General features: G+C 40.4%; 47 protein-coding genes and 1 other RNA gene. 28 read left to right on the plus strand and 20 right to left on the minus strand.

The window, feature by feature from the left end; all coding sequences use genetic code 11:
- Positions 1-168 precede the first annotated feature (168 nt).
- Positions 169-1,302: an anhydro-N-acetylmuramic acid kinase gene (locus SGI74_14070; GenBank protein ID MDZ4678620.1), complete on the plus strand. Its 1,134-nt coding sequence runs from the start codon at positions 169-171 to the stop codon at positions 1,300-1,302.
- Between the two features lie 8 nt (positions 1,303-1,310).
- Here SGI74_14070 and SGI74_14075 read toward each other — a convergent pair whose 3' ends face one another.
- The 8 genes from SGI74_14075 to SGI74_14110 form a co-directional block, all read right to left on the minus strand.
- Complete coding sequence (locus SGI74_14075) at positions 1,311-2,324, minus strand: NDP-sugar synthase (protein ID MDZ4678621.1); 1,014 nt, start codon at positions 2,322-2,324, stop codon at positions 1,311-1,313.
- Entirely contained in the window at positions 2,321-3,352 is a 1,032-nt protein-coding gene (locus SGI74_14080) for a phosphotransferase (protein MDZ4678622.1), read from the minus strand. Before SGI74_14080 ends, SGI74_14075 begins: the two co-directional genes overlap by 4 nt.
- 5 nt (positions 3,353-3,357) lie before the next feature.
- Complete coding sequence (locus SGI74_14085; GenBank protein MDZ4678623.1) at positions 3,358-4,200, minus strand: M48 family metallopeptidase; 843 nt, start codon at positions 4,198-4,200, stop codon at positions 3,358-3,360.
- 61 nt (positions 4,201-4,261) lie between these two features.
- Positions 4,262-4,945: a thiamine diphosphokinase gene (locus tag SGI74_14090; protein MDZ4678624.1), complete on the minus strand. Its 684-nt coding sequence runs from the start codon at positions 4,943-4,945 to the stop codon at positions 4,262-4,264.
- Positions 4,899-5,330, minus strand: coding sequence for a hypothetical protein (locus SGI74_14095; protein MDZ4678625.1), 432 nt, complete (start codon positions 5,328-5,330; stop codon positions 4,899-4,901). Before SGI74_14095 ends, SGI74_14090 begins: the two co-directional genes overlap by 47 nt.
- A 241-nt stretch (positions 5,331-5,571) precedes the next feature.
- A complete protein-coding gene (locus SGI74_14100; protein MDZ4678626.1) occupies positions 5,572-7,128 on the minus strand; it encodes a sigma 54-interacting transcriptional regulator in 1,557 nt (518 codons plus the stop codon).
- Positions 7,129-7,760: 632 nt separating this feature from the next.
- Positions 7,761-10,556: an excinuclease ABC subunit UvrA gene (uvrA, locus tag SGI74_14105; GenBank protein ID MDZ4678627.1), complete on the minus strand. Its 2,796-nt coding sequence runs from the start codon at positions 10,554-10,556 to the stop codon at positions 7,761-7,763.
- Positions 10,553-13,204 (minus strand): PBP1A family penicillin-binding protein, encoded by a 2,652-nt coding sequence (locus SGI74_14110; GenBank protein ID MDZ4678628.1) that lies wholly within the window; start codon positions 13,202-13,204, stop codon positions 10,553-10,555. Before SGI74_14110 ends, uvrA begins: the two co-directional genes overlap by 4 nt.
- Positions 13,205-13,251: 47 nt before the next feature.
- Here SGI74_14110 and mnmH point away from each other — a divergent pair, with 47 nt between their 5' ends.
- Positions 13,252-14,412 (plus strand): tRNA 2-selenouridine(34) synthase MnmH, encoded by a 1,161-nt coding sequence (gene mnmH / locus SGI74_14115; GenBank protein ID MDZ4678629.1) that lies wholly within the window; start codon positions 13,252-13,254, stop codon positions 14,410-14,412.
- A gap of 2 nt (positions 14,413-14,414) precedes the next feature.
- On the opposite strand, the gene SGI74_14120 is transcribed toward mnmH, so the two are convergent.
- Positions 14,415-15,914 (minus strand): hypothetical protein, encoded by a 1,500-nt coding sequence (locus SGI74_14120; protein MDZ4678630.1) that lies wholly within the window; start codon positions 15,912-15,914, stop codon positions 14,415-14,417.
- 453 nt (positions 15,915-16,367) lie between these two features.
- On the opposite strand from SGI74_14120, the gene SGI74_14125 reads away from it, so the two are divergent.
- On the plus strand, positions 16,368-16,832 hold the full coding sequence (locus SGI74_14125) for a hypothetical protein (GenBank protein MDZ4678631.1): 465 nt from the start codon (positions 16,368-16,370) through the stop codon (positions 16,830-16,832).
- Positions 16,833-16,993: 161 nt separating this feature from the next.
- On the opposite strand, the gene SGI74_14130 is transcribed toward SGI74_14125, so the two are convergent.
- From SGI74_14130 to SGI74_14140, 3 genes are all read right to left on the minus strand, one after another.
- Complete coding sequence (locus SGI74_14130; GenBank protein MDZ4678632.1) at positions 16,994-17,227, minus strand: ribbon-helix-helix protein, CopG family; 234 nt, start codon at positions 17,225-17,227, stop codon at positions 16,994-16,996.
- A gap of 123 nt (positions 17,228-17,350) precedes the next feature.
- Positions 17,351-18,244, minus strand: a complete 894-nt coding sequence (locus tag SGI74_14135; protein ID MDZ4678633.1) for an HNH endonuclease signature motif containing protein — start codon at positions 18,242-18,244, stop codon at positions 17,351-17,353.
- A gap of 474 nt (positions 18,245-18,718) precedes the next feature.
- Entirely contained in the window at positions 18,719-18,907 is a 189-nt protein-coding gene (locus SGI74_14140; GenBank protein MDZ4678634.1) for a hypothetical protein, read from the minus strand.
- Between the two features lie 175 nt (positions 18,908-19,082).
- On the opposite strand from SGI74_14140, the gene SGI74_14145 reads away from it, so the two are divergent.
- From SGI74_14145 to SGI74_14155, 3 genes are all read left to right on the plus strand, one after another.
- The gene (locus tag SGI74_14145) at positions 19,083-19,277 is read left to right on the plus strand and encodes a hypothetical protein (GenBank protein MDZ4678635.1); all 195 of its coding nucleotides are present in this window, start codon (positions 19,083-19,085) and stop codon (positions 19,275-19,277) included.
- Between the two features lie 112 nt (positions 19,278-19,389).
- Positions 19,390-19,578, plus strand: coding sequence for a hypothetical protein (locus SGI74_14150; protein MDZ4678636.1), 189 nt, complete (start codon positions 19,390-19,392; stop codon positions 19,576-19,578).
- Positions 19,529-20,008 (plus strand): nucleotidyltransferase, encoded by a 480-nt coding sequence (locus SGI74_14155; protein MDZ4678637.1) that lies wholly within the window; start codon positions 19,529-19,531, stop codon positions 20,006-20,008. Before SGI74_14150 ends, SGI74_14155 begins: the two co-directional genes overlap by 50 nt.
- 274 nt (positions 20,009-20,282) lie before the next feature.
- Here SGI74_14155 and ssrS read toward each other — a convergent pair.
- A non-coding RNA gene (ssrS, locus tag SGI74_14160) (6S RNA) lies at positions 20,283-20,466 on the minus strand.
- A 63-nt stretch (positions 20,467-20,529) separates the two neighbouring features.
- Here ssrS and SGI74_14165 point away from each other — a divergent pair.
- From SGI74_14165 to SGI74_14205, 9 genes are all read left to right on the plus strand, one after another.
- Complete coding sequence (locus SGI74_14165; protein MDZ4678638.1) at positions 20,530-22,311, plus strand: ABC transporter substrate-binding protein; 1,782 nt, start codon at positions 20,530-20,532, stop codon at positions 22,309-22,311.
- 67 nt (positions 22,312-22,378) lie between these two features.
- The gene (locus tag SGI74_14170) at positions 22,379-22,594 is read left to right on the plus strand and encodes a hypothetical protein (protein MDZ4678639.1); all 216 of its coding nucleotides are present in this window, start codon (positions 22,379-22,381) and stop codon (positions 22,592-22,594) included.
- Positions 22,595-22,664: 70 nt separating this feature from the next.
- On the plus strand, positions 22,665-24,218 hold the full coding sequence (gene xseA, locus SGI74_14175) for an exodeoxyribonuclease VII large subunit (protein ID MDZ4678640.1): 1,554 nt from the start codon (positions 22,665-22,667) through the stop codon (positions 24,216-24,218).
- A gap of 80 nt (positions 24,219-24,298) precedes the next feature.
- Positions 24,299-24,523 (plus strand): exodeoxyribonuclease VII small subunit, encoded by a 225-nt coding sequence (xseB, locus tag SGI74_14180; protein MDZ4678641.1) that lies wholly within the window; start codon positions 24,299-24,301, stop codon positions 24,521-24,523.
- On the plus strand, positions 24,516-25,373 hold the full coding sequence (locus SGI74_14185) for a polyprenyl synthetase family protein (protein ID MDZ4678642.1): 858 nt from the start codon (positions 24,516-24,518) through the stop codon (positions 25,371-25,373). Before xseB ends, SGI74_14185 begins: the two co-directional genes overlap by 8 nt.
- Entirely contained in the window at positions 25,370-27,376 is a 2,007-nt protein-coding gene (gene dxs / locus SGI74_14190; protein MDZ4678643.1) for a 1-deoxy-D-xylulose-5-phosphate synthase, read from the plus strand. Before SGI74_14185 ends, dxs begins: the two co-directional genes overlap by 4 nt.
- Before the next feature lie 5 nt (positions 27,377-27,381).
- Positions 27,382-28,146, plus strand: a complete 765-nt coding sequence (locus SGI74_14195) for a TlyA family RNA methyltransferase (GenBank protein ID MDZ4678644.1) — start codon at positions 27,382-27,384, stop codon at positions 28,144-28,146.
- Entirely contained in the window at positions 28,106-29,023 is a 918-nt protein-coding gene (locus tag SGI74_14200; protein MDZ4678645.1) for a hypothetical protein, read from the plus strand. Before SGI74_14195 ends, SGI74_14200 begins: the two co-directional genes overlap by 41 nt.
- A gap of 43 nt (positions 29,024-29,066) precedes the next feature.
- A complete protein-coding gene (locus SGI74_14205; protein ID MDZ4678646.1) occupies positions 29,067-30,392 on the plus strand; it encodes an aminopeptidase P N-terminal domain-containing protein in 1,326 nt (441 codons plus the stop codon).
- Here the strand turns inward: SGI74_14205 and SGI74_14210 are convergent.
- Positions 30,389-31,144: an HAD family hydrolase gene (locus tag SGI74_14210; protein ID MDZ4678647.1), complete on the minus strand. Its 756-nt coding sequence runs from the start codon at positions 31,142-31,144 to the stop codon at positions 30,389-30,391. The genes SGI74_14205 and SGI74_14210 overlap by 4 nt on opposite strands.
- Before the next feature lie 98 nt (positions 31,145-31,242).
- Here SGI74_14210 and SGI74_14215 point away from each other — a divergent pair, with 98 nt between their 5' ends.
- Together SGI74_14215 and SGI74_14220 are read left to right on the plus strand one after the other, a co-directional pair.
- Complete coding sequence (locus SGI74_14215) at positions 31,243-32,349, plus strand: hypothetical protein (GenBank protein MDZ4678648.1); 1,107 nt, start codon at positions 31,243-31,245, stop codon at positions 32,347-32,349.
- 4 nt (positions 32,350-32,353) lie between these two features.
- Positions 32,354-34,000, plus strand: coding sequence for a glycerol-3-phosphate dehydrogenase/oxidase (locus tag SGI74_14220; protein MDZ4678649.1), 1,647 nt, complete (start codon positions 32,354-32,356; stop codon positions 33,998-34,000).
- 17 nt (positions 34,001-34,017) lie between these two features.
- Here the strand turns inward: SGI74_14220 and SGI74_14225 are convergent, their stop codons facing one another.
- Positions 34,018-34,470 (minus strand): hypothetical protein, encoded by a 453-nt coding sequence (locus tag SGI74_14225; protein MDZ4678650.1) that lies wholly within the window; start codon positions 34,468-34,470, stop codon positions 34,018-34,020.
- Between the two features lie 44 nt (positions 34,471-34,514).
- Between SGI74_14225 and SGI74_14230 the strand changes: the two genes are divergently transcribed.
- From SGI74_14230 to SGI74_14260, 7 genes are all read left to right on the plus strand, one after another.
- On the plus strand, positions 34,515-35,339 hold the full coding sequence (locus SGI74_14230; GenBank protein ID MDZ4678651.1) for an AMP nucleosidase: 825 nt from the start codon (positions 34,515-34,517) through the stop codon (positions 35,337-35,339).
- Positions 35,340-35,404: 65 nt separating this feature from the next.
- Positions 35,405-36,448 (plus strand): rod shape-determining protein, encoded by a 1,044-nt coding sequence (locus SGI74_14235; GenBank protein MDZ4678652.1) that lies wholly within the window; start codon positions 35,405-35,407, stop codon positions 36,446-36,448.
- A 68-nt stretch (positions 36,449-36,516) separates the two neighbouring features.
- Positions 36,517-36,906, plus strand: a complete 390-nt coding sequence (locus SGI74_14240) for a hypothetical protein (protein MDZ4678653.1) — start codon at positions 36,517-36,519, stop codon at positions 36,904-36,906.
- Positions 36,903-37,853 carry a zf-HC2 domain-containing protein gene (locus tag SGI74_14245; GenBank protein MDZ4678654.1) on the plus strand — a complete coding sequence of 317 codons (951 nt, stop codon included), beginning with the start codon at positions 36,903-36,905 and terminating at the stop codon, positions 37,851-37,853. Before SGI74_14240 ends, SGI74_14245 begins: the two co-directional genes overlap by 4 nt.
- The gene (locus SGI74_14250) at positions 37,850-39,781 is read left to right on the plus strand and encodes an ATP-binding protein (GenBank protein MDZ4678655.1); all 1,932 of its coding nucleotides are present in this window, start codon (positions 37,850-37,852) and stop codon (positions 39,779-39,781) included. Before SGI74_14245 ends, SGI74_14250 begins: the two co-directional genes overlap by 4 nt.
- A gap of 48 nt (positions 39,782-39,829) precedes the next feature.
- Positions 39,830-40,234, plus strand: coding sequence for a JAB domain-containing protein (locus SGI74_14255; protein MDZ4678656.1), 405 nt, complete (start codon positions 39,830-39,832; stop codon positions 40,232-40,234).
- Between the two features lie 45 nt (positions 40,235-40,279).
- Complete coding sequence (locus tag SGI74_14260) at positions 40,280-40,951, plus strand: tRNA-uridine aminocarboxypropyltransferase (protein ID MDZ4678657.1); 672 nt, start codon at positions 40,280-40,282, stop codon at positions 40,949-40,951.
- A 10-nt stretch (positions 40,952-40,961) separates the two neighbouring features.
- Here SGI74_14260 and SGI74_14265 read toward each other — a convergent pair whose 3' ends face one another.
- The gene (locus tag SGI74_14265; protein MDZ4678658.1) at positions 40,962-41,441 is read right to left on the minus strand and encodes a hypothetical protein; all 480 of its coding nucleotides are present in this window, start codon (positions 41,439-41,441) and stop codon (positions 40,962-40,964) included.
- 144 nt (positions 41,442-41,585) lie between these two features.
- Here SGI74_14265 and lpoB point away from each other — a divergent pair, with 144 nt between their 5' ends.
- The 3 genes from lpoB to SGI74_14280 all read left to right on the plus strand — a co-directional run bounded on the left by lpoB (position 41,586) and on the right by SGI74_14280 (position 44,020).
- Entirely contained in the window at positions 41,586-42,176 is a 591-nt protein-coding gene (lpoB, locus tag SGI74_14270) for a penicillin-binding protein activator LpoB (GenBank protein MDZ4678659.1), read from the plus strand.
- A gap of 8 nt (positions 42,177-42,184) precedes the next feature.
- The gene (locus SGI74_14275) at positions 42,185-43,435 is read left to right on the plus strand and encodes a hypothetical protein (GenBank protein ID MDZ4678660.1); all 1,251 of its coding nucleotides are present in this window, start codon (positions 42,185-42,187) and stop codon (positions 43,433-43,435) included.
- Between the two features lie 72 nt (positions 43,436-43,507).
- Positions 43,508-44,020, plus strand: a complete 513-nt coding sequence (locus SGI74_14280; GenBank protein ID MDZ4678661.1) for a YchJ family protein — start codon at positions 43,508-43,510, stop codon at positions 44,018-44,020.
- A gap of 3 nt (positions 44,021-44,023) precedes the next feature.
- Here the strand turns inward: SGI74_14280 and SGI74_14285 are convergent, their stop codons facing one another.
- The gene (locus SGI74_14285) at positions 44,024-44,632 is read right to left on the minus strand and encodes an outer membrane beta-barrel protein (protein MDZ4678662.1); all 609 of its coding nucleotides are present in this window, start codon (positions 44,630-44,632) and stop codon (positions 44,024-44,026) included.
- Between the two features lie 64 nt (positions 44,633-44,696).
- Entirely contained in the window at positions 44,697-45,245 is a 549-nt protein-coding gene (locus SGI74_14290; GenBank protein MDZ4678663.1) for a polyhydroxyalkanoate synthesis regulator DNA-binding domain-containing protein, read from the minus strand.
- A gap of 301 nt (positions 45,246-45,546) precedes the next feature.
- Here SGI74_14290 and SGI74_14295 point away from each other — a divergent pair, with 301 nt between their 5' ends.
- Positions 45,547-45,984 (plus strand): hypothetical protein, encoded by a 438-nt coding sequence (locus SGI74_14295; GenBank protein ID MDZ4678664.1) that lies wholly within the window; start codon positions 45,547-45,549, stop codon positions 45,982-45,984.
- A 56-nt stretch (positions 45,985-46,040) separates the two neighbouring features.
- On the opposite strand, the gene SGI74_14300 is transcribed toward SGI74_14295, so the two are convergent.
- Positions 46,041-46,259, minus strand: coding sequence for a hypothetical protein (locus tag SGI74_14300; GenBank protein MDZ4678665.1), 219 nt, complete (start codon positions 46,257-46,259; stop codon positions 46,041-46,043).
- Between the two features lie 256 nt (positions 46,260-46,515).
- Positions 46,516-47,571 (minus strand): HNH endonuclease signature motif containing protein, encoded by a 1,056-nt coding sequence (locus SGI74_14305; protein MDZ4678666.1) that lies wholly within the window; start codon positions 47,569-47,571, stop codon positions 46,516-46,518.
- Between the last annotated feature and the right edge of the window lie 111 nt (positions 47,572-47,682).

The following is a 47,682-nucleotide window of genomic DNA, read 5'->3' on the forward strand; positions in this document are numbered from 1 at the left end:
AAGCAGAGAAGCGCGAAGTCGCATCACTTGATGGAATGCAAAAAATTGTTGGCGATAGTGCCATTGGTGTAGCGGGTGATAATATTTTTGAAATGGTGAAGCGTCGCTATCAAAAGAAAATCGAAAAAAGCACTTTCCTTCCAAAAAAGTAAGGCGTACCTTTTATTAATGAGTATGCATCGTGTTTTGGGAATTATGTCTGGTACAAGTCTTGATGGCGTTGATTATGCGCTTTGCGAGATTTCAAAAGCATCTGTTAAATTAAAACAAATTTGGTCTTTTGAATATCCAGCAAAACTTAAAAGCCGATTGATGGCTGCGGCTAGTAATAATCTTTCAAGCTATGATTTTTCACAATTGCATCACGATCTTGGTCGTTTTTATGCTCTTAAAGCTCCAAAAGTAAAATTTGATTACATTGGTCTGCATGGGCAAACCATTTTTCATAATCCCGTAAAAAATGAAGGGGCCACTTTTCAAATGGGTGAGCCTGCTTATTTAGCAGCGCGTTTTAATGTACCGGTTGTGAATCAATTTCGCACCATGGATCTCGCCCTTGGCGGTCAAGGCGCTCCACTTGCAACTCTGTTTCATAAAGAAGTTTTCTCGCGTAAAAATTTAAACGTCGCTGTGAATAATTTAGGTGGAATCAGTAACGTCACCTACTTACCAAAATCGGGTAAAATTTTATCTTTTGACACGGGTCCTGCGAATATTTTAATCGACGGGGCTATAAGTCATTTCACGCGCGCAAAATTAACGTTTGATAAAAATGGTGAATATGCAAGGCGTGGAATTTCTCATGGCGGTCTAATTGATAGATGGCTTAAGCATCCGTTTTTTGCAAAAAAACCACCCAAGAGCACGGGCCGTGAAGAGTTTAGTTTCTTATTTCTTAAAAAAGTATTGGCTGAATGTTCAAAACTCAAACTTGATTCATATTCAACTGTTGCGACACTCACAGGTTTCACGGCAGCAAGTCTTGCGCTTAATTATGAAAAGCATTTGCCTCAATGGCCAGACGTAGTTGTTTTATGTGGCGGCGGTTCTCAAAATTCGACATTAGTAAAAGCAATCAGATCTGCCTTGCGTGAACGTCAATGGCTCAATGTTGGCTCAAAGCTTGTAAAACCACTTGATGTCGTTACATCAGCAGAGTGGGGGTGGCCCACACAAAGTATCGAAGCTGCAGCGTTTGCACTACTTGCCTATCGCACCGTAAATCACTTATCAGGAAACATACCGCAAACCACCGGCGCACGAAAAGCAGCCGTCTTAGGCCAAATCACTCCAGCGCCATAACGAGAATGCTACAAAACTAAGGTGTTTGTGTGTACTGCGTCGGCGGGGACATTTACGCCAGCGGCTATTATTGAATTTTCGATTACTGCGTTTTTATCGACGGTGCAGCCGTCACCAAAAACTGCAAAGCCTGATACCTTAACACTTGAGTGAATAAGGCATTGTCTGCCTAAAAGTATTTTATTTTGATTTCCTAAAGGCAAAAGATGTTCGCAGCCCTGGCCCTCCCAAATATTTGGCCTTCGATCATACCCAGGCCAAAAGCGGCGAAACAGACTTAAAAAATAAGGTTGGTGTTGAAGTTTGGGTAACATCTTAAGAAGTGATTCTGTGGCCTCTAAATAATCTTGCAACGTGCCCGCATCAAACCATAAACCAGATTTTTCATAAGCCATTACGACTTCATCTTTTGCAATAGCTTTAAGATAGACGTCATAGTTGATGTCGCATGCACCAGCGGGTATGTATTTAAAAATACTTTCTTCTAAAAGATGCACACCCACAAAATGAAAGGGCTTACATTCTTTTGCGGGCTTTTCTTTTCCGATATGTACAACTTGATTTTTATCGTCAACCCAAACAGCGCCGTATTTTTTTCCGGCTTCAGGATGTTCCATCACGATAAGTGTGGCGAGTGCGTGACTTTGATGATGCACCTCTAAAGCATCTGTGATTGAAAAACCATTCACCACATCGGCATTAGCCACAACGAAGGTTCCGCGGCTAGATAGTGTTTGTCGTGCTTTTTTAATCGCCCCACCTGTGCCAAGAATTTTATTTTTTTCATCACTAAAATGCAGAGGTACGTTAATGGCATCACTATATTTATGAAACGTTTCTTTTATTTTATCAGGAAGATGATGTGTGTTGATGGTTAGATTGTCTAAACCTAATTGCTGCATCAAATGAAGGTTGTAAAAAGCAATTGGTATATTCAAAAGTGGAATCACAGGTTTTGGAATTTTTTCTGTGAACGGTTGAAACCGAGTGCCTAAGCCTGCTGCTAAAAGTAGACCGTTCATGATGGGGTAATATCTTTTTCAAATAATCCTTGATCGGTAAGTAAATCAAGAAGCTCACGATGTTCTGGAAATTTAAGCAGGGCTCGACGCACACGTTGAAGAGTACTGCGAATATATTTTAAATACCGTGTATCATTTCGGGTGTTAAAAAAACTAGCAAAAGACCCGCAGGCCTTAAGACATCGTTGAATGCTTTGAAGGTCATAAATTTTATCAAAGTGTTCGCGATCAACGGGCTTTGGAATAAACTCCCGTCTTTTTTCTAAGTAATAATTTAACAACCCTTCGGCAACTTCTTCATTGAGATCAACATATGAATCACGAAGTAAACTCACAAGATCATATTGAACAGCACCCAATCTTGCGTCTTGAAAGTCGATGACACGCATTTTACCGGTTTTAATCATAAGATTGCGTGAGTGATAATCACGGTGTGCAATGAACTTTGGTTCTTGATGAATTTTTTCACAAATTGCATGAAAGTGTTTATCTAAAACAGCGTTTTGTTTGTCGTCAAATTTTAAATGCAAAAATTTTTCTAATAAATGCTCTCGTGCGTAATTTATCTCCCACAAAAGTCGTTCAGTATTAAACTCAATTTTAAATGCAGAATACTCAGGCTTACGATCGGCGGTACATGGATAATGAATTTTTATGATTTCATCAATTGAACGTTGATAAAATTCAAGCGCATGAATTGGATTTTGGCTTTCCCAGAATTTTCTCTCTAGGGTTAAATCACCTAGATCTTCTAATAAAACAAAACCTTCTTCTTTAGAAACATTAATTACTTTAGGAACATGTACGTCATGTTTTGCGAAATGTTCTAGTACATTTAAAAATGGATAATTTTTTACGTCAGTGAAAGGTTCCCAACTCATAAGCACATAAGAGTCTTCGTTTAGCATTGCGCGGTAGTAGCGTCTTGCAGAGGCATCACCGGCTAATGATTGAACAACTACATCTTTACTTTTAAGTGAAGTGCTTAAAAATCTATAATACGAATCAGACTCAAGAATTTTTGCCACTCCGCTTAGCCTGTTTTTTTCTTTGGTGGTGCTGGTGGAGTTGGAGTCATCGGTGCAACATAAGCTTTCATCGCTTCAAATTCAGGTGTGCTGACGATTGATTTTTTTTGCGGTGGAAGTTTTGCGATATAGGCTTGCGCTTCTTTTATGCGATCTGCAGACGGTGGATGTGTGCGAAGAAGGTCTGAGAGACCACCTCTTTTTGCACCATGTGCTTCTTCAAGTTTTTGTAATTTTTTAAAAAAACTTGCGAGTCCATTTACGTCGTAGCCTGAGCGATAAAGAATATCTACGCCAGTGTGATCTGATTCTAGTTCGGCTTGACGTCCATAATGAAGAAGTCCACCTTGGCCTAAAAGCATAACTCCCATGCCATAATACTGACCGCCTTTTTCATTACCAACTGCGATTGCGGTACCGGCTGCGGCAATTTGAACAAGCATTGCATCGGTCATACGTTTTGTTCCATGACGATGAACGACGTGTCCAATTTCATGGCCAAGAACACCAACAAGTTCGGCTTCATTTTCTGCTTGTTTTAAAAGCGCAAGATTTACGTACATGTGACCACCGGGAATCGCAAACGCATTTACTTCTGATGAATCAATGACGGCAAATGTATATTCAAACATCGGGTTTTCAACTTGAGCAACCATCTTGCGGCCAAGATTATTAATATAGCTTTGTAAAACCGGGTCTTTCATCACCTTATATTCTTTTTCAACTTGTGCCGCGTACTGTGCACCTTGCGACGCTTCTTGTTGCGGGCTAATGAGATTAAGCCCCGTACCTGAAGTGCGACATCCAGAAAGTGCGACTGTAAAAATCAAAATCAATAGAGTTTTCATAGAGAAAAAGCGTAGCGCTTTTGTGTACCTACGTCAACATTGGGTGTGACGGGTGAGGGTCTCATTTGATTTGGATTGCTGATTTAAATAAAGATGCTTTAACAAAAATTAACGCTGAGCAATGTGCTCTGATTTTGACCCATTTTTTCTTTGTCATGTTGCTAAGCCCCATTGAGGGTGAGGCAAAAACTTTATTCTTGAGATCATAATGTGACCCTTGAATTGAAACAGCGCGCTTTTTAAAATCTAAAATACTAAATACACTTCCCGTGGGAACAGAAAACGCGAAGGTTTTTTTATCAACCAGAGAAGTTATCCACATATCCTCATCAGCAAAAAAAATCTGGGGATACTTTTGCGCTAAGGTTAAATTCACAAGTGCATGATCTGGTCGACCTTCGTGATCACGGTGCGCACCAATTACAAGTTTGAGTGAATTTTTCGGAAGCTCTTGAAGTGTGTATTCTAAATCACTGACTGATTTTTTTTGCGGCAGTGTTATGCGAGCTTTTGGACTGATTTTTTTAATTATCGTTTCTTTAGTTGAGTCGTTATCGCCAATATGAAGTGTTGGACTGATTTTTAAACCTTGAAGTGCTTCAATGCCGCGATCAACAGTAATCAGGTTTTGTGCATATGGAAGAATTTTTCGGATATAAGATTTTGGAGGACATAGCCCTCCAGCAATCACAAGATAATCAAACACCAGATGCTTTGCGGTCGCGTATCGTTTTGCGATCGCCAAAACCGATGACGTTACTGAGACTTTCAGTAATGGCAATGTGTCCAAGAGTTTGTTCGGTCATATCGAGTTTGTATTGTGCGCTAAGTGCTGAACCCAAAATAAGATCGATTGTTTCACGTACCTGAGAAAGTTCGTGGGGTTTAAGTGTGTTAATTTTATTTACTTTTGTGGCACCAACCAAGGTACCTTCTACACGAATAGGCACGATGAGTTGATTGTGCGCTACTATCATCGGTGCGCCAGCATTACGTTTTACGGTTTCTAATGTTATAAAGTTTTCATCAGCTTGATCTGTAACTGAAATGTATTGGACAGCAACACCGAATCTATTAATCATCATTGAATTTAATTTGGAAATAATTCGATCCATATCAAAAGCTCTCATTATAAAATCCTCATCTTCTCACGTTCACCATCAGCAACGTGTATGCCATCGAGGACACCCCTCGTAGCAATAAGACCTTTGTCAAATCAAGATTGGTTAAAGATGTGAGAGATAAATTTCTTTCATAATAATTTGGAGGGGTTAGCTTAATGCGTATTTTTTGAAGTTGAATTTGGCATAGAAAATAAGAAAGCCCAGAGCCAGTTTGTATATGGCCCTGGGCTTGTCGATCGTGAAATTCTTACTTTAAAAGTTTTCTTTTATCTAAACCGTACTTCTCAACCTTCATGATCAATCCGGCTCGTGAAATGCCCAGTTCTTTAGCCAATTTTGACTTATTCCAACCGGTTCTACGTAGACCTTCTTTGATCATCTCGCGCTCGAGTTCTTCGAGAGCATCTTTGAGTTTTCCGTGTACGCGTGCACCCTGTATTTTGTTCTTTTCGCCAAAATCTAAAATACGTGGAGAAAGCATATCGGCTGTAAGCTTTTGCTCTTCGCCAGCGAGAACAACAAGGCGTTCGATCTCGTTTTGTAGCTCTCTGATATTACCGGGCCATGGAAAATCATAAATTTTCTCTAAAGCGCGTTTGGTCATGATTTTCTTTTTCTGATTCTTCTCTTGTCCAGCAGCTTCTAAGAAGTGCTCCACTAAAAGTGGGATATCTTCTTTTCTATCGCGAAGAGGAGGAACTCGAATATTAATAACGTTGATACGGTAATATAAGTCTTCTCTGAACGTTCCTTTTTCAACCATATCTTTTAGATCACGGTTTGTAGCGGCGAGAATTCTTACATCAACTTTGCGAGTTTCTGTTGCTCCAACTGGCAAGAACGTACCTTCTTGAATTACGCGTAATAGTTTTACTTGCATTGAAGGTGAAGTGTCACCGATCTCGTCAAGAAAGAATGTCCCTTTGTCTGCGATTTCAAATAGACCTTTTTTATCTTTAATGGCGCCCGTGAATGAACCCTTCACGTGACCAAATAATTCTGAGTCCAAAAGATTTTCGTTAAAAGCAGAGCAGTTCTGACTTACAAAGGCGCGATCTTTTCTAGGTGAGTTGTAATGTATCGCTTTGGCGATCAACTCTTTACCTGTACCGTTGTCACCCTGAATAAGAACAGTGCTTTCTGAGTTTTTAATTTTGTCTAACAGTGTATAGACATCTTGCATGGGTTTACTTTTACCAATCATGCTGTCGTATTTATAACGGATGCCTAATTCTTTATTGAGTTCACTGATGCGTGTCTCGCGGCTTGTGATTTCTGTGTGAAGAGTGACAACCTCTTGACCTACGAGATCAACAAGTTCGGTAAAGAAATTGCGCTCATCTTCTTTGAGTGAACGAATATTTGTAGAGGCTTGTTCTAACTCTGAAGCATTTGCTCCAAATGCAGATAAGCAACTTTTAAGTTCTGCTGTGCGTTCCGGAGTTACACCGTCTTTAAAAAATCCAAGTGCAACAACAGAACCCATAAACTCACCATCAAGAATGATGGGAAACACGGCGGCATCAAAACCAGCGGCATCCCATTTTTTAACGACGTGTTTGTTATCCACGCGTCGAAGTTCTTCAATTGTGGTTTTCACAAACTCAGCTAAACTCTCCACACCTTTATCACGTGTGAGAATTGGGCGAACAGCAGTGTTATTGAAAACATGCTTTTCACGTTTAAAGCCTCGTAAGTTTCCCTGTTCATCGGTGAACACAGTTTCGATGTCCCACCACTGACTAATGATTGATTTGAGTTTTTGGATGACGTGAATATGTTCAAACTCGTCCCAATTAATCATGTGCAAGCGCTCCTTGGTTATAGAATTTAAAACAGCATGAGCCGTTCCAACATAAGACTTATCGTCAAAACTTCAGACAAGTTGAGGTCCAGTTGTCATTTATTTGGTCATATTGCGACGCATCAAGTGTTTAAATTTACTGTGATCATCGTGCCAACTGGGGCTAGTGAAAAATAATTCGTCACATAAGTCAGCTGTTAAGGAGTTCTACAGCAAGTAGGCCTTAAATTGATTTGTGGGGGGTTTTTATTAGTAGAAATGGTGCCGGGTTACTTTGATCCTCGTCCTTGAACGCCAAATGACGCTGCCACAGTTACCCGCTTAAGCCCTAGGAATCAGAACAAGATTTTCAACACTAAGTAAACTAAATGCAGAAACCTGGGGATCAGGTTGGGGTTTCTCTTTAGTTTCCTAATGATCTTCCGAAATGAAGAAAGACCGGTGTAAACAGTCTTTTTTGTATAAAACTTCATACGATCTCCTTTCGCAGAGGAGATAATCCCTTATCTTAGGGAATCAAAGGCCCAGCGAGCAGTCATACTGCAAGCTGGGTTTTGTCTTTAAAGCGAATAAAACTAAATTGCAGATGGCCGTGATCGAAAAGTCGGATGCTGCTCGGATATTTAATCTTGTTAGTTGGAGTTAAGAATTTCTTTTAAAAACAATCCTGTGTGACTGTTCTTCACCTTGGCAATTTCGTGAGGAGTGCCTTGGGCTACGATTTGACCACCACCAGCGCCACCCTCTGGACCAAGATCAATAATAAAATCACTATTTCTAATAACTTCTAAATTATGTTCGATGACGATGACACTTCCACCGCTATCAATCAGACGATTAATGACATTCAAAAGCATATCTACTTCTCTAAAGTGCAGACCCGTTGTTGGTTCATCAAGAATATAAAGTGTCGCTCGTTGTTGTGAGCTTTGAAATTCTTTGGCAATTTTGAGACGCTGACTTTCGCCGCCACTCAAAGTCGGCGCTGGCTGACCTAGAGTGATATATTCTAAACCGACTTCGCGAAGTACACTTAAGGGGCGTCTGATATTAGGATAATTTACGAAAAAATCCATGGCCTCTGTGACAGTCATACGCAAGATATTGTCAATGTTTTTACCATTGTAGCGTACTTCTAAAATTTCTTTTTTAAATCGCCGGCCATCACAAGCATCGCATTTCAAGGCCACTTCTTCCATAAAAACCATATCGATGATTTCAACACCTTCGCCGCGACAAACGGGGCATCTTCCGCCATCAACGTTAAAACTAAAAAACCCTGGGGTGTAGCCCCGTTGTTTTGAATCACTCGTTGAAGCCATGATGGCTCTGATGTCATCGTAAACTTTAAGATATGTAACGGGGTTACTGCGACTGCTTTTGCCAATTGGCTTTTGATCAATGAGCATAATGTTTTTTACAAATTCAGCGCCGGTAAGTTTTTTAAATGGTGCGGACACATCAAATTCTTTTTGTAGTGAACGAGCAAGTGCTGGATACAAAGTATCTGTGACAAGGGTTGATTTGCCGCTACCACTAACACCTGTGACACATACAAGTCGATTGAGTGGGAATGTCACATCGATATTTTTAAGATTGTTGCCCGAGCAACCTTTGAGTTCAATTTTGTATTTAAAATTTTCTAACACCATTGGGCGCCGAGAGGCGTCGGTTACTGATTTTTTAGTGGGGCGCAAATAACTGGCGGTGAGTGATTTTGGATTTTTTAAAAACATTTCTGTGGTGTCTGAGTTTAAAACCTCACCACCTAAATGCCCTGAGCCCGGACCCATTTCAATAACATGACTACTATGTTGAATGACGTCACGGTCATGTTCAACAATTACGAGAGTGTTACCAAGTCTACGTAATTTTTTTAAAATATTAATAAGTCGTAAATTATCTCTTGGATGCAAACCTACTGTGGGTTCATCTAAAACATAAAGTGTTTGTGATAAACCCATGCCCAGTTGATTTGCTAAATGAATGCGTTGATATTCACCCCCTGAGAGTGAGCGAGTAAGACGATCAAGAGTTAAATAATCAACACCCACTTCAATGAGAAACGAAAGTCTTGATTGTACTTGTTTAAAAACTTCAAGTGCGATGGCCGCTTCTTGTGGCGCAAGTTTAAGGCCTGTGAAAAAATCATGAAGTTCTTGAAGTGTTAGTAGTGAAAGTGCAGAAATTGGTTTTCCATTAAGTAAAACCATATTGGCTTCGGGTCTGAGGCGTGTCCCGTGACAGGCTTCACAGAGAAATGGGCTTTTAAAGCGCGATAAAAACACGCGCACGTGCATTTTATATCTTTTCTCCTCGAGATATTCAAAAAACCCCATAACGCCGTAAAAACCTTTTCCGCCTTCCCAAATGAGTTTTTTCTCATCTTCGGGAAGTTCTACCCAGGGCGTTTCAAGATTAATTTTATTTTTACGTGCAAAGTCGATGAGTTTTCTTTGCGCACCTTTACTCGAGGGCATGGCAAGTGGTTCGATGCACTGTTGCGCAATGCTTGCTTGCGGATTAGGGATAACTTTAAGTTCATCGACTGTGAGGATGTTTCCGAATCCATTACAAGTCGTGCACGCCCCGTAAGGGCTGCTGAAGCTAAAAAGCCTTGAATTAATGGGCGGCAAAGTGAAACTGCAAATCGAGCAACTGATCTCTTCACTTAATGGAATCTCTTGGCCCTCAACCGTGCGTACGCGTGCATATCCTCCACCTAAACCATGGTTGAATTTTAAACTCATGGCATAGGCTTGGGATAACGAATCTACTAGGCGACCTCGCGATTGTTCATTCACAACCAAACGATCGATAACAACGAAAAAATCAGTTGCTGGAAGTTTTGATTTTGCATCAAGATCAATAATTTCTTGAGATTTTGGTTTGGTGATTCGTAGATAACCTTCACTGATAATAAGTGCTAAAAGTTTTTTACCCTCAACGACTCGCATTTTTTCGGTCACAGGAAATAAAATAAAAGCCCGTGCATCGGGCATTTCATTTAACAAACGTGTGGCGCCATCGCTGACTGAATCTTTTTTGATCGGACCATGGCCGTTCGGGCACATGGGTGTTCCGATTTTTTCATAAAGCAGGCGTAGATAATCTAAAATTTCAGTGGTGGTTCCCACGGTGGATCTAGAATTTTTCACATGATTTTTTTGTTCAATAGCAATTGCGGGTGGAATATTTTGAACAAATTCAACATCTGGTTTTGGTGCTTTGTTTAAAAATTGCCGTGCGTAAGTCGAAAGACTTTCGATATAACGACGTTGCCCTTCGGCATAAAGCGTTTCAAAAGCTAAGGATGATTTGCCTGAGCCTGAAGGACCACAAATAACTGTAAACGAACCAAGGGGAATTCTGACGCTAATGTTTTTGAGATTATTCTGTTTCGCCCCTTGAAGGACGATTTCTTTCACTCCGATAAATCCTCTTTAAAGAAATTCTTCTCTTCTGCCTGCGGTAATTCTTCACCAGAAGCAGAGGGCTCCGTACCCTCGCGAAATGCTTCTCGCACTGCGCGCTTAGATTTTGCTGAGGCCAATTTGCCCGTCTCAGCATCGATATTTGCAAACACAATGCCTGAAGGAACAGCAAAATCTGAAGCGGGAGTATCTTCTACTGCAACGTTCATATAATCAACCCAAATGGGAAGTGCAGATGCGTTACCAGTTTCAAATCTTCCTAAAGGTTTTTCATCATCAAAGCCAACCCATACACCTGTTGAAACATGAGCTGTGTACCCGACATACCATGCGTCGTAATATCCGTTTGTTGTGCCCGTTTTTCCCGCTGAGGGTCTTCCTAATGCCTTGGCGCGCCAGCCTGTTCCCTCTTGAACAACACCTTTTAAGAGGTTGGTGATTAAATATGCTGTTTGCGCTGAGATCGCTTGATCTGGATTGTCGAATTTAAAAGTTTCTTCAGTAACAGCCGGGGCGGCACCAGTAGTTTCAGCTGCAACGGGTGTGGCGATCGGTGTTGCCGAAGCCAAAGCATCTATTTCTTTTTTAAATTTCTCATCAAGTAAAACATTTTCAATTAAAATTTCTTTACCTGCTGAATCTGTAACTTTTTTAATGAGAATCGGTTTTGTGATTTTTCCACCTTTTGCAAAAACAGAAAACGCTTTTGTCATTTCAAAAAGTGTAACACCGCTTGAACCCAGTGCCATGGTGAAGTCTAAATTGAGCGGGCTAAATATTCCTAAACGTCTAGAATATTTTGCAACCCAATCAAGACCAATTGTTTCAAGAATTTTTACTGTTGGAATATTTAATGATTTAATAATTGCGTTTCGAAATAAAACATCGCCAGAAAATTTGTTTTCAAAATTCCCAGGTTTCCATTTTTTTGTTTCTTGACCTTCGCCCTCTTCATACACAACCGGTGCATCTACAATTGTCGAAGCAGAAGTAAAACCCTTATCTAATGCGGCGGCATAAATGATGGCCTTATAAGTAGAACCCGTTTGCCTAGCAGCCTGAAGAGCTCGATTGTATTCAGATTTTGCAAAGTTTGACCCGCCGACCATAGCTAATACGTCGCCCGTATCGAGATCAAAACTTAAAAGAGCTGCTTGCGCAATGGGTTCTTGTTCTAGAGTCAGGCCAACATATTCTGCAAATGGCGGAAGATCAGCGGGCGGTGGTGGTGGTTTTTTTCCTTTAACGACTTTTACTTTTTTAAGCTGCTCATCAATTCTTTTTGATGTGAATTTATCTGATTTAATTCTGACATCAACGACATCCCCGATTTTTAATGCTTTAGACGGATCTTTAATCGTGTCTTCGGTGTGATGTTTTGTAACGTCGGGTTTACGTGCCCAATTCATATCATCGATATCAATAAGACCTTGAGACTCTGTAAAACGAACGGTGACCAAGCTCCATTTGGTATCAATTTTTGTAACAACACCTTTCACGATTTGATTAACAGTCACGTAGGTTGGAATATTAGGTGTTCCGTCTTTATGTTTGAGATCAAGTGGCGGCTTAGGTGGTTCTTTTCCATCAGGTGTGACGATTCTGTAAGGCTGATTTTTTTGCATTAAGCTATCGCGTTCTTTGACTAAGAGTTGTGCGATCTCTTCTGCTGTTTTGAGGTTTTTCTCAGCCCCTCTGTAGCCTTGTCGTTTATCAAGATCACGCAGATTTTTTTCAACCGAGGCTTGTGCGGCTAATTGTTTTTTAGAATCCATTGCTGTGTAGATTTTAATTCCTTCATCAAGAACTTTTTCTTCGCCCAGTGAAGCATTGAGAAATTGTCGGACAGTCTCTTTGTAAAATGGTGCAAGATCTTGAAACTCTTCACGGTAATAAACTTTTACAGGCTCTGAGATCGCCTTTTTTGCTTCATCTTTGGTGATGTAACCATCATCAGCCATGCGCCCTATAACATAAACTTGGCGCTCTTTGGCTCGCAGCGGGTTTAATACGGGTGAATATTTGCCTGGAGCTTGGGGAAGACCTGCGAGCATTGCTGTTTCTGCTAATGTGAGTTCACTTACATCTTTACGATAATAGTTTTGCGCCGCCGCTTGAACACCATAGGCACCGTGGCCTAGATAAATTTGATTTAAATAGAGATACAAGATGTCTTCTTTGGTGAGATTTTTTTCCATGCGATAGGCCAAAATGGCTTCTTTAATTTTTCGCGAAAGTTTTTTCTCAGGTGTAAGCATCAATGATTTTGCGACCTGTTGTGTGATCGTGCTTCCGCCTTGTACTGTATGACCGGCTTTGAGATTGGCAATACTCGCGCGTAAAATAGCGGTTAAATTTATTCCACCATGTTTAAAAAATGTTGAGTCTTCGGCTGCGATAAACGCGCGATAGACTTGTTCGGGGATTTGTTTGTATGGAATGATTATTCGCTTTTCGCGAAAAAATTCGCCCACCTTTTTACCATCGCGCGAATAAATCTCACTCACCACAAGAGGCTTGTAATCTTCAAGTGTGATAAGTTTTGGGAGACTCGCTGCTGCGATGAAAAAGGAGATGGTGATTCCGATAACCCCTAAAAATCCGACAATAATTACGACTGCTATAATGTTTTTAAGTTTCACGATTTTCCGTCCTGTACGATTAACAAGAATAGTTGTATGAGATTAGCATGTTGAAAGCCATTCCTGTCGAAGAAATATTAAGCGCGCAAGGCGTCATAATTGATGTTCGCTCTGAAAGCGAATTCGCTGAGGCCCATGTGCCTGGCGCTATAGGTATTTCACTGTTTTCTGATGGTGAAAGAGCAGAGGTGGGCACACTTTATAAGAAAAGTGGCCCAGAATCTGCCCGGGTGCGTGGCCTTGAGATTGTTAAACCCAAACTCTCAACATTTTGGATAGCGTTTGAAGGGCTTTTTAAAGAACTAAAACTAAATCAACCTGGTGATGAAATATTAAAGCAAGCCTTTGCGATTGTTGCCGATCGCTTAATGCATGAAACTCCAACTGATGACGTAGCATCTTTAATTGTTCAAAATCCAAAAGTTCATGAGCGAGAATTGATATTTTATTGTTGGCGCGGTGGTGCTCGTTCAAGAAGTATGGCCATGCTAGCTCAACTTTTGGGTTTTAATTCCCGCGTAGTCACTGGCGGGCATAAAGCCTTTCGCGCGTATGTTCAAAATTATTTAGATGCGCCAGAATATCCGTTTAAAATTTGCACACTTTACGGATTAACGGGTGCGGCGAAAACACAAATACTTCAGCAATGGCAGGTTGAAGGCAAACCCATCATTGATTTAGAGGCGTTGGCGTTTCATCGCGGCAGTGCGTTTGGACAATTGGGTTTTGCGGAACGTGGGCGACAAAAAGATTTTGAGAACAATCTTTTTTGGCAAATGCAAAAGCTTGCTGCGCGCGGAGAAAAATTCATCGTTGTGGAAGGTGAAAGTCAGCGCATTGGTTATTGCCAACTTCCCAATCGCTTTATGGAGGCAATGCTCGACGGGATTCATGTGAAAGTTGATCGTTCACTTGAAGAGCGTGTGGAACATATTATTGATCACTACGTTAAGCCGTTTAAAGAAGAAGCCGTGATGCAAGAAGCCGTTAGAGCCCTTGATGCGATTAAAAGAAAATTGGGCTCAGAAAAACATAAAGAACTCGCCTTGATTCTCGCACAAAAAAATTATTCAGATTTCACCCGTGAACTTTTAGTAAACTACTACGACAAACTCTACGGCCTAAGCCGCGCACCAGATGATTTTTACCATTTGGTAATCAATGGTGCCAGCGATTGGGAAAAGATTGCCGTTTTATTAAATGGTTAATCTTATCTTGCCCTTCCTGTTCCGGGCGTGCTTCGTGGTGGGAGTCCTCCTTTATCTGAACAATAAGTTTCAATGTCGTCGCATGAATTTGCTTCCATAACTTTATCGCGAATAGCATCCAGTCTTGTGGCCGCATTATTTGTAACGCCTGGATTTACTCCTCGTTTACTGAGATCGCGCGATTCTCTTATATTATTAGAAAATTCTTTTTGAGTTTCATCTCGTTGTTGAGATGCTTCGGCAAGGGTTTCAGTTATTCTCTGTGAGCGAGCAGAAAACTGAGCTTGTAATGTTGCTGCATAAGTAGCGAGCTCACCTAATTGTCTTTGAAATTCTGTAAGTTTTTGCTCGAGAGCTCTTCTCAGAGTCTGTTCTGCAGATGATGCGGTATCGATGCTGCTTTTTAAGGTTTGGCTCACGAGTGCTGCCTGTTCTTTGATACTATTAATCTCAAGTTCGATGGCTCGAAGTTTGAGCTGTTTTTCTGCAAGTGCTTCATAGATGGCCGTTTTTGCTTCTTCGCTATTCATACATCGTTCTTTGTCTTGATCCCAGACTTGGTCGGGATTAGCTAGTGATTGGTTTAATAGAGCCTTAAAATTAGCAAAACTATTAGTACGTGCTCGAGCATTGGCTTTTCGTACTTCAAGTTTTTCATTTACATTTTTTGTGGCTTCCTTAGCACAGGCAAGTTTTGCTGCGTTTATAATACGATTGTATGAAATTTCCACATTTGCCTTTTCAATACCCTCGAGTTGCGCAAGTCTTTTCTTAAGTTCTGCTACTTGAGTCATAGCTTCTTTTAACTCTGGGCTTTTGTTTTTAAGTACTTCGGCCTCTTGTATAAATGTCGTAGTAGCTGCTTGCATTTCATTTCTGATTCGAGCCGCATCCTCACGTAAAGATTTTTCTTGCTCTGCGAATTGTTCTTTTGCTTGCTCAGCTTGTTCTTGAACCTCACGAAATCGTGATCTATCTGAGTCGCGGCGTGAGCGCAATGTATCTTCTTGCTTTTGAAGATAGTCGGCGCGTTCTTGTTCGCGCATTCCGCCGCAATAGCGTTTAAGTTTAGTTGGGTTGGAGGAAAAGCAGGAATTGAGTGCTTTTGCACACGTATCAACGCGACCTCCGGTACCCATAGGTATCTGATTAGCGCGACACGCACTTAGCGCAGCATCAGTTTTTGCTCGGCATGTTCGAATCTCAGTTAGGCAGTAAGTGCGTAGTTCGCTTTGTGCTTTTGTTTGTGTATCACGCAAATTGTTATTTCTTTCGGTCTGAAGCAAATAGCAAGCGTCATAATTTAGTGGCGGTGGTGTCTTTTTTTGTGGATTGCATGTTATATCTGGATCAGATGGAACAAAAGGAGCCAAATCTGTAGGTTCTCCGGGTTTGGGCGTCGCTGTTGGTGTTGCTGATGGTGTTTGTTGTGCTGAATTCGCTCGCGGTGACACCACAGTGAGTGATGCTAAAATCAAAAAACCAAAAAAAACATGTTTCATAAATTTCCCCTATAAACTCTTTTTAGCGCATTACCCTTAATAGCAATAAACTACAAAAACAGGGCCACCCACGTACTTACTAAATCGGCGTTTTCATTGAAGAAGTTGAGGGTCATGCAGCTTCGGTCTGGCTAGGCTTTAGCCGCATGTTAAAACGTCAGTCAAATCGACTATTTAAATGGTACCCGCAAAAAGGTAGCGCCAAACCTTTTATTAAGCCGCTTTACAAACTCTACCAAATATAGTAGATATTAGATCAGAGATGGGACGTGTTAGACGTGGTGGGTATATTATTGAGTGGTGGATTGGGGATCATTACCCGAAACACGTCCACGTTTATCGTGATGGGAAGCTGATTGCAAAGGTTCAGGTCCCCGGGCTTTTGGTTTTGACGGGTCAAATAAACAGGCGGCTACTCAAGATTTTGCAAGAGCTGGTACAGGAGAAAAAGATATGAAAACTGAAAAGCTAAAAAACGTAGAAGTTAATAACCGCAACAAGCAAATGGTTATCACCTACACCTCTGGCAAGAAAGTATCTTTGCACTATGGCCAACTTGGAATTAAAAAAAATATCAGTAAAGCATGGGTAGACGCTGAAACAGGAAAAAGAAGCATTGGCTTCGAGTTTGAAGATGGTTCCCAAGATTTTATGCCCTACGATCAACCATTGGCTCTAGTAAAAGATCCCGATTATTTACTCCAAACCGATATTGAAGTTTTAACTGCGAAAATCAAAGCAGAGTTGAAGAAACAAAACATTTCAAAAAGATTTTTAGCGCATCAACTTGATACATCTGATAATCAAGTTCAGCGACTTCTCAACCCAGAGATTCTTAATAAAAATTTAGAACAACTCTACCATATCGCTGCCATTCTTGGTCTTGAGTTTGAGTTAAAGCTCAACTCAGCTTCATAAAACCGAACTTTTTATGCCATTAAGACTTTAGCATTTTTGAAAGTTTTAGTTTCAGATCAATTCAGATTATCGGGATGACGGTTTGCAATTATTTTGATTGAACCCGAGGGTTCATACAGGTCAGCAATCTGAAGGATCCAGACTTTGAGCATAGAGAGAGTTTACTTTCTACCGCTTAAAACAATTCTATCTACATCAGCTGATTTCAATTTCATTTTTTTGGCGATTTTTCGTCCTTCCATCCTGATGGCGACCAAATCTCGATTAGCTAAATATTGTCTAAAGGCCTCTCTAAAAAGTTCTGAAATAGTACGGTGTTCTTCTTTGGCGATCTTTTGTACTTCCCTTTGCATATCAGGAGGAAGAGAAAGACTAATGACTTTTGCTGTTCTCATACATTCTCCGTTGTTAACAGTTAATAACTATTAATAACATAGTTGAAGCTCATTTTCAAGATATTATCCAAGCGATCTGTTAGTTCCAGATTCAGTTCAATTCATGACCGTTAATAAACCGATTCATATGCGTGAAGCCAAACTGATCAATGGCAGTTTTTGGTTATGCGATTTGCAAAGAAGTCTGAGATTGTCTATTGATGTTTCTCCTCCCAAAGCTAGGGGCCTGACATGATCGATCTCAAGACCATATTTTGAATCGCAAGATTTACCATCCATGGTTTGAAATGAGCATTGGGAATGATACTTCTGCCAAACTTTGCGTTTAAGCGCTGACGAAATGGTACGTTTGCATTTCTCGTTCGTACCAGAAGCGGAGCGGCGAACTTTTACTTGATTGTACTTTCGAGGCTCACGAACAGGATCAAGCTTTTGAGTCTCTTTTTTAACAAGCATCGCTAAAAGCTCACCTGTGGTGATACCAGGATGACTGTTAGAATAAATATTTTTAAGATTTTCAATTTCATCTAAAAACTCTAAAGGCACGTTGATTGTAATTTGCGCCAATTCTTTTGAAACTTGCCTGACCTTTTCAGGTGCGACAGGCATCACAGTCGCAACTTTAAAAATCTCTTTTTCACATTCTTTTACAGATTTATTCTCAAAACTCTCAAGTACTTCAATTTTCTTTTCTAAAGAAAACGCATTTTCAGCCTTTTTCTCTCTATTAAATAATGTGTGAGCCATAGACACAGACAACTTACCTTCATTAAGTTTTAATTCAAGTTCTGGAATTTCACCCAATAGTCTTGAGCTTGTAACTCTAATTTGAGTTTCAGCTTCGGTGTAGCCTAATTCTTTTATTCCAAATTTATAAATATTTGCATACCCATAATCAGCAAAGATTCTTCGCTTTTGAATAACATAGAAGTAATGAAGAATCTCACCCGTATTTTTACGTTCAATTGAAACGAGCTTTTTAAGCTCACCCACAACGTGTTTTGATTCTTCATTCATTAACTTTTAAACCAACTTTGTATTCATAATACCCCCAGACAAAAGAGAAGTTCTAAAATAAAAAAACTACGATTTAAAAATCGAAATTCAAAGCATACCGAACATTACTCGTAGCATGGGTTTTAAAACGACTTCTCTGAATCAAGATCAGATCAGTTTTGTGTGATGAATCTAACGCTCCCAAAGGGATGCCAGACATAGAAACTAAAGAGCTGAAACTTTTTTGGCATCTTTATATTAAAAAATTCAGTAATCACAGTTTTAGAAATTCAAATTTTACGTCAAGATAAAGTTTTTAATTGCACAAAATAATTTAATTCCTAAAAATAAAAATTTAATAAGGCAGACCTTTCTCCTAACTACCCGTCACCCAAGGCTGGGCACTTTACAGTGCAAGATCTTTCACCCCTCAATTCACTTGCGGTCACGCGTTATTCTATTGAACCAACGGCGTGTGCGTTTTGACCAAACTATTCAAGCAGGCTTAGAATTTAGAATTTCAAAGTCTTTTTTTGCTTTCCAAGCAGCAGAAAAACTTGAGTAGCATTTTCTTGCGAGTTCAGCTGTTGGAATGGTCGGGTTTTTTTCAAGCGCAGCTAAAAGGTCTGCTCTGTATGTGGATACAGTACATATGCGCGGCCAAGATATGACTAACGATGGCATCGGTATCTTAGAGATATACTTTTTTGATCCTTGATTATGAAATTAACTGAGACTCTGAATTATCCACCAGGTTCTTATTGCTTAGAGCTAAACTCCCTCGCTTGATCAAATCACTCGACAACGGAATATTTTAATAGTCTTTTAATAACAAGGCTCAAAGACTCACTGACTTTTTTTGGAGTTTACAAAACGCTTGGTGGCATTAGAGCTTCACCACACTTTGATGCTCTCTAACGCTGCCGGTGCAGTAGTTGATGACAATCAAGGTGTGGGCAGCCTGGTTCAAGGCCTCTTAACTTCTGAGGGCTATAGTGTACAGGATCTACTGACACAAAGAATGCAGCTTCATGAAAAACAGCTTGGATGCTAAGAAGTCTTTTGGAAGAATAGCGAAGCTGTTGAGGGAATTTTTGCCCATGAATTTCGTAAAAAGATTGCAAAATTAAGTAGGGTCTTTTGTGAACCTTTGCTACATTTATCTAATGAAGAATGGTTTAAATAACGACATTGATCTTTCTATGATTGAGTACAACCTGAGTTTAACTCCCGAAGAAAGGCTTAATAAACACCAGCATGCTTTTGAAACATTGCAAGAAATACTAAAAGCACGGGAAGAACTTAATGCAAAATCTAAATTCACTCCTCAAGATACTCCTCGAAAACAAAATTGATTTTGTACTTATTGGTGGCTACGCTGCAGTCCTCCACGGGGCTACTCAAGTCACCCAAGATGTAGATATTTGCGCGTTATTAAGTTCTGAGAATTTAGATAAATTTCGTATTGCTCTGAAAGACTTTGACCCCAGACATCGGATGAATCCTAGTTTCAAACCAAGTTTATTAGATTTTCCCTCTGTAAATCAAAAAACTGAAAATATGTACCTGACTACAACAATCGGCGTGTTAGATGTTCTTGAAAATGTGCAACCAATTGGTAATTTTGAACGTATAAAATCAAAGGCCATTACAGTTCCTTTGTTTGGCTTTTCTTGCAGTGTAATTTCACTCGATGATCTGATTGAAGTTAAAAAGTCGATGACTCGCGAAAAAGATAAAAGCATACTTAAAGAACTGCTTAACCTAAAGAACAGTAAAAAATAGTAGGTAGCGTTAGCAATCGATTGGTGCCCGTACGTTCCGTGAACGTAAAACACTAGCTTTTAAGGTGTCACGGGACTGCAAGCTTGGCTTTTGAACCAGCCAGTCCTATATCGTCGCTTATAGAGCGTGGTGAAGTTCAAGCTCAGTTAAAAAAACTTGGCGCCCTTCAGTGTGAACAGGTTTTTAATTGTATAGATAAAATTGAGAGAATGACCTGGGGCCCAAATCTACGCCACCTCATCGAAAGGTGCAGGACTAATTAAAATAAAAAAACAGGTTCACCATCGTAAGGCCGTGTTCATGCGAATTCTAAACCCCAATCTATAAGATCGGGGCTCATGTAACAGCTTTAGGCTTCTCGGCGGACCGAGCATGCTCACCACTGTCAGGGACAGCCCACAAAAGTGTGCTCGTAGGGTTTAAAATTTCTTAGAAAACCTCGTACCAGACAGTGAACCTTTCTTGATATTACCCCCATGAATATGTAGGGTCAACCGGTCATCTACGCATAGGGAGAAATAATGAATAAAAAAATGAAATTGGGCATGAGTTTTTTGGCGCTGTTTTTGCTTATTTGCGCCTTTGGTCTTGGTTGTAAAAAAAAGCCAATCGACGGTGCATATCACCACGTACTTTGGGAAAACCCAAAAAGCTTAGATCCGGCGCAATGCTCAGAAGCTAACGTGGGTGAGGCGTTGGGGCCAGTCTATGAGCCTCTGTTTCAGTATCATTATCTCAAGCGTCCATATCAACTCATACCACTTCTTGCTGAATCAATGCCCGTGTACTCAAAAGATGGTCTCACGGTCACAATTAAAATTAAAAAAGGTGTTCGCTATCAAGACGATGCTGCTTTTGCCGGTGGCAAGGGTCGCGAAATTACAGTGAATGATTTTATTTTTGCATTCAAACGCTTAGCAGATACAAAAGTTCTCTCTGATGGTTGGTGGACTCTCGACGGAAAAGTCGTTGGCCTAAATGAATGGCGCGATGAAAACTCAAAACTACCGGTGAGTGATTATTCAAAAGCTGTTGGGGGTTTGACGGCCGTTGATCCTTATACACTTGTGATTAAGCTTAAGAAAAAATATCCGCAACTCAACTATGTTTTAGCCATGATTTACACAGCTCCTGTTCCTCAAGAAGCTATTGTAAAATATGGTCTTGATTTTGCCATGCACCCAGTTGGTACGGGCCCCTTTGTGTTAAAAGAATTTGTTCGTAGTTCAAATTTAACTTATGAGAAAAATCCGAATTTTAGAGAAGAATATTTTCCTCAATCTGAAGGTCAAAAAGAAATCGACGGTGTAGACGTAAGTGATTTTGATTACGGAAAACGCTTGCCGCTCATCGATAAAATGGTAATTCACATTATTTTAGAAAAACAACCCATTTGGTTAAAACTTGTTTCAGGTCAACTTGATTGGGCCCGTGTTTTTAAAGATAATTTTAAAGATGCACTTACAGCAGATAATAAATTAGCACCTGAACTTTATAAAAAAGGAATCAGATTACAACGTATCGAAACATCTACATTTTGGTGGATCTCTTTCAATATGACTGACCCTGTTATCGGTGGAGAAAAAAATAAACTTATAAGAAAGGCCATGAGTCTTGCTTATGATGTGAAAAAAGATATCGAACTTTTTATTGGTGGCCAAGCATCACCTGCCAATCAAATGTTGGCGCCTGTGCTACAGGGTTACAACGCCAAGCTTTCACCAAAAGAATATAATATCGAAAAAGCAAAAGAGCTTTTAGTAAAAGCGGGTTACCCAGGCGCCAAAGGTATACCGACGATGGCGATTGATACTGAAGGTTCAAGTGAGCAACGTCAAATCGGTGAATTTTTTAAAGCCCAAATGGCCCTTATCGGTATCAATATTGAAATCAAAACTCACAGCAGACCTGAACTTTTTGACGTAAGAAAAAAGGGAAAGAGTCAAATCCATCGTTCAGGTTGGGGCATGGATTACCCTGATGCTGAAAACTATATTCAACTTTTGTATGGTCCAAATAAATCACCGGGGCCGAATGATTCAAATTTTCAAAATCCAGAATTTGATAAACTCTATGAGCAAATGTCAGGCATGGAACCATCTCCTGCACGACAAAAAATTATTGATCGCATGACAGAAATTTGGCTTGAAGAATCACCCTGGATACCCGTGCGTTATGATATGTACAATCTTGTGTATCCGGCATGGGTAAAAAACTATCTCTACGTGGATATCAACTACACCTATAACCGCTATTACCGCATTGATTTAGAGAAGAAAAAAGAACTGCTGAAGAATTTCTAAGTGATGGCGTTGAAATTCTAGGCCAAAGTGCTGTCTATATATTTTAACGCCACGACGATAAGTCGTTATGACTTGGCGTGAACTTGATTACATTTTTCCATTTGTTGTATTTAGCTACGGATTGATCGTCACTTTGGTGTTGCTCAATCCGAAGCTTGTAAAAATAGCCGAACAAAAATTGCCAAGTGAAATGTGGGCACAGTTCCAAGCCAAACGCACCTTGGCATTACTCTGCCTTGTCATAGGTGCTGTGTGGTCGCTTCAAAACATTTGGCTCGCATAAAGCCCGCAAAACCGCGCTGATTCAGTAAATCCGCCTTGACGATCACAACCCAGACAATTAAGTTCTTCACATGTCAGAACAACTCACACTTGATGAAATGCTCAATCTCAAAACCCAAGGGAATGAGCCTGCGCCCGCGCCAAAGAAAAAAACAATCACCAAAACACCAGCTGATGATAACATCTCTGCGCGTATCAGAGCCTTGGCTGAAGAAAAAAATAAAAATGAGTTGGTTTCAACAAAAAATACAATACCAGTATTGCCCGAAAAAAACACACTACCAGTATTGCCAGAAGCAGTAGCTGTTAAATCAGAACCTGAAGTCATTACAGTTTCTCAACTCAATAAATCTATTAAAGGAATTCTTGAAAAATCTTTTCCATTTATTTGGGTCAAAGGCGAAATAAGTAATCTCAAAATTCCATCTTCAGGGCATCTTTATTTCACACTCAAAGATGCTGGTGGGCAAGTACGCTCTGTCATGTTTAAAGGTTTTGCCCAAGCAATGAAATTTCGTCCAGAAGATGGAATGGAAGTACTCGTTCGTTGTCGAGTTACTGTTTACGAGCCACGTGGTGATTACCAACTTTTCTGTGAAGTTATGGAACCCGTTGGTTTTGGTGCACTTCAAGTTGCTTTTGAAAAACTTAAAGCTCAGTTGCAAAAAGAGGGGCTCTTTGACGTCGCCAGAAAAAAACAAATTCCCCCATTCCCAGCAAGAATTGCCATTATCACGTCTCCTACGGGAGCCGTCATTCGTGACATGCTCAATGTATTAGGCCGGCGTTTTGGTAAAGGGCTTGATATCACAATTCTTCCGTGTAGCGTTCAGGGTGATAAAGCGCCTGGTGAAATTGCAACGGCAATTAAACTTGTAGATAAAATGGGGCTAGATCGTTTTGACGTTCTTATTATTGGTCGCGGTGGGGGCTCACTTGAAGATCTTTGGGCTTTTAACACAGAAGAAGTTGCTCGCGCAGTGAGTGGGTGTCGTATTCCTACAATTTCAGCTGTGGGGCATGAGGTTGATTTTACGATTTGTGATTTTGTGGCTGATCTGCGCGCTCCGACTCCCTCTGCAGCTGCAGAGTTGGTTGTTAAAAACAAAGCAGATCTTCAAGAGCGTCTTCGACTATTAGCAAGTCAACTCACTCAGCAAATGATGAAAAAACTCCAACTCGTTAAGGCTCACGCGCAACAAACGGCGAAAAGATTAATTGATCCAAAACGAAGGCTTCAAGATCTCATGTTGAGATCTGATGAGTGGACCGAGCGCCTCTTGCAATCCATGCAGAGATTCATTCAGGATTCAGAACTTCAAGTGAAATTTTTGCTCGAACGTATGGGCACACCTGAAAAGCATTTAGAGTTGGCTGTTCAAAAACTAGTCTATGCTGACGAAAAACTAAGATTAGGTATGAATAAGTGTGTCGATAAGAAAAGAAGCGAATTTTCTTCTCTGGCTGCACTTTTTGACGGTCTAAGCCCCTTAAAGGTCTTAGGGCGCGGATATTCCATAGTTAAAAAGCAGGATCAAATCATCAAAAGTGCGGCTCAGGTCAACACGGGAGACCTGGTTCAGATAAGTCTTTCCGAGGGTGAACTCTCAGCAATAATCAAGTAAGGGTATTTTGACTTTTCAAACCCTTTCTGGCACTATCGGCCTTCAATTTTGTCTAATGATACTCACTGCTAGGAGGTCTTATGGACTTTGAGAAAAACCTAAAAAGGCTTGAAGAAATCGTGCATAAGCTCGAAGACGGCCAACTTCCTCTTGAAGAGTCCCTAAAGCTTTTTGAAGAGGGTGTTAAAATCTCAAGAACATGTAATCAAAAACTTACCGAAGCAGACAAGCGTGTGAAACTTCTTTTGAGCGTTAATGCTGACGGCTCTGAAAACACAAAAGATTTTATTAATGGTAATGACTGAAGTTCGTTTCGACGATCTCAAAAAAACCGTCGATCAATATATTCTCAATTACGGCCAAAAACTCTCGTTGAATGTGCCTGAGCGCGGAGCCACAGAGCTTGTGCGTTCCATGCAGTATTCAATGGAGTCTGGGGGGCATCGCATTCGCCCCATGCTTTCACTTCTCACAGCACAAGCTTTGGGAAAATCCTTTCAAGATGTTTTGCCCTTTGGATGCGCTGTTGAATTTGTGCATGGTTACTCACTTGTTCACGATGATCTACCTTGTATGGACGACGATGATTTTAGACGAGGCAAACCCTCAAATCATAAAGTATTCGGAGAAGCATTGGCTGTTTTAGCAGGCGATGCACTTCTCTCTGAAGCTTTTTTACTCGTGGCAGAGGCGTATGGAGATAATCCGGGGCTTGCATTAGCGCTCTCTAAAGATTTAGCCCAAGCTTCAAGTGCGCGGGGTTTAGTGGGTGGTCAGGCAACAGATCTTGTACTTAGAAATAAAACAATTGATCTTACTGAGCTTGAGCAACTTCATTTGAGAAAAACAGGCGCCCTTTTTCGAACAAGTGTGATGGGTGCTGCTACAATTTGTGGTGCTACATCTGCTCAAAAAGAAAGCCTTGAGATTTATGCGGCGAATTTAGGACTCACATTTCAAATTGCAGATGATATTTCAGATAAAACAGATAACGACGAACTTAGTTTTGTAAAAGCTGTTGGTCTCGATGGTGCACGCAAGCGCTGTGAAAAATTAGTAGCGCAGGCTCACGAAGCTTTGGCTTTATTTGGTTCGAATGCTGAGGGTTTAAAAAGTCTTGTCACATACGTGTATAAAAGAACGGAAATTCAATGAAGCTTTTAGAAACAATCAACAGCCCTGAAGATTTAAAACAACTCACTCAAGCGCAGTTGAGCGTTTACTCAGATGAGCTTCGCGAGTTTTTAATTCAGACGATGTCTAAAATCGGTGGTCATGTTGCTGCTAACTTAGGTGTGGTAGAACTCACAACAGCACTTCATTACGTATTTGATACACCTCATGATAAAATTGTTTGGGACGTCGGCCATCAATGTTACGCCCATAAAATTATCACAGGAAGACGCGATAAATTTCATACCATCAGACAAGATGGTGGTCTCTCGGGTTTTACAAAAATTTCAGAAAGCCCCTATGATGTTTTTGGTGCCGGTCATTCTTCAACATCTGTTAGTGCAGGTCTTGGAGTCGCAGAAGGTGAATGGCAAAATGGTACCGACAATCAGGTTGTATCAATTATTGGTGATGGTGCGCTTACGGCTGGTATTGCATACGAAGCGCTTAATCATGCGGGTCATCTCAGACGCCCCAATTACATCGTGATTTTTAATGATAATGAAATGAGCATATCTGAAAATGTCGGAGCTCTTGCGCAATTTTTTGGTAAACGAGTAAACAGTTCTCTTTATAATAATATGCGCGCAGAAATCAAAACAGCACTCAAGTCAGTATCAACGCGTGAGATGAATGTTTTTGAAAAAGTAAAACTTCTAAGTCATGTGGTGAAAGATCTTTTTTCAACGTCAAGTTTTTTTGAAGCTTTAGGTTTTAGATATGTGGGGCCAATAGATGGTCATAATGTTCCAGAACTTATCAGCACACTTAATAGTGTAAAAGAACTCAGTCGCGGTTCCATGGATAACGCTCGGGCAAACTTTGGTGTTCTTGGTTTTGAAGTAGATCCCCCTATTTTAGTTCACGTAAAAACAAAAAAGGGTCTCGGATTAAAAACCGCAGAACAACGCCCTGGTGATTTTCACGGTGTTACGGGTTTTTGTATGAATACCGGTGAGCCTACAAAAAAGCCCGCACAAGCACCAACATACACAAGTATTTTTTCTCAAACACTTTGTCGTTTGGCAGAGTCTGATTCAAAGATCGTAGCAGTTACGGCTGCTATGGCAGACGGCACTGGGCTGGGTAAATTTCAAAAACAATATCCTGAAAGATTTTACGACGTCGGTATTGCCGAACAACATGCTGTAACTTTCTCAGGCGCTATGAGTTTATCAGGGCTCAGACCAGCGGTAGCGATTTATTCTACATTTTTGCAGCGCGCTTATGATCAAGTTATTCACGACGTGGCTATTCAAAATATTCCACTGGCTTTGTTTTTAGATCGCGGTGGTCTTGTGGGTGCAGATGGTCCAACTCATCACGGCGTTTTTGATATGAGTTTTTTACGATGCATTCCTGGTGCGCATATTATGGCGCCAAAAGATGAAAACGAACTTCAACACATGGTTTACACCGCACTTTATTGTGAGAAACTTGCATCAGTGAGATTTCCTCGCGGTGAAGGTTATGGCGTAGCCCTTGATTCAAAACTGCAAATGCTGCCGTTGGGAAAATGTGAAAAACTCATCAATCACATCAAGCCTGAGGTTATTATTTGGGCTGCAGGTTCATGTGTGTACCCAGCTCTTGAGGCGGGTAAAGAACTTCAGGCTATGGGTGTGGCATGTGAAGTTGTGAATGCGCGTTTTATCAAACCACTGGATATCGAAGTATTATTAAAAGATGCAAGCCGTGCACAATTAATAGTCTCAGTAGAAGAAAATGCAGTTATCGGCGGGCTTGGCAGCGCTATTTTAGAAGGGCTTGCAACGCATCAAGTAATGATTCCAGTTTTAAATTTAGGTTTACCCGATGAATTTATTGAACATGGAAGTCTAGGGCGGTTGCGCACTTACTGTCATATCGATCAAAAATCTATCGTCAATGATACGCTTAAGCGTTTAGAGAAAATTTCAAATCGCAAAGTGAAACAACCTATTCTTGAAAAAGAAACCCACGAAGCTCCTGCCGTTACACATTAATAATTATGGGTTCTGAAAAAGAAAAAAAAGAGCGCGCGGATAAACTTCTGACAGATCAGGGTTTGGCGCGTTCACGCACACAAGCCCAAGCGCTTATTATGGCGGGTGTGGTTTGTCTCGGGGATCAGCTTATTAAAAAAGCTTCTGAGTTATTTCCTATCGATACTAAATTTCGAATCAAAGAAGGAGCTGTTCCGAAATATGTTTCTCGCGGTGGTGAGAAAATGGAAGGTGCCTTAGAGAATGCGGGTCTTAACGTAAAAGATTTTCGTGTTTTAGATGTTGGTATAAGCACTGGCGGTTTTTCTGACTGCTTATTACAAAAAGGTGCGCAATCAATATTGGGCCTTGATGTCGGAAAAAACCAGCTCGATTGGAAATTGCGAAATGACCCACGCGTTACAGCTTATGAGGGTATAAATGCACGAGCCCTTCCAGAGGGTCTTGTTGAGGGGCTCATAGGAGGCGGTTTTGATTTGGTGGTGATTGACGTTTCTTTTATTTCACTCACACTAGTCTTGCCGCAGACGATTAAGTATATGAAGCCTCAGGGGTATATGCTTGTCCTTATCAAGCCTCAATTTGAAGTGGATAAGGCTCAAGTGGGTAAAGGTGGAATTGTGAAAGATCCCTTGCTCCATCAACAAGTTCAAGAGAAAATAAAAAAGCTCAGCGAAAGTCTTGGGTTGGTTGATTTTAAAATTTTTGAAAGTCCTATTGAGGGAACAGATGGAAACAAAGAATTTTTTATTTTTGCTCGTCATCCTTAGTTTTATTTTATCCAGTTGCCAAACTGTACAACGTAAAAGTAGTCAACCCCCACCAACACCTGTGCCTGGTGTACAACCTGTAGAAGTAAAAGTAACACCCGGGCGCGTACTCCCTGTGGGAGTTTATTTAGGGCCTGGGGGAATGAGAACTTTTGCACACATCGGAGTTTTACGCGCACTTCAAAAAGCCAAAATTCCAGTGGTTGCTATTGGTGGTTTAGAATGGGGAGGTGTAATTGCCGCATCACACAGTCTTTCTCGCGGCGCCAACGAAGTAGAGTGGCAGATGATGAAACTTAAAAAAGATCAATTGCCAGAACAAACACTTTTAAAAAGATCACTTGAGCCAAAAGATTCTAGTCGGTTGTTTGATTTTTTACGCTTCGTATTTGCTGAACGTAGTTTAGAGAGCGGAGCTATTCCATTTAGTTGCCCAGCTTATGATGGTGAGCAAACACAGTTTATTACTCGAGGAAAAGCACGAGACGGATTAATGAAATGCGCCGTACTTCCTCCACTTTATAGTTTTTATCAATCTGAAGGTAAGCAGTGGATATCAGGAGCCGTGAGCCCAGGGGATTGGTCAGGTGAACTTAAAAAAGCGGGAGCACAATATATTATATTTGTAGATGTTGTGGGCCAAGGCCGCGTGCTTTCACAAGCCCAATACGGGGCAGATCCACAATTAAAAGCGCTATGGGCGGCAATTCGCGGGATTTCTAAACAACAAAGACAATTTGCTCAAATGACAATAGATGTGCCCATGGATATTGATTTGGGTGATTATGACAAGCGTCGCGATGCAATAGCAGCCGGTGAGAGGGTGGCCAGTGGTTCTGTGAATGATCTCTTGAAAGCCATTGGGGTAAACGAGTAAAATTATAGTCGCACTTTAAAGTGAACGAAAGAAGGATAAAGTAATGGTTAAGGGTCCAAAAGGCGGATTAGACATTTTCAAAAAACGCCAAAAAAAACTTCTTGAAAAAATCGGTGATGGTGTCGGAGTTATTTTTGCGCACCCTGAACAAATTAGAAATAACGACGTTCATCATAAGTATCGTCAAGACAGCACATTTTACTATCTCACTGGGTTTTCAGAGCCTGAAAGTGTTATTGTTTTTGATGCTTCAAGTCCGTCACCATTTACCATGTTTGTAAGACAAAAAGATGCAACACGTGAATTGTGGGATGGGTTTCGTTACGGTATTGACGGTGCTGCAGAATATTTCGGAGCAAATAAAGTTTACCCCATTGATGATCTTGTAAAAATTTTGCCTGAGCTTTTAAAAAATACGTCAAAAGTTTATTACAAATTAGGTGAGCAAAAAGAACATGACGAAATCATCATGACGGCTATTGATCACGCAAGGCGTAGTCGGGGGCGTAGTGGTTTGGGTCAACCAAACATTATTGATCTTAAACAAATCACTGGTGAAATGCGTTTGATTAAACAACCTGAAGAGATTGAACTCTTGCGCAAGGCCTGTGAGATCAGTGCCTATGGTCACATCGCTGCCATGCGCGCGTGTAAGCCCGGTGTAAATGAGTATGAAATTGAAGCTGAAGTTGAGCATGAATTTCGTAGGCGGGGTTCAGATCGTCTTGGCTACAACAGCATTGTAGGCTCAGGCCCAAACGCAACAGTTTTACATTATGTGTTTAACGATGATGTGTGCAAAAGAGAACATCTTTTACTAATCGATGCGGGTGCAGAGTTTGGCTATTTCACAGGCGATATTACGCGAACATTTCCGGTGGGTGGTACGTTTTCACCTGCTCAAAAAAAGTTTTATGATGTCGTGCTTAAAGTTCAAAAAGATTGCATTGAATTTGTAAAACCCGGTGTGAAGCTTGCCGACATTCATCAACGCGCCATTAAGGGTCTTATTGATGGGATGCTCTCTCTTGGTTTGATGAAAGGCTCTGCAAAAGATATTTACGAGAAAAAAGAATACATAAAATATTATCCTCACGGCACAGGTCACTGGCTCGGGATGGATGTTCATGATTCAGGTCTTTATAGTATTGATGGTGAACCCAGAGCTTTAGAGCCTGGAATGTGTTTTACAATTGAGCCTGGTCTGTATGTTCCAGAAAATGATAAAGACGCGCCTGCAGAATTTCGTGGAATGGGTGTTCGTATAGAAGACGATATTCTTGTGACATCAAAGGGCTGTGAGGTGCTTACAAAACTTGCGCCTAAAGAAACTCATGAGATCGAGGCCATTTTAGGAAAATCTGTTTAGGCTAATTGAGAGTTAAAAATCTGAACGGGCCAGCCGCGTTGTTGGGCTGCCGCCATGAGTTTTTTCTCACTTATTTCTACCTCTTTTCGATGTGGCTGATAAATAATCGAAAGTGGAAGCTCTGTTGCAAGCTCTAAAATATCAAGATCACCATGGGAGTTGCCTGCAACCAGTTGTGGTTTTGATTTTAATTTTTTTTCCACCCAATATTTTTTTCCACTTCGATAGGGTACGGGTGTGATGATTTTATCTGTGAGTATTCCGTCAGCAGTTACACTTACTTCTGTGCCGATAAGTCTATCGTTGGGTAATCCTAAATCTTTAAGTAATGGAGCAACGGCCCATCGAATGCTGGCGCTACAAATCCATACATCAAAACTATTTTTTTTAAGATCAGCGATTAGTTTTTTTACAGGTTGATGAATTTTTTTTCTAAAACCCAGTTCATAGCAATCTTGGGCTTGTCTTGCCATTTCTTGTTCACTGAGACCTGCGTTGATCTGCGCAAGCCATCCATAAGATGCGTCGGGGTCATTTTCTTCGAGATTAAAATACTGTTTAAGAGGGTCAGAAATACCCCTAAGGCCAGGTGCTGATTGATTTTTAACTTGGTATTTAAAAAACCCCTCACCAATATCGTCATGCCAGAGCGTGCCATCAACGTCAAAAACAGCTGACTTATTAGATGTAGTAGTCGAGAGGACTTGCTCAATTTTGATTTTGATTTCTGAAAACCAATCATTTCCATTCATATTATAGAAGTTCCCACGCAAATAACCCTTTGACAAGTTGTAGAACTGATCACATAAATGATTTTGTACATTAATAATCACAATATTGGGAATAAACTATGCATGGTTGGCATGATGTTTTGTGGGCAGGACCAGCGGTAATTTTAGCCGCTATCATTATTGGTTGGGGCGCTGAAACGGCGCAAGTATATATCAGTCAGGGCCTGGCTTTGGCCGTACTTGCCTGGCTTCAAACCCTACCTGAGTTTGCAGTTGAGGCTGTTGTCGCCTGGAATCAAAGACAAGATCTCATGATTGCGAATCTTTCAGGGTCGCTTAGGCTACTTGTCGGTTTGGGGTGGCCACTTATTTATTTTACTTACGCCATTTTGGGTAAGGGCCGAAGAGACGGAAAATGGCCGGTTATTAAACTAGCTGCGCATAATGGCCTAGAGGTTTTAGTACTGTTTTTAGGAACTCTGTATTTTGGAGTTGTTTGGCTTAAACAGACACTCACCGTTCTTGATGGGGCGCTTCTTTTTTGTATTTATTTTTTCTATCTCTGGAAGTTATCGAGCATGCCCACCGGTGGTCATGAAGATGTAGAAGATCTTCCTTGGGTCGGTAAAAAAATTATTAAAATGAGCCCTACACTCAGAAATATTTCAATTCTCAGTATTTTTGTAGCAGGCGGATTTATTTTACAATATGCAGCTCACCCTTTTCTAAACGGATTAGAAGCTGTAGCTGTAATGTATGGCATTTCAACATTCGTATTTATTCAATGGTGCGCGCCATTTGTTAGTGAATTTCCTGAAAAGATAACTGCTTTTCAATGGGCACGTAAAGGTGGGCGCAAAGTAACAATGGCCATGTTAAATATGGTGAGCTCCAATATTGTTCAATGGACAATGATGGCCGGTATGCTTCCTATGATTTACAGTGTTTCTAAGGGTGAAATAACGAGTATTTATTTTGATCAACATCAAGAAACAGAAATTTTACTGACGATACTCCAATCATTTCTTTCAGTTTTATTCTTAATGGATCTTGAGTTTCATTTTTGGGATGCGTTTGGATTATTTTTATTGTGGGCTATTCAGTTTTTTGTACCCGATTTCCGCGAAGAGATTATGTATGTTTATGGAATCTGGATTATTGCTGAAATATTCATATTAGCGCGCAATAAAAAACTCACATACGCGATTAGTAAGTATAGAGGCTAAATCGGTGTTGATTAACCCGGTTAAACGTTTTTCCTCTAATGAAAGAATTAAAAATTTAAACTCACTTGATACACATACTTTTGATCTGTGTATCATTGGTGGTGGCATCACGGGCGCTGGTACGGCTCGCGATGCTGCTAGCCGAGGCCTTCGAGTTTGTCTAATTGAACAAAATGATTTTGCCTCAGGTACGAGTAGTCGCTCGAGTAAACTCATTCATGGCGGTATTCGCTATTTAGAAAATCTTGAATTTGGATTAGTTTTTGAAGCGCTTAATGAGCGGCATGTGCTTTTTGAAATTGCACCCCACCTTGTTCATCCACTGACATTTGTATTGCCCGTGTATCGCGGTGGACGTGTTGGGATGTTTAAAATGGGTGTAGGCATGTGGCTCTATGATGCACTCGCATTATTTCACGCTCCAAAATTTCATGAGCGACTGTCAGTAGAAGAAACAGTAGATCGTTTGATAACAGTTGAGCCTGAAGATCTTGTTGGGTCGTATCTCTATAGCGATGCATACATGGATGACGACCGGCTTGTTATTGAAACAATGCGCTCGGCTCATGCATTTGGTGCGGTTTGTGTAAATTATGTGAAGGCTGGTAAGGGAAGTTTTGATGAAAATGAGAGGCTTAATACTTTAGAAGCAGTTGATCAATTCACGGGTAAAAAAATGCAGATCCGGGCCAAACATTTTATCAGCACGGTTGGCCCCTGGACTGATCAATTCGCTTCTTCGCTTATAAAGTGGAAAAAAGTTTTAAGACCCACAAAAGGAATTCACATCACCATTCGTCGTGAGCGATTGCCTTTACAAGATGCCGTTGTGATGGCCACGGGTACAGATAAAAGAATCGTTTTTGCTATTCCGCGAAATGAAATAGTCATCATTGGCACAACAGATACTGATTTTCCAAGTGATCCATCAACGGTTCATACAGAGCGTTCAGATGTTGAATATTTAATTGATGTAATTGGTCGTTATTTTCCAAAATCAGGTATTCAAGAATCAGACATCATTTCAACTTACGCAGGTGTTAGACCCCTGGTTGATGACGGCAGTGGCAGTGAAAGTAAAACTAGCCGTGAGCATGTGATTTTACACACACCACAAAATGTGACGTTTGTTGCGGGCGGTAAATACACCACGTATCGACGTATGGCTCGAGATATTGTTGAAGAAGTACTTAAAAAAGAATTCACTCTTGAAGAACGTATTCAATATGCGCGCAATCAAACACGCGAAGCCATTAACCCACTAGTTACGCCAGAAAAACTTAATGAAGCATTATCACAATCAATAAGCTGGTCTGCAAATTATGGTCTAACGGAAGCAGAAACAAAAAGATTGGCTGAGCGTCACGGTGTTGAAGCTCTTGAAATTTTAGAGGCCGGTGAAGAGAAGGGTTTGCAATCTCCATGGGAGATGGAAGCGCTTTTTGCAATTCAACACACCATGTGTTTGCATTTGCGTGATTTTATGTTGAGGCGGACACCACTTTATCTCACTCACCATGATCATGGAAAATCAGTACTTGATAAAATTGCAGATGTTTTTCAGCGAGAATATAATTGGAGTCAAGACGAATTGATCGCAGAAAAACAACTCTATGAAGATCACCTCAAGCTTGAACTTGGCTGGCGTTAATTTTTTTCATATTGATTTTATTTACGCATACTTTGAATGACGTCTTTGATTTTGCCAAGGCCGGAGATTCCGTAACTTCCGAGAAATTTTGCAAATGACATCCCACCCGCTTTAATCACACCAAGATAACCATTGGTCAAAAGTGCGATCATTGAGCCGGTAACTTTAATTTTCATATTTTTATTTAAATAACTTTTTGCGATGTTGATTCCTAATTCAGCAATATCGTTGCTCGGGTCATTCACAAGACTTTCAACAGCTTGTGTCTTCATGGTAAAAACCACATCTGGATCTTTAGCAGGACGTTGTTCGAATCGAGGTTTATTGCCATCTTTGAAAAATGCGCAGGAGAGACCTTCTACGATTATGCCGATTTCAACACTCTGCCGCAAAGAGTCGGCCGCAGCCTCACAGGCTGAACGGGTTTCAAAAAATTTTTTCAACTCTTCGAAAGCTTGCTGATCAGTCATACTTAGCATAGTATTTAATTCGATCAGAAATACAAGGATAACAAATGAAACAAAAACAACATGCACTACTAGACCCCACTGACAACCCACGTACATGGAACAATCCCAAGAAAATGGCTATCGCTCGCAACATGCTTGAGCGTTACACGGGGTCTTTGGCAAAAGAATTCAACAAGCACATCATTCTCACTAATTTTGAGTATTATATGGACCGTTTTAGTAAGCGATACAATGCTCCGCTGAAATCAGGTTCTATCATGAGAGTCGCTCACAGTAAGTCTTTGGGGGTGAGTATTGTTGATTTTAAAATTGGCAGTCCCACAGCGGCGTTAGTTATTGAGATGCTTTCTGCAATATCTCCTGATGCGGTGCTCATGTTGGGTATGTGTGGTGGTTTACATCGAGATTTGAAGATTGGTGATTTCTTATTACCCATGGCCGCGATTCGTGACGAGGGGACAAGTACGCATTTTATGCCTCCACAAGTTCCCGCACTTCCTGCTTTTAAAATTCAAAAATTTATCAGCCAAGTTATTTTAGAAAAAAACCTGAAATACCAGACAGGCGTGGTTCACACGACGGATTATCGGTTCTGGGAATTTGATCAAGAGTTTAAGAACGTACTGCGTCGTGAAAAAGTAGCAGCTATTGAAATGGAATGTGCGACTTTGTTTGTTACATCGTTTGCTTGTAAAGTTCCCTGTGGAGCGCTTTTGTTGGTAAGTGATTTGCCGCTTAAAAGAATTAAAACTAAAGCGTCAGCGAATCGAGTTTTTAGAGATTATACAGACAATCATTTAGAAATCGGCGTGCAAGCGATGACTGAAATTGACGAGCGTGGTGACAAGGTGCGACATTTCGAGTGGTAAAAATTAATTTCCCTCGTTGATTCGATCACTTGACTTCTGCTCCCAAAGATAAGTTTAATGAGTAAATGGGATTCTTCGATAAATTTTCAGATTATTTTTCAAACGATATAGCCATCGATCTGGGCACAGCCAATACTTTGGTATTCGCTCGTGGTCGCGGAATCATTCTCAATGAACCCTCTGTTGTTGCAGTACAGAAAAATTATCGCGGAATGCAAAATCGAGTTCTCGCTGTTGGCCGTGAGGCAAAAGAAATGTTAGGCAGAACACCCGGTTCAATTGTGGCCATTCGTCCGATCAAAGACGGTGTCATCGCGGACTTTGAAGTTACTCAAAGCATGCTCAAATATTTTATTTCAAAATCAACAGGCGGAAAAAAATCTCTTGTTCGCCCGCGTATTATCATCTGTGTTCCCTACGGGATCACACAGGTTGAAAAGCGCGCTGTAAAAGAATCAGCACAATCAGCTGGAGCTCGCGAAGTATATCTTATTGAAGAGCCCATGGCCGCAGCTATTGGCGCCGGACTTCCGATCACTGAGCCTAGTGGTAATATGGTCGTCGATATCGGTGGTGGAACAACGGGTGTAGCGGTCATCAGTCTTGGCGGCATCGTATATTGTAAATCAATTAAAATTGCTGGCGATAAGTTTGATGAAAGTATTGTGAATTATGTTCGACGCCAATTTAATCTTCTAATTGGTGAAAGAACGGCTGAGAATATTAAGATGGCCATTGGTAACGCGTATCCTTTTGAAGTAGAGCGCGTGATGGAAATCAAAGGCCGTGATCTTGTTGCTGGTGCGCCAAAAACAATCGAAATTACTTCCACACAAGTACATGATGCATTGACTGATTCTGTAAATGAAGTCGTTGATGCTGTTAAAACAGCGCTTGAGAAAACTCCACCTGAGCTTGCTTCAGACATTGTTGATAATGGAATTGTTTTAACGGGTGGTGGGGCATTACTTGCGAATTTAGATATTTTATTGCGTGAGCGCACAGGACTTCCGGTTTCTTTAGCCGAAGATCCGCTTACTTGTGTTGTTTTGGGTTCAGGAAAAGTGCTTGAGGAACTTGATCTACTCAAGCAACTCACAACGGATTAAGCATGCTCACAGAGGCCCACTATCGGGCGGTCCTCAACTTTTTCTACTTTCTATTGCAAGACGAAGGAATGTCCATCAGCGCGTCCTTCAAAACAATCAAGCAGATTCAAAAAACAATTTCTAAAAATGAATATCTCCTACTTGATGTCGTCGTTATTAAAACAATGTATGAAGTTTTAAATAAATATCTCGAAAAACATAAAATGAGTGCGGGAGCACCGCCTCGATCTGATTGGAAATCACCAAAGCCAGAGTACCTCATTGCATGGAAAGAATTCATGCGTCGAAGTGAAATGCCCAGTAGTATCGCTTTGGTTTTAAGATACATTCTTGATTATCCGCCAAATGTAATCGCTGAGGCACTAGAAGTTCCCATAGGCACAATCTATTTTAGGCTTGGGCGCGGGCTAGAGTCTTTTGATCAAAATTCAATTCTCAAGGCGATGGTGAAAAAATGAGCACAGAGCGAAAACTCAGCTGTTTTTTCAGTCGCGAATTATTTCCACTCTATATTGAGGAGCAATTAGATAACGCTCGACGTGAGCAAGTAGAGGTTCATCTAAAAGAATGTCAGCTGTGTCTTGATGTTTTTGAAAGGGTGAAAAAAAATCGTAAAATTCTTATAGAACTATCTGAAACAAAATGCAGTGCTGAAGTCGTAACTTTCTTACAAAAAGAACATCACTTTTGGAGTGATTTTATTGCTCGCTACGGATGGAGTAAGTGGAATTCAAATCTTAAATGGGCTGCTGAACTTTGTTTTGTGGCCATTGCGCTTGCTGCTACAATTCATTTATTTCCTTGGCTTAATCTTGCAAAAAGTCTTCAAGGTTTTCGCCCTGGAATTCCAAAGACAATCCCAATCACACCGCCGGTTTCTGGTACAGATGTTGAAATTGATACAGACACAGCTGGTGTGGGAAGTCCTCCGGTTGCTCTCGTTCAACCATTTATTGGACCGCAATTACCGCCAGATGGTAAATTATCCCCTAGCGAAAAGTTACCAACAGTCGTTGCCGTCGTTAAACCTGCACCAGTTGCAGGGGTTGTTTCAGAGTCTGAAATGGGTGAAGAGTCTCCGATAAGTGATATGGCTCAACAAAAAATGGCAGGGTTTGTGTGGCGAGGGGCTGTTCAATTTGATGTGCTCAGCCCAGAAGTTGCAGAACAAATAACAAAATCTATTATTGCCCTGGGCGCAACAAAAGCCGGTAAAGTTGATTTAGGTTGGATACGTGGAACTCAGTTTTATTACCATTTTATTTTACCTGATGAAAATTATGAAAAAGTTCTTAGTGTTATCAACGCTCATGGTGGAATCGTCGATGTTAAAAAAGAAAAACACCCTCGCGTAGTTAAAAAAGGATACATGCGTATCATCATGACTCTTGAGCAAGAAAAATGAAAAGAGCGCAAAAATCTCTAAGGAGTATTCTAACTCTTTGGTTTTTAGCTTTTACAATTGTCCCGCTAGCATTTATTTCTGGTTATACCCTTGTACTCTATGAGTCTTCATTAAATTCAGAATTAAAAAAACGTCTCGAAGGCAATGTTCGAGAGGTTGGTGTGGGATTAGCTGATCTCGAAAGATTGATTATCAATAACGCTACGAACATTCACGCTGTGGATCCGACATTAAGTTATCATGTGGCAACAAGAAACATACAATCTGCTAGAAGAACAATCTCAGAATGGCTGCGAGTTCCTAGTACAAATCGCATCGTACTGTTTGATCGAGAGGGAAGGCTTATCATCTCTCAAATCAGAAATCCAAATGGCGAAATCAAAGCACAGACAAATCTTGAAACGGGTGATTTTTATCTTACCGATCAACTTTTAGAAGAAATTAATAGCAAAGGTCAAAAAACAGAACGCGAAGTTATTCCAGGTAAAGGGCTTGATCTTATGGTTTACACGCGTATCGTACAAAAAGGGAAGACCGTTGGTTATATTGAAGAGGTGGTAGAGCTAGGCCAAAATTTTATTTTAAGCCTTAAAAAAAGACTCAATCTAGAGGCTGTAATTTTTGATGATAAAGGGCAACCAGCCGCTGCGAGTAATCCAGATTTTTTTCTTTACCCAAAAGATTTTTTTCCAGGAAAATTTAATTCAGAATCTCAATCATTTTTTGATCTTACCAGTCGTGGTGAGCCCTATGGAATGATCATCAGACCAATTGTAGATACAAAAGGTAAACCCTATGTAACTCTGGGGCTTGCAACGAGTAAAATTGATGGGCAAAAGGTTTTAAAGCGCATCAAAGTAACACTTTTGACTGTAACAGTTTTAATTTTACTCTTTTTGATTCCCATATTGTTTTATGTTTCAAATAGGGTTGTTAAGCCCTTGAATCAATTAGTTGAGGCCACCCAAAGAATGGAGGGTGGTAAAGTGGTTCAAAACATGACCAACACCTCTGATACTGAAATTGGTATCTTGATTGATTCATTTAATCGTATGGCTAAAAATATTTCTACGGCACGAAAAGAGTTAGAGCAAAAAGTTGTTGAACTTGAAGCAATAAATGTTGAATTAAAAAATACACAAACATCTCTTGTGCATTCAGCAAAGATGGCAAGTCTTGGTCAATTAGTCGCCGGTGTTGCTCATGAACTTAATAACCCAATTGGTTTTATTTATTCAAACATGTCTCACTTACGTGAGTATGTTGAAAAACTTCGCACAGTATTAGATACCGCAGAAAAGAATCCTGAAAAATTAAAGAAAATTAAAGCAGATGTTGAATTTGATTTTCTTATTGATGATCTTCCAAAACTTATCGCCAGCTGTGAAGATGGTGCGCGCCGCACGCGTGATATAGTTTTAGGTTTACGTAATTTTTCACGCCTTGATGAAGCACAGCTTAAGAAAGTTGACCTTCATGAAGGTCTTAGCAATACCCTAAAGCTTTTAACTAGTGAGCTTAAAAATCGAATTAAGTTACATGAAGATTACGGGAAACTTCCCGAAGTGAGATGTTATGTGAGTCAGCTCAATCAGGTTTTTATGAATATTCTCAGTAATGCGGCCCAAGCCATTGAAAAGGATGGTGAGATCTGGATTAAAACCTGGGTAGAAGATAAATGGGCTTTTGTAACGATTCGTGATTCAGGCCCCGGAATTTCAAAAGAAGATATTGATAAGATTTTTGATCCCTTTTTCACCACAAAGCCCGTGGGTCGTGGAACGGGCCTTGGTTTGAGCATTACTTATGGGATAATGCAAAAACATGGCGGTGAAATCACCGTTGAGAGTAAAAAGGGTTGGGGAACAGAATTTAAAATCAAGATCCCAATTGACGGACCCTCGGACGAAAAAAAATCCCCAGCCTAGATTCTTTCGCATTACGCCTGGTTCATACAATTGCAATAGCTAAAACTCATGGAACTCATCAATAGCTACATGGCGGCTTCTTATTTTCGAAATCTTATTCAATCCCACGATGTCGAAGAATTCTGGGTGGTCGCACTCAACCCCCAATGCAAGGTGATCACTTCACGCATGCTCTTTCGCGGAACTGTAGATTCATGCTTGATTCACCCACGTGATATCTTTCGATTTGGAATGAGCTGGAATGCCACATCACTATTGGTTGCTCATAATCATCCATCCGGTGCAATTGAACCTAGTCAGCCAGACATTGAAATGAGTCAGCGGCTGCGAAAAGCTGGCGAACTTGTGCTGTTACCAGTGTTAGATCATATTATCGTAACAGCGCGAGCTCATTACAGTTTCGCAGATCAGGGGTGGAACCCATCCCTGCGCAGCGCGAATAGCGCTTTTTAAAATCATAAAGGTATTCTATATATACAAGCCTCTAGGAGTTAAAGTTTGGCTAAAAGATCAAAATCAAAAGATCGCTGTGAGCGCTGTTGTATCAGGCGTTTGCTTTGTCTTTGTTCGGTTATTCCTGAAATGCATCTTTCCACAAAACTTATCGTACTTATCCACAACCGTGAAACCAGACGTCCGACAAATACCGGAAGACTTGCAACACTAGCGCTTCCACATAGCGAGTTGCGAGTGCGCGGTTTAAGAACTCCGATGAATGAAGAGGGGCTGGTAGTTTCTGACAGACAAACTCTATTATTATATCCCGATGAGAACGCCGTTGAACTAAGCCCAAGTTATGTGGCGAGTTTTAAAAAACCAATAACACTTATTGTTCCAGATGGAAGTTGGCGTCAAGCTGCGAAGATGAGGTTTCGTGTTCCGGCCCTTAAAGATGTGCCTCATGTGAAAATACCAATGGGCGCAAAATCAAATTATCAGTTAAGACAAGAAACCAAAGAAAATGGTTTAGCAACCTTTGAAGCCATTGCACGCGCTTTTGGAATAATCGAAAGCCCTGAAGTGCAACAAAGGTTAGAAGATTTTTTTAAAATCATGGTCGAACGAACAATGTGGAGCCGTGGAAAAAAACTCGCCGAAGACTGTGAATCGCCGATACCACCAGAAGCTATTTTGTTTAATTCAAACGCAGGTCATGCAGGCTCAAGATAAACCAAACTTTTTAATTCATATATCCAAGAGCTTTGAGTTGATCTGTCGTATTTTTATCAACCTTCACACCGGCTGCTTTTAATCGACGCTCAAATTCTGTAGCGCGCACTCTTTGAATTTGTGCTGCACGTCGCTCACCGTCTTGAATGCGTGCTGAGTCTTCCAAAAATTCGGTTTCAGGATCCGATGCTTTAAAACGAGGTGTGTTTTGGTATGATTCAATAGTTGCTGATTGTTCGCCCATTTTTAATGTGTTCACATTTGATATCGCTGAATTATGTAAATCCATTGGCTGAACAGTTGGCGTATCAAGATACAAACCGCCTTGGTGACTGGGTAAAATTTGTTTTTGAGCCCAAGCTTGTTCTTGTTCAACGCGCGTGTGGACTTCTTTGATTCTTGAATTAATGGTTTTGTTGCTGTCTTTAGCAAAAGCCATATCGTTCACAAACACGCTAAAAATCACTACTATAAAGAACACAGAGTTCATCATAATTCCCCTCGTTTAGCTTACATATGAGCAAGCCAAATGCCACGCTGCGGTAGCATAAGTTGTTGATTTTACAGGGAGCTTATTGGCATTATTGATTACTCATTAGACAGATGTCGGCTTACTAACAAAGGGGTCTCAAAAATGTATAAACTCGTAGTTGCGTTATTGGCGGTTGTGTCTCTAGCTTCATGCGGGCCTAAGGCATTCACAAAGGGGGATTACGATAATCCAGAAAATGAAAATCTCCTCAATGATCAATTTTCAGAAACAGATATGCAAAAAATGGTTAAAGCATTAGTTACAAGTCTTGTAGCTTCAAAGCCGATTCAAAAAGCTGATAAGCCGCCCATCGTGATGGTCACAAAATTAGAAAATAAAACCAATGAGCACATTGATACCCAAAGCATCATGGACATGGTGAAGGTAGAACTCGGTCGAACTGGTTCAGTGGCATTTGTTGATAAAGAAGCGCGTGGAGATGTATCAGCTGAATATGAATATCAAGATTCAGGCATGATGGATAACACCACCAAAAAAGGTAAAGGCAAACAAATCGGCGCTGATTACATTATAAACGGTCGACTCGACACTATCGTTCAAGAAGTTGGTAAAGACAAAACCGTTTATTACAAAATCACACTGTATTTGACCAATCTCTCCACCAACATTTCTATGTGGCAAGATCAGCAGCAAATCAGAAAAGTTTATAAAAAACGCAGCATCAGCATGTAAAGGTCTTAATGAAAAAGTGTTTAAAGACGGGGCCAGCAGCGCTATCGCTGTTGGTTCTTTTTTATCTCACAGGTTGTGCTACTTACCCCTTTGAAACAAAAGGGGCGCAGAATGCATTTTACAGTGGTGATTACGTAAAAGCCGCTGCTGATTTAGAGGTTAAATCTAAAGAAGACGGCAAAGACCAAGTTCTCTATCTTCTAGATCGCGCCATGGCTTTACAGCTCATGGGTAATTTTAAAGAAAGTGAAAAACTTTTTATTCAAGTCGATAAACTCACCGAAGTTAAAGATTACACAAGTGTAAGCACTGAAGCAGCTACACTTTTAACCTCTGACAATATCAAGCAATACAAAGGTGAAGATTTTGAAAAAGTACTGATCAATGCCTTTAATGCCATCAACTATGTTTTAGAAAATAACTACGAAGATGCACTTGTAGAATGTCGAGTAGTAAATCATAAACTTCAAAAATATGTTCAAGAAGCAAAACTTAATTATGAACAAAATCCTTTTGCTCGTTATTTATCGGCGATTATCTGGGAGGCTTCAGGAAAAATCGATGATGCATATATTGATTATAAAAAAACATTCGAACTTACACCTGATTTTCCATACCTAAAAAATGATCTTATTAAGTGGGCTAAGCGCATGGGCCGAACAGAAGATCTAAAAAAGTGGGAAGAAAAATACGGTAAAGACGTTGTCGTTCTTTCTTCAAAAGAAGAGAAAAAACTTGGCGAAGTGATATTGCTTTATCAACAGGGTAAAAGTGCGGTTAAAAGGCCACATCCAAACTCACATCGATTTCCAAAATTTTACTCCCGTGGTTCAACAACTCAACAAGCGCGTATTGATATTTTAACAGCTGAGAATAAAACTGAACTCAGTCAAAAAATTTACAGTGTTTCTGATGTGGCTATCAAAACTTTAGACGAAGCTTATGCAGGAATCGTAGCAAAGCGCGTAGCGGGTGTTGTAGCAAAAGAAGTTGTTGCAGATCAAATCAGACAAAAAAATGAACTCCTTGGAGCCGTTGCCTGGATTAGCATGCACGTCATCGACCAAGCAGATCTTAGACATTGGTCTACATTACCTGAAACAATTCAAATCGCACGTTTACACGTTGCACCCGGGACACATACAATTAAAGTTGTAGGGCTTGATGCCTCCGGAAATCCAAGTGGTGAAGAAACTTCAGTAGAGGTTAATGTCGCCGCCGGAAAAAAGGCCTTCATAAATTGGCGTTCTATTAAATAGGATTCTGATTTTCTTAAACACTTCTCATTATGAGTCATTGCCAAATATTAAAATAATAGATAGAAAAGACAAATGAAGTGCCCATGCGGAACTACAAAATCATTAAGTGATTGCTGTGAACCTTTTATCAAAGGTACTAAAAAGCCTTTAACAGCTGAAGCTCTTATGCGTTCGCGATACACGGCTTACACACAGGGTGAGCTTGGTTATATCGCAGCAACGTTAGCGTCAGAAAGCCGACCAAACTTTGATGAAAAAGATGCTCGTGAATGGTCAAAAAACTCTAAATGGTTGGGTCTTGAAATTCTAAGCACCAAAAAAGGCCAAGAAGCTGACCGCGTTGGTACTGTAGAGTTTAATGCTAAGTATGAAAATGACGGTAAAGTTTTAGAACATCACGAAGTTTCTGAATTTAGAAAAGAAAAAGACACCTGGTATTTCGTAGACGGCGAGTCTCATGTTCACGAAGAAGGCCAAGGACACCACGAACCAGCTCAGCCGGTGGTCCGCGAAACGCCAAAGATCGGTAGAAATGATCCTTGTGTTTGCGGTAGCGGCAAAAAATATAAGAAATGCTGTGGCTAAAAATTAAAAGGTTTTGCCTTCTTTTTTCTCAGCTCCAAATACAAACCCAAGTCTTAACATAACAGTCAAATAACTCTGAATAGCTTTTGCATTTGTCCCATTAGGCAGACTCACATTTGAGTCAAACATACTGTGGTAAGTGAAATCAGCACCTGCCATAAAGTTTGTGCCTATTAGAAATTTTCCACCAAAACCCACATCAAGTCCAAAGGCTGTTGTGCTGTAGCCTGAGGGTACAAGGTTTGATGGATTCACAATATCTTCATTTGCTGAAACAAATTCAGCTCCACCGCGAAGATAAGGAATGAATAAATCAAATTGATCAACATTGTATAAAATTGATGCGCTCAAAGCATTTTGAGTCATGCTTAAACTGTTATTTGTATGTTTGCTGTTTAAATAACCCAATTCAAAATCAAGCCAATCACTAGCCGCATAGTCGGCGAAAACTCCCCAACCAAGTGCATTGCCATAACGGCTTCCTACGTCACCGCTGAGTCCGACATGACCTGCTTGAAATCCAAGTGCATGGTGGCCTTCTTCAGCTTGAGCGGTTTTATAAAAAAGTGTGAGAATAAATAACGTGGTAAATACAACGATGAGACGGTTCATTACTTCCTCCAAAAAAAAACCTGAGACTTTCATCTCAGGTTCTTCTATTACTTTAAAATCTTAATCAGTTATCTAACTCGTACTCACGAATCTTTGTTTCGATCGTAGCGAGTTTTTGATGAAGCTGATTGATACGGTCCTGAACAGTTCCAATATCCGTTCGCTCACCAACTTTTGCTAAACGATCATCCAACTTCTTTTGAATATCATCAAAAGAACGTGTGGTGTTGTCGAGAAGCTCTCGAACATCGATCGGTTCGCTGATTGTTCCAACGGCTACCGACATAGGCTTGTTAAGAGCACTTCCTAAATAACTGGAAATGCTGCCATTGCCCGTACGAATAATTTCGCGAAGAGTTTCGAGCGAAATATAATTTTTCGCTTTCTTCTCTGCTTCGAAAATAATCTGAGTCAATGTTGAAGCGGTGATGTCTTTCTTGGTTTTGTTATCCACGACCAGAACTTCTTCGTTTGCACGAATCATCTTAGCGATGTCTTCGAGAGTTACATAACAGCTTTGCTGCGTGTCATATAGCTTTCGGTTCTGATAGCGCTTAATAACTTTTGCATTTGGATTTGTTACTGCCGGGCTTTGTTGAGTTTGTATTTCCAAACAAACCTCCTCTGCTGGTGCAAGCGCACGATAAGTTATAACTCTTTCAAACTGCTCTACTTAAGTCCTAAAAATCAAGGTTACAATTACACCCTAGCCACATGATGTCAAGCGTGATGAAGGTACTTTATACAAGGTGTTGCATATGTTTTAGACGCACAGCTTCTTCACTCTTATGTATGACCGCATCAAGACTAGAGAAGGGTTAAAAAACAGCGAATAAATTTAAAATTCTGGACTCAAGTTTTCAGGCAACCCTACCGAGAAGTTATTTGGGTAGATGTTAGCTTTGGGAGGTTTAATGAAAAGACAACAAAATCATGGATTTACATCTTTTGACATTTTGACCCTGGTATTCAGTCTGGTGGTTATAGCGGCCATCAGCAGCCCTATCCTGTCAAGGAATATGGAATCAGATAAAATCGCTCTTACTCAAAAAGAACTAGAAAACGTAGCCCAGTCTTTAATTCAAAATAATGAGCCGATAAAAAACCCTGCTTCTCCAAACCGTGGAATTGCAAGTGTTAGAGCCGTGGCTGACATTATTGACCCTTGGGGAATGCCCTATCGACATGCGTTTTTACGAGATGGCAAAAATTCACCGAAAAAATTAATCGTGTGGAGCCTGGGTCCTGACAAAAGAAATGATTCCTATAGAGAAGTCACGCAAGGAGCCATCATAGAAGGTCCCAGTGTTTTTGAAGGTGATGACCTCGGTTCAGTTTTTTCTGCAGATTAAAACTTAGACTTTTACTTGCTGTATGATTCAAATTTCAAAATGAAATGTTTTCTAACTTAAGAGAATGAAGTCCGTTTAACATCAATCTTGCCAGCTATAGCTGTGTCACAAATATCAATAAGGTGTTTAGAGGTAACGAGGAAATTTTCTTTCATATCCTCGATTTTAAAACCAGAAAACCTATTTTCTATTTTCCATGATTCGGTCAAATCTTTCTTTAAATCTTCGACTGCATTTGGATTGAGAAAAAAATGACGGAGACTTTCCTCTTTCATAACCTGACTATCTCACAAGTCATTTCAGCTGCCAAGAAACCAAATAGTTTCTGACCGATGTTTGTTTCGAAATACAAAGCGAAATGAGTACCACAAGATTACACCTACAGAGTTAGGCTTCTATTAGATGCCTAACTTCATAGGGCGATGAATTCTGACTTAAGAAAATGAAGTCCACTAGCGGACTTAGTCATGAAGTACATTATGATTCAAATCAAGTTTTGCTATTCAATCTAGTGAATCCCCCAATTGACCGTCAACTCTCCATATAACGATTCATTGTCGATTTGCCAAAGGTGTGAAGCGCTTTGAGTTTATTGTGATTTGAACAAAGAAGTGTGAGGTTATCGAGTGTTGAAGTTCCCCCTAAAGCAAATGGAATAATGTGCTCGGTTTGGAGAAACCGATTAGCTTGGCAACCAAACTTTGAAACGGGATCAATAAAAGTACACTGAGATTTGGCCCGCACCCACACTTGGCGTTTAATGAGAGCGGGAATGTAGCGAGAGCGTTGAGAAGGGGGATTGTACTTCTCTGGGAAAGCTTTTTTCACCGCTTCAGCATTTGCTAAATCAGCATTGATTAAATTGGCATTGGCAAAATTAGCTTTGGTTAAATTAACATTCATTTCACAATCTCTACGCAAATCTTGCGCCTTTTGAGCCTTATTGTTTTTTGCCAAAATCTTCAAAGCTTTAACTTCTGGATCTTTCTTCTCAAGTGCGTCATCAAACAATGATTCAATGAGATCTCTAATCGTCTTATTCTTATGGGATGTGATATTTTTTAGCCTTTGAATCTTCTTCATCAAAACTTCATCTATCACAAGCTCAACTTTAAGATGAGTGCCGGAGACATATCGCACTTTCTCTGTTTGCTTTAAAGTCTCGGGCGCCAATGTCGCAAGTGTTTTTTCGATCTCCCTCTTTGACTTAGATTCAAGACTTATCACGAGTTCTAGTTTTTCTTCTTTTGTATAGGTCTTATCTTTTTTAGCCTCCTGATTAAAGAAATTCTGCATCTGCGACGCAGTAGTTAAACTTAAAGTACCAGTTTGAATACACTGAACCACTTCAGGAATTTGACAGACTAAATCAAGTGCTTTGATTCTTCGATGTGCGGCTCCGTCATCATATTTAAGTTCTTTCACGCAGTACTGATGAAATGATTCATATCCTCTTTCAAGATGAAGACGTCGAGATCTTACTTCACGTAAAAGTTCAATAATCTCTAAAGTAAGATTTCGTTCTTGTTGAACTTTACTACGAGTTAAATCCCACAGAACTTGATCAGAAATAGTTTTGATATTCATCACATGAGCCTCCATAAAAAAGTAATCACGAAAACAAAATCACCTTAGCATGGCTTTTTTAGAGCAAAGAAATTGGTGAGCTCAGGGAGAAATTAAAACAATTATTAAAAC

The sequence above is a fragment of the Oligoflexia bacterium genome, assembly GCA_034439615.1.
GTDB lineage: Bacteria > Bdellovibrionota > Bdellovibrionia > JABDDW01 > JABDDW01 > JAWXAT01.

What these genes read in the sequence shown, in the direction of transcription:
- SGI74_14070 (MDZ4678620.1), top strand. Translation starts at nt 169, where the DNA reads ATGAGTATGCATCGTGTTTTGGGAATTATGTCTGGTACAAGTCTTGAT.
- SGI74_14075 (MDZ4678621.1), bottom strand. Translation starts at nt 2,324, where the DNA reads ATGAACGGTCTACTTTTAGCAGCAGGCTTAGGCACTCGGTTTCAACCG.
- SGI74_14085 (MDZ4678623.1), bottom strand. Translation starts at nt 4,200, where the DNA reads ATGAAAACTCTATTGATTTTGATTTTTACAGTCGCACTTTCTGGATGT.
- SGI74_14095 (MDZ4678625.1), bottom strand. Translation starts at nt 5,330, where the DNA reads ATGAGAGCTTTTGATATGGATCGAATTATTTCCAAATTAAATTCAATG.
- SGI74_14100 (MDZ4678626.1), bottom strand. Translation starts at nt 7,128, where the DNA reads ATGATTAATTGGGACGAGTTTGAACATATTCACGTCATCCAAAAACTC.
- mnmH (MDZ4678629.1), top strand. Translation starts at nt 13,252, where the DNA reads ATGTTGAAAGCCATTCCTGTCGAAGAAATATTAAGCGCGCAAGGCGTC.
- SGI74_14120 (MDZ4678630.1), bottom strand. Translation starts at nt 15,914, where the DNA reads ATGAAACATGTTTTTTTTGGTTTTTTGATTTTAGCATCACTCACTGTG.
- SGI74_14125 (MDZ4678631.1), top strand. Translation starts at nt 16,368, where the DNA reads ATGAAAACTGAAAAGCTAAAAAACGTAGAAGTTAATAACCGCAACAAG.
- SGI74_14130 (MDZ4678632.1), bottom strand. Translation starts at nt 17,227, where the DNA reads ATGAGAACAGCAAAAGTCATTAGTCTTTCTCTTCCTCCTGATATGCAA.
- SGI74_14135 (MDZ4678633.1), bottom strand. Translation starts at nt 18,244, where the DNA reads ATGAATGAAGAATCAAAACACGTTGTGGGTGAGCTTAAAAAGCTCGTT.
- SGI74_14140 (MDZ4678634.1), bottom strand. Translation starts at nt 18,907, where the DNA reads ATGCCATCGTTAGTCATATCTTGGCCGCGCATATGTACTGTATCCACA.
- SGI74_14150 (MDZ4678636.1), top strand. Translation starts at nt 19,390, where the DNA reads ATGAAGAATGGTTTAAATAACGACATTGATCTTTCTATGATTGAGTAC.
- SGI74_14155 (MDZ4678637.1), top strand. Translation starts at nt 19,529, where the DNA reads ATGCAAAATCTAAATTCACTCCTCAAGATACTCCTCGAAAACAAAATT.
- SGI74_14165 (MDZ4678638.1), top strand. Translation starts at nt 20,530, where the DNA reads ATGAATAAAAAAATGAAATTGGGCATGAGTTTTTTGGCGCTGTTTTTG.
- SGI74_14170 (MDZ4678639.1), top strand. Translation starts at nt 22,379, where the DNA reads ATGACTTGGCGTGAACTTGATTACATTTTTCCATTTGTTGTATTTAGC.
- xseA (MDZ4678640.1), top strand. Translation starts at nt 22,665, where the DNA reads ATGTCAGAACAACTCACACTTGATGAAATGCTCAATCTCAAAACCCAA.
- xseB (MDZ4678641.1), top strand. Translation starts at nt 24,299, where the DNA reads ATGGACTTTGAGAAAAACCTAAAAAGGCTTGAAGAAATCGTGCATAAG.
- SGI74_14185 (MDZ4678642.1), top strand. Translation starts at nt 24,516, where the DNA reads ATGACTGAAGTTCGTTTCGACGATCTCAAAAAAACCGTCGATCAATAT.
- dxs (MDZ4678643.1), top strand. Translation starts at nt 25,370, where the DNA reads ATGAAGCTTTTAGAAACAATCAACAGCCCTGAAGATTTAAAACAACTC.
- SGI74_14195 (MDZ4678644.1), top strand. Translation starts at nt 27,382, where the DNA reads ATGGGTTCTGAAAAAGAAAAAAAAGAGCGCGCGGATAAACTTCTGACA.
- SGI74_14200 (MDZ4678645.1), top strand. Translation starts at nt 28,106, where the DNA reads ATGGAAACAAAGAATTTTTTATTTTTGCTCGTCATCCTTAGTTTTATT.
- SGI74_14205 (MDZ4678646.1), top strand. Translation starts at nt 29,067, where the DNA reads ATGGTTAAGGGTCCAAAAGGCGGATTAGACATTTTCAAAAAACGCCAA.
- SGI74_14210 (MDZ4678647.1), bottom strand. Translation starts at nt 31,144, where the DNA reads ATGAATGGAAATGATTGGTTTTCAGAAATCAAAATCAAAATTGAGCAA.
- SGI74_14215 (MDZ4678648.1), top strand. Translation starts at nt 31,243, where the DNA reads ATGCATGGTTGGCATGATGTTTTGTGGGCAGGACCAGCGGTAATTTTA.
- SGI74_14225 (MDZ4678650.1), bottom strand. Translation starts at nt 34,470, where the DNA reads ATGACTGATCAGCAAGCTTTCGAAGAGTTGAAAAAATTTTTTGAAACC.
- SGI74_14230 (MDZ4678651.1), top strand. Translation starts at nt 34,515, where the DNA reads ATGAAACAAAAACAACATGCACTACTAGACCCCACTGACAACCCACGT.
- SGI74_14235 (MDZ4678652.1), top strand. Translation starts at nt 35,405, where the DNA reads ATGGGATTCTTCGATAAATTTTCAGATTATTTTTCAAACGATATAGCC.
- SGI74_14240 (MDZ4678653.1), top strand. Translation starts at nt 36,517, where the DNA reads ATGTCCATCAGCGCGTCCTTCAAAACAATCAAGCAGATTCAAAAAACA.
- SGI74_14245 (MDZ4678654.1), top strand. Translation starts at nt 36,903, where the DNA reads ATGAGCACAGAGCGAAAACTCAGCTGTTTTTTCAGTCGCGAATTATTT.
- SGI74_14250 (MDZ4678655.1), top strand. Translation starts at nt 37,850, where the DNA reads ATGAAAAGAGCGCAAAAATCTCTAAGGAGTATTCTAACTCTTTGGTTT.
- SGI74_14255 (MDZ4678656.1), top strand. Translation starts at nt 39,830, where the DNA reads ATGGAACTCATCAATAGCTACATGGCGGCTTCTTATTTTCGAAATCTT.
- SGI74_14265 (MDZ4678658.1), bottom strand. Translation starts at nt 41,441, where the DNA reads ATGAACTCTGTGTTCTTTATAGTAGTGATTTTTAGCGTGTTTGTGAAC.
- lpoB (MDZ4678659.1), top strand. Translation starts at nt 41,586, where the DNA reads ATGTATAAACTCGTAGTTGCGTTATTGGCGGTTGTGTCTCTAGCTTCA.
- SGI74_14275 (MDZ4678660.1), top strand. Translation starts at nt 42,185, where the DNA reads ATGAAAAAGTGTTTAAAGACGGGGCCAGCAGCGCTATCGCTGTTGGTT.
- SGI74_14280 (MDZ4678661.1), top strand. Translation starts at nt 43,508, where the DNA reads ATGAAGTGCCCATGCGGAACTACAAAATCATTAAGTGATTGCTGTGAA.
- SGI74_14285 (MDZ4678662.1), bottom strand. Translation starts at nt 44,632, where the DNA reads ATGAACCGTCTCATCGTTGTATTTACCACGTTATTTATTCTCACACTT.
- SGI74_14295 (MDZ4678664.1), top strand. Translation starts at nt 45,547, where the DNA reads ATGAAAAGACAACAAAATCATGGATTTACATCTTTTGACATTTTGACC.
- SGI74_14300 (MDZ4678665.1), bottom strand. Translation starts at nt 46,259, where the DNA reads ATGAAAGAGGAAAGTCTCCGTCATTTTTTTCTCAATCCAAATGCAGTC.
- SGI74_14305 (MDZ4678666.1), bottom strand. Translation starts at nt 47,571, where the DNA reads ATGAATATCAAAACTATTTCTGATCAAGTTCTGTGGGATTTAACTCGT.